Source organism: Aerococcus sp. UBA6277 (genome assembly GCF_002440555.1).
In the GTDB taxonomy this organism is placed as follows: domain Bacteria; phylum Bacillota; class Bacilli; order Lactobacillales; family Aerococcaceae; genus Aerococcus.
The window spans coordinates 57,672-109,172 of the sequence record NZ_DJUR01000035.1 but is presented as its reverse complement, the minus strand read 5'-3'; the positions used below and the strand labels follow the sequence as shown (position 1 = coordinate 109,172).

Sequence of the window (51,501 nt, the reverse complement as noted above, 5' to 3'; positions counted from 1 at the left end):
CAGTTTTCGGGTAGAGATTCAGCGAACGCCAATGCAGGTCTCCAATAGTAAATACGTATTTATTATTTGTGTGTTACCGAGTCAGTTATCTAATTTGCATTAGATTATTTTACCTCTTTGGTCAATTATCTTGAAATTGTACTAGTCCAAACTAGTCCAAAAACACCTATAAATCAACGTTTTTAACTAAATTTTAAAAATAAATTTTCCAACTAGTGTGGACTAGTTGCTACTTTTTGCTACTTTTTTGCTACTTTTTCTAAAAATGGGAACAAAAAAAAGAGGTAGCAGACAATTAAGTCCACTACCTCTACTAATTTAAAACTATTTAATTGTCGCACCAGTACCCGGACCGGCGTAAATTGCAACTCGCCCTTTTACTTCCGTATCAATTAAGTAAATATCTTTCGCTGGGTTACCTACAATATTGTAAGTTAGTCCACCAAATTTCTTAGGTGTTAGTAGATGGATCTCGTTGCCAACTGTATAAGGACCTTTCACACGATACACTCGCCAAGTATCTGCACTTGCCGGTAAGTGTAGTTTCTTAGTGGTATTCGCCACGCTACCACCTTTACCAGTAATTGTTGCGCCCGTTCCCGGGCCTGCATAGACTGCTACCGTACCTTTAACGCTTGTTTTAATCAAGTAAACGTATGGTGCTGGGTTACCTAAAATGTCATAAGTTAACCCACCGTAAGCACTAGGTGTTAATAGATGAACCTCATTACCAGTCGTGTATGGGCCATTCGCATTGTATACACGCCATGTTTTAGCACTTGCTGGTAAATGTAGTTGTTGACCAGTTGACGTTGTAGTTGCTGGATTAGCCACATACAGTTTTGATTCTGGGAAAATAAGGTTAGGATTCTCTAGCTTATTCCATTTAACTAGATTATCAACTGTCACACCATATTTCTTAGCAATTGCACCTAGTGTTTCGCCAGTTTGTACTGTGTGCATTTTAGCTGTAACAGAAACATAACCATCATTTTGAGTTGTGTTCGCAGCTTGTTGAGCAACTTTATAACCAGCCAATTCAGCTTTAAATTCACGCCATTTTTTCCAGTCATTCCATTGCCAGTTACCTGGGCACAATTTACCAGATACGTCATAGTGACGAATTACACGCTCATCGGGGATATTGTACTTAGCTTGTAATTGCTTAGTTAACCACTTAGCACGCTTGATAGTTTCGGGGTCAAATTCCCAATGCCAAACGTCTTTCCCCGTTGATGTATCTTGGCACATCTCGATACCAATACTGTTGTTGTTTGTAGCCCCATAGCCAAAATATCCGTTATAAGCACCTTTACCAGTACGGGAGCCGTCCCCAACGTGCCATGCTGGTGTATCGTCCTCTACTACCTGGACTATACCGTTCGCATCGACAAAGTAATGCGCTGAAGCACCACGATAGGTTGACTTAAAATAATTAGCATTCCCCCATGCTTGTCCCGAAGCACCCACAAAATGCTCAACGATCCATTCAGGGTTGTTTAAACCTTTAGTTCCCTTGTTGATTAAAGTTAAGGCTTTTTGAATTGTGTAAGACATATTTAGTCCTCCTTATTAAACTCTCTATTAGATACACCTGTGATTGTCCCTAGAAATGTTGTAAATGCCGTTAAAATTGTCAACATTGTGTCAGTGTTCTCCCAACCAAAAGATTGTCCTAGAACACCTATAAATACTCCCAATGCTGGCAAAAATAACCAGACCAGCCATTTAAGGACGTCATAAGTTTTGTTGCTTAATTTCATTGTCTCGCTCCTTTTGCAATAATTGATTTTTAAGGCTGCCATTTTCAATTCTTAGCTGACTATTTTCTTCTCTCAATTCATCATTAATTTTTTCTAACTTAATAACTTCGTTTGCATGACGTTTTTTCATTTCGTCCATTTGAGTTCTTAACTCGGTCATATCAGCTTGCATACTATCCATACGCACTTTGTTTTTTCCTAATTGTTGCTTAGTTTCTTCGTACAGTTTTTTCCACTCACTGCTGGCATACTGCTCACGCTCATTTTGGAACTTGTACCTCGTACCAAGATAGGTTAAAAAAGCTGGTACAATGGCAATCAAAAGTGGGTTTAAATCATCCATCCTTGAAATCACCTCGTAACGAAACGCCAAAACTAAGCAGTGCTATACCTAAAGTTAATAATCCCACGGTGTTCGGTGGCTCTGACAACACGAAGCTAAGACCGAAGAACGCCCAAATAAAGGTGAACGCTGGCAGTAATAGTCGTTTAATTCTTTTGAAGTCTAACAAAGTGGCGATGGTATATGACGCTCCTAAAAGTAAGAAGAAAACGCCTATAAAGCGGTGGTCGAATACGTCTCGTATGTTTTGATAAACCTTGTAAGTTTGTAAGATTTCAGGATGAACAATCAATTTCCATCCGTACGCAATTGACGTCAAAGCTAATAAATATGAGTAGTAATAGTAGATGATATGTTCTTTAATTCTTTTCATTTCTCACGCTCCTTTCTGTATTTTGGTACTAAAAAAGCACCCGGCTTTAATCGGATGCTTAGTAACTTGCGTAGAATTTAGCTTGGTTTTCGGCTGCGACTTCAGGCGTGATGTCCGCGTATGGGATGCCACGTTTTTCCAACTCTTTGATGACGTCATCTTTCCACAACGTTGGTATTTGTTCTACTGACCAAAGACCTTTTGAGATTAAGTTTAAATATACTAAAATCATTACATTGCACCTCCTAAACCAGTAACAATCTGTGCAATAGCTAAGTCAGTATTAGCCTTGTCGCGATCAAGTCTAACAAGGATGTACTCGTCTTTTTCGTAAACAGTTAAGTTAAATTTGTACTGTTTTGTTTTATTGCCGTCCTCGTCCGTGACTTCAATCTCTTGGATATTTTCCGCTTCATAGACATGTTCTGTGTCCATGCGGATAGCTTCTGGACGTTCAGTCGATTCGACGTTTAAATATTTTTGCATGATTTCCTCTCCTTTTCTCTAAACTCTTCGATGTACGGCTGAAAAGGTCTGATGTATTTATTTGAAAGTCTGTAAGCATCTGCAGCTTTCAACCAACCTGCGTAGGAGTTGATTGTGCATACGTCGTGGAAAGTGAGCGGTTTACCACTCAACACTTTACGTTTAATAGGCTTTAACTTCGCTTTCATCTGCTTCACAATAGATTTTCTAACCAACACATAATCCTTAAAAATTCGATACCCTACGAAGTCAATGCCCCGAACGTATGTGGGGAAAATTTGATAATTCTCTTTCAACTCAAGCTTTAAATTATCAGCTAAGTAGACCTTAATATCTTCAAGGAGTGCGTGCAGAAAAGCCTTGTTGTCGCTGAGGATGACACAGTCGTCCATGTAGCGGTAGTAGTACTTGACGTGCTTTTCTTCCTTGAGCCAGTGGTCAAAGTCCGAAAGATAAAAATTACCGCTATACTGACTGACATAGTTGCCAATGGGTATACCGGTATCGCCTTCTGTTGAGTCAATGATATCATCTAGTAACCACAGAACGTCTGGGTCTTTAAAGACTCTTCGAAATTTTTCTTTTAAAATTTGATGGTTAATGTGTGGATAATACTTCTTCATGTCAATTTTCAAGCAGTACTGACTGCCCTCTTCATCCAGTCGGATGTCATGCTTCACTTGCTTTAAGCAAGCGTGCATACCTCGTCCAGGAATGGCTGAATAAGTATTTGCGGTAAGGTTACGGATGATATAAGGCTCGATGACCTGCATCAGCGCCCATTGCACTATCCTATCGGGGTAGAAAGGTAGCTTATAGATCTCACGTGACTTCTGCTTGTCAATTTTCGTGAAAATCTCGTACTCTGAAGTCGTGAAGGTCTTATTTTGTAACATTACTTGAATGTTAGATAGGTAATAATCCACGTCCTTTTCTATCTCTTTAACCTCGTGATACCAACCTTTACCGCGCTTAGCGTTTGCATAAGCCAGCTTTAAGTTGTCCATAGAAGCGATTTCTTCAAATAAATTTCCTACTCTTTTCATATTTTATTATCCCTACTTTGTATACATATTTCGCCGAGCTTTCGAGAGACCTACTAACACAGCTTTTTTATGTTTCTGTTTTGGCGAGCGCCATGGTAATTCCGTTCATCATTATAAGTTTTACATGTATTCTAGGTGCGTGCCGATGTTACGATTACGATTCGAGAAAGCATTATTCAGATTCCAATTGAAGAGACCTGCATTAGTACCATTACTCCAATTACCGCTAAGGTGAGTAAGGGCAAGTGGTGCGTTTTTCTATTGTACTCCCAAATATGTAAGACCGATTCGGCTTGGAATTACCAAAAATATTCTTGTTAAATTTCATTTACTGGTGTTAAATTTTTACGGCGCGTATACAAGGCGCGCGCCGAAGCTACGATAACGATTCGAGAAAGCACCATTCAGATACCAATGGAAGAGACCCGCATCAGCACCACCACTCCAATAACCGCCAAGGCGAGCAACTAAGAAGTTATCATAAGCATTGTTTTGGTACAAGTAGTCGCCGATTGGTAGCGCTGAGTTCGCCCCACCGTTCGTTGCCCCGGGAATGAAAGCGAAGTCCGCATCTTCTGAGTACCCGAAGTACTTAATGTATCCGTTTGATTTAGCGATTGTGAAGCCAAATGGCTTGTAACTACCGTCAATGCCATTTTCTCGGTAGTCGCCTAAAGCGTACCACCCGTTGTGCTTGCCTTTACCCTCAAGCGTGAAGCCATCCACAATAGAGAAGATGTTCCCCCATAGGTTTTCCTCTCCACGATAAGTCGGAATTGCATAGCCGTCCGCGTCTACTGATCCGGACTTGTTCCCAAGGGTTTGAGTAGCACCAGTATTTGAAGTTTGAGAAGTTGCGCCATCATCCGCTACACCAGTTCTCCCACTACCTAAGTTCTCTTGAGTATTAAATGACGCATACTCAATGATGAACAGCAGCTGCGACATTGAAGCGGTAGCTAAGGTTTGTTGGTGCCATCCTTGGCCACGATTATTAGCCAACTTACGGGCATTTTCGCGCGTCAAGTTTTGAGTCAACCCACTTGCAGGTTTAGCGTTCGCAATACTTGAAAGCTTGTCACTAGCGAAGTCTGCTACCTGTTCGTCCAGTTTTAAGTATACACCTTCAGAGGTGTCAAAGATAGCACTTTCATAAGCCGAAACGTACACTTTTTGTCTGACTTTTCCGTTATGATCTTTAAATGCAGGGTGTACTTTAAAGCCTGCCCGCGGTTGGTCTGATACGTAGTATCGTGCCTTCATTAAGTTTTGACCGTGGCCGTCAGCGTTTGGCTGAGTTTTCAACGGCACAACTTTGTAGTAAAAGACCGGCTGTTCAACCATAACTTGTCCATTTGAGCCGTCTTCTTTATATCCCCCGTCCCCGAAAACCGCGTTGACTGTGCCGTTATCTGCAAGGTTGACGCGACGTCGACCACCGTACATGTTAAAGCCATCAAACGAAGCGCCTGGTGTACGACCTTCTGCATCACCTAAGCGAGTAAATTTATTGTTTTCAAAGTCCGCCTCAAGACCTAAGACACCTTTTTCAGCGTAGCCAACGTAAGCTTGTAAGTCATTTAAGCTAGTTTCAAGGCGGTTAATATCGCCAATTGTAGCCACCGCTGACGGGTCAATTTGAAGTGTTACGTTCTCCGCGTTTCCGACAGTAGTTGTTAGTTTGAACTGGGCACCAGATGGTGTCCGATTGTTAAAAGGTGGCATGTATCCGGCCACACTAGCGTTTGTTACCGCATATAAAATCTCGCCTACGTCAGGGTCTTTAGCAAAAAGTCCAATCGTTTGCATGTAGTAACCAACTGCTAACTCTTCATTAGAGATAGCCCCTTCAACGGTTACTGAAGCATTGTTGTTTCGCGCAATATTTGTGATAGGCGCTGTCTGTTTAACGCCTGATAAGCTGGTTAAAGACTCTAACTGTGTGTCTGTATAAGTTGTGCTAGACACACCGATTTTCGTAAATTCTACTGTACCTGTTCCTGACATTAATTTAGCCATCAGGGTTTGGCCATTTCGTGTGATCACGACTCTTTTAAATTCTGCCATGTTTTCAATCTCCTTTTCTACTCTGTGATTTCAAATGTTTGTGTGAAGAATGGTATTGCTGCGATATACGCTTCGCCATCAATTGCAAAAGATAGGTCAACGTCGTCAACTAAGTCGTACTTGTCGACTTGAGTAAATGCGCTTGTTACGTAAGTAGTGTCTGCTAGGTTTGATACGTTCTCAAAATAACTGTCCGTCATTTCAATGACTGCTGTATTTGTAATCGCTGAGGCAAGTGAGACCTTATCGTTAACAGCGCGAACGTCAAACTGGACAGCATCTGTTGCGGAAATCAGCATTGTCGGCGCGAAGCCTGCTGCGATATAAGCGTTGGTGGTTGAACTCATTGGGATTTCATTTCTCGAGATAAGCTCAAGGTTGGCCGGTATCATCTCGACCAGCGCGAAGTCTAACTCGTCGACTTGTCCCGGCAATTCCAGGTTAGTACGAATCGACAAGCGATAAGCGTTAAGCTCATAGTTAATGTCGAAGTTGAAGTTACCTTGCAAACTGGCTAACCGTCGCACTAATGAGTTGTGCGTGTAAGGCGTGATATTAATCCACCGACTTAACACCCTTGAGCGTCTACTTTCTACCGACTCGTCAGCCACTGGTACGATGCCCAAAATCGACTCAAAGATGGCCAGGCCGTTAGTATCAGCAGTTTTGATAAACTGGTTGGCTTTACTTGCAATAAACTCCTTTTCAAGCATTAAAAAGAGGGCATCTTCCGCCCTCAAAATATCGTTCATTTCCTGGACTTCTCGGTAGTAGTCCGGCATGTAATCTAGTAGGGTCATGACAAGCTCACCGTCCCTAAAATTGGCAACTCTTGCTTGTCAGGGGACAAATCCAGCTTCACGTCCTCATCTTTGCCATTTAATTTAATTCCGGCAGCATTGGCCACACCTTGAATCGATAAGATGGCCGAAGTAATCTGTGAGCGGTAAATCCAAGCCTCATAGCCAGTGGCCCCGCGAGTACTCCAGCGTTGGCGGACGCTCAGGAAGTAATTTTCAATGACGTTTTTCGCCTCATCAAAAATCGCTGTTTGATTCGCACCGCTCTCCACGTTCATATAAAATGATACGTCAATAACCTTTTGGACAGGTCCGCGAACAGTCACCTTATGACCAATTGGCGCGAGTCCTACTCCGCCACCATCTAGCGTCGGGTCAATAGCCTCTTGCACTTCAGAGACCAGTTCCTGGCTAGGTACTCCAAAAACATTGTTAACGATGGATAGTAGGACCGTACCACCACCCTGCCAGGCAGGATAGACTTGTACTCCGCCTACACCGTCCAGGTCAGTGATCATACGTGTGTAATCTTCAATATTCCCACCAAAAGCCCCGACCCCTTTTTCAGCAATCACCCTAGCTCGTAAGCTATCATCTGTTTCATCATCCCTTGCTGGTACAGTGATTTCAGTAAGCAAGGCTTGGCCAAAGTCGTTAAAGTTGTCGAGCGGTAACAACACACCGACGTACTCATTGCCAACCGACCCCGATTCCTCAGCAGTCAGTCGATAAATACCGTCGCTAACTTTTTCAGTCACAGCGTAATAGATGGGCCTATCACCAATACTTGAAAAGCGACTACCAATATCCACAGCGTAAGGTTGGCCTCCACTCGACGTGAAGGACGCTGTGACCACTGCTTGAGTGGCCGGTATTCTCATTATTCCTGCTTCTTCAGCACGTAAGTCTAAGTACTGACCCGTTGCCGACACGACGTAGCTCTCAAGCATAGTGTTTCTTAATTCCATCGTAAAGGTGGCCAGTTGATAGCAAGCTGGCGCTAGCGCGTCATAGATGATAGACCCCTCACGAGTATCGACGCCTGCCGGTACTCGAGCTAAAGCCTCTTCTATATAATAGTTATAATCATATGTTTCAAGATGAGCCCCGATTTCATCTGGTGTCATAGTTCCACCTCCATTTCTTCTGCAATATCCCCAAATAAAGTGCTAACTATGAAACTCACTTGTAGTGAGCTTCGGTCAACACCTGGCGTGATATTAAAATTCTCAATTGATAAGATGCGGTCGTCAACAAGTAGTGCTTCGCTGATTAGACGCTCTACTTCCATTTCGGCCAAAGCCATTTCTTCTCCAACCATGTCCTCTAAGTCGTGGCCGTAGCTTTCAGAGTAGATTTCATACTGGAATCTAGGTGTGGAAAGTATTTTCTCGATGGCTTGTCGCATCGCTTCTTGTCCGTCCACAAAACCTAAGATGCGGCCATGTAAAATTCGATAGGTCCTTGTTGGTACTTCTTCATCATCAAACATGACCTCACACCCTCTCTAACACATAAAACATTTGGCTTTTCTGAGCCTGTAACATTCTGACCCTATCACCAGTTTGGACGGCTTTTACAATGGTGTAGCGTGTGCCACTCACAGACACAGACAAGCCCTTGGCCACTTCTGACAAGGTGATAAAAGCACTTGGTATTTCTAGCCCATCTTCTCGCCTAATCTTCAGTGGTGTAGCACTAATGACAGTACCGTAGACCACTTCGACCATTTCACTTTCTTTGGGCTTTAGCTGTTTCATATAGCGTGCCAATCGTTCTCCTGCCATTATGCAATCACCTCAATTTCTAAATCCATCATTGCCGTATCCTCAAAGCTGTGTGTACACTGCGTGACCAAGACAAGCGTTTCATCACCGATTTTGACACCATTGACGGTGTCACGGGTTAAGTCGCTGTTGCGCCACGTAAATAACTTACCCGCACGTATTTCTAGGTTGCTAAGCGCTTTGACTGAGGTAGTAATAGTTGGTCTATTATGCTCTTTTAACAGCTCTTTATTTCGCTGCTTAAGTTGAGACGTGTTTAGATCCGCATCGGAAATGGTTTCAACAATTTGAAGTTTTCCCCACTTCTCAATGTTCTTATTGTCTTTTTCGACATAGATTTCACGCTTACCTTTCTCCTTGTCCTCTCTTAAAACTTTCACTGAGTTGGCAGCGTCATCAATAGACAGCTCGTACTCGTAGTCAGTCATCAAGGACTCATCACCGATTACAAGATTAGTGATTTGACGGTTTAGATTAAAAATTTCAATCGTGCCGAAGTTATCCCAAAAGGCAAAACGTTGACCGGACCCATTTCGTGTCTCTTCGATAGCGTCTTTTAACATAGAGTAGTATGTGTGCTTATCTTCAACGACTGCTGTACAGTTATATGTTGCCTTGTCTAAGACCTTGTAAGGTAGACCTTGCACTTCACAGATTCGTTTAAAGCGCTCCGTGACGGAGTTTGCATTAAAGAGTAGCGTGTCTTCGTTCTTGAGATACCGTGTCCTGTCGTAAGCAGTGATGGACCAAAAGCCTCTCACGCCCTGCTTACGTTTGCGTTTAAACACCTTGCCTTTGAAAATCTTTTGACCATCTATGCGCATCTCAACCTCATCGCCTTCGCGTAAATGCACGGTTGGGTTGTCCAGGAAATCAAATTGCAACTTACCCGGCTGGTACTCAGTACTTGTAAACCAAGAGCTACCCTTGCATAAGTCTGAAATGTCAAACTGTTGACGGTTGGTGATACTTGTTTCTAAAATCTCAATCATCATACACGCTTCACACTCCCTGCAGTGACCCAGCCACGCCAGTAGATTCGACCAGTCCCGTCCAACATGCAGACATGGTAAGGGTACTTGCGACCTTTCGCGATCAAGTTAACTTGTCGCCTAGCGTTTTTTTCGGTCAGTCCTGGTCCACTTCCGTACGAGTCACGGTGTAAACGCCCGTTGACTATGACCTGACAGCCAATAGTAATCGGCTTGTTTTTTGGTGCAGGACGTGGTGGCGGTGATACCCTCTTGGCAACAGTCTTTTTGTATTTTGGAGAAACTTCTTTAAACTCGTTTAATCCTAAAGTGTAATACACGTCACCAGTGGTATCATCATGGCCCCAATTGAATTCCTCAATCAAAGTCATTAAGTTGATACGAGTGTCGGTCACGATGAGTCGTACGCGGTCATGACTGGCTTTAGCATTCGTTAGCCTATCAATCCACGTCCTTGCAGACTCTTTTTTAGCGCCTTTCTCTATATAGCTCGCCGAATAGTCGGCGGGGAAAATAGAACTAAAAGAAGTGCCCAGCAACGCGTGGGCACCTCCCAAATTGACCTCACCCAATTTTGCGATTTCTACAATCTTATTATTGGATGAGCGTTTCATTTCTATTATTCCAGGGGAGACTGGAAGCATGTAGCGCTTCCCTTCTATATCTAAATAAAATCGGATAGCCATCTCACACTTCCTTTCTATCCTAGGTCATCATTATTCGCGTCGATAATGATCTCTTCTATGCGTCTAATGATTTCATCAGTGTCTATATCTTCTGCATCCTTACCTTCAATCGTTAAATTGATTTCAGGCGTGATTTGCTTGTTCTTGATGATTACAGGACGTGATAAGCTTGCGTCCATTGCGTCAATTTCACTGCTGTCTATAGACACTCGTTGAGCGTCGTCCCATGCGTAGCTATCTTGACCTGCGTAGACATCAGTTACACTTCGTGTCACTCCTGCTAACTCCATTTGTGGCGCAGTAAAAGCATCTAGTCGTGGAGTAGCTAACTCTGCTAGCTTAGTGCTAGCCTTGTCAACAAGCTTACTTGCGGAAGTGATTCCGTTAGCCAAACCTTCAGACACGAACTCACCAATTGCAATCATCACGCGAGAAGGTGAATGGATCTTCAGCGCTGAGCGAATTGTGCTTGAAACCGAGTTGGCCACACGACGCGCTGCGGAAATTGCACCGCCCGCACCCGCGCTGATACCTGAGGATAACCCGCTCATGGCGAACAGTCCCGCACTGTATAGCTGACCTCTCAGTCCGCTAAATGCGCTAGCAATTTGAGCTGACCCACTTCTAGCGATAGAAGCAGAACGGGCCATACCGCTTGATATAGCAGACGTGAAGCCTGCCATACCCGTGACAGCTGAGCTTCTAGCTCTCGCCATGCCACCAGTAATAGCAGTCACCATACCGTTAAGTGCGGTAGTCGTCTGATTTCTCATTGTGTTGGCGCTTTGGCCAATACGGCTAAATGCAGACACGACACCATTAGCTGAAGCCTGAGAGCTTGTTGACAGACGGTTGATTTGTGTAGCTAGATTAATCACACTAGTAATCAGTGCGTTGATACTTCCAAAGTTGGCCACTGCCACAGTTGGCAAGCTGTTTAGTTGAGCAATAGCAGTCTTAATACTGTTGATGTTGCTTGTGATTGCACCGACGTCTAGTGCTACCGCACCAAGCGTGGTTAGGTGGTTACGGATTTCAGTCAGCTTAGTGATGGCAGTACTTGCCATAGAATAACTTTCCGAATTGTCCGACACCGCAGGGAAACTGTTAAGCGAATTAATCACCGACTTAATTTCCGAAATGCGAGTCCGAACTGCACTCAAGTCAATCTCAACAGCTGATAGAGTCACGAGTTGGTTAGCAATTTTGATAAGCGCATTGACAGAATCAACCGCTCCGCTGAAGTCGTCGTAACCTAGTAAGTCCGCAATGAACTCGCCGAAGCCTTCACGAGAAAGGCTTCTAAGGGTTAGCTTCAGTTGGTTAACCATAGCTCTTGCTGAAGCATGGTCAATCTCAACCGCTGACAGTTCAGCTAGTTTAGTGGCTACTTGTTTCAAAGCATTAACCGAGTCAACGGCTGAACTGAAATCATCATAACCTAGTAGGTCGGTGATAAACTCGCCGAAACCTTCACGAGAAAGGCTTCTGAGTGTTAGTTTAAGTTGGTTAACCATTGCTCTTGAAGCTGCGTGGTCAATCTCAACTGTGGCCAATTCGGCTAGCTTAGTTGCTACTTGCTTCAAGGCGTTGACTGACTCAACAGCCGAGCCGAAGTTGTCATAGCCAAGCAGATTATCAATCGCTTCGCCTAAACTGTCCACTGACAAGCTTTGAAGTGTCAGCTTCAATTGGTTAACCATTGCTCTTGCTGAAGCGTGATCTATCTCAATTTCACTTAGCGATTTTAAAGTGTTGGCCACATTTTTAAGGGCAGATACGGCGGATACCGCACCGTTAAAGTTTTCGTACCCGACCAAGTTAGAAAGCCATTCACCAAACGAGTCAATAGACAACTCAGCGATTGCATCCTTGATGTTACTAATCTTGGTCTTGACGGCTTCGATTGGTACAGTCGCATTTGCTAGCGCTTCTAGAGGTGCGATCATATCCGCCAAAGAGTTTAATGCACTAATTGCAGCGCCCATGCTTATTGCGCCACCAATAGAGCCTAAGACTTCACTAAATGACGTATCAGCTAATTTAGCGATGACGTCTTTAATGCCGTCAATTTTATTTGTAACGCCAGACATATCATCAGGCACTTTATCGTTAACTTGCTGCATTGCCTCTGCAACTAGAATTAATTCCCCAGCAATTAATGCCACTGTGGCAAGTCCGGCGATTGTACCGATAGGATTTAGGGCGGACAACGTACCGACTACTTGGACTAGGCCAAACATGCCACCAATACCAATAGCGATATTGGCTACTTTTGACGCAAATGAGCCGATATTATTAGTTACCTTGTCGTTAACCTGTTGCATCGCTTCTGCAGCTAACATTAGCTCGCCAGAAATTAAGGCCACGACTGCCAGTCCAGCAATTGCACCAATTGGGTTCATGGTTGCCAGTTGACCAGCAACAGCCACTAGGACACCCATTCCGCCGATTGCGATTGCCATGTTAGCTAATTTAGGTGCAAAGCTCGCCAGACTTTCAGGCACTTTGCTTTCGATTTGTTTCATAGCCTCTGCTGCAAGCATGATATTTCCGCTTAGTCCAGCGACTACCGCCAAACCTTTAACCGCATTACCAAAGTTGTTTTTAGAAATGGCGCCGGCAACGCCAACAAAAGCACCCATACCGGTTAACGCAATGGCCATATTGCCTAATTTAGGCGCTAGACTGCTTAAGTCTGAGGGTACTTTGTCGTTTACCTGCTTCATTGCCTCAGCTAATTCCTCGATTAATTTAATCACACCGTAAATTAAAGCGATATTTTTAGCACCTTTTGCAAACTGACTTGCTGTTTTTGATAGTGAATTTAAGAAATTCAAACCACTGTCTTTTGCCGAAATTGTCGGAACGGTAGGTAAAACGCTCTTGCCTAGTTTTTTTGCTCCTTTACCACCGCCGAATAATGCAGCGATTGCACTACCAATTCCTGAACCTAGTTTTCCAATACCTTTGGCAACTGCCCATCCGGTAGTCAAGAAACTAGTAAAAGGTCTGAATAGCGTCCCTAAAATTTTGAACGGCACACCGACTACTGCTTTGCCTAGGTTAAACCCTACAAATGCACCGACTAGCTTGCCAAAGATATCAATCACTTTAGCAATCGTGTCTGAATGTTTGCTAGCGAAATTAGCTAACTTTTCGATACCTTCCACAAGGCCGTCAATGAACCCTTGGAAACTATTCAGTGAGCCTTTAGACCCGAATTTATCGCCTGAAATAGCGTCTAAACTCTTTCTAATAGCGCTGACTGCCTCTTGTACAGGTTCTTTCACCTTGTTAAATGCATCTTTCATAATTTCTAAATAAGGTAATAGCTTATCTAGGAATTTAGGGATGTTGTCATTAATACTTGCAAAGGCATCATTGATGATACCTTTCATGCTGTCGATATTTTCAGCAATCGTTCCAAACGATTTAGATTTTGCCCACTCGTCAATAGCTGTAATTGAGTTAGCCAAACCTTTTGACATAGTATTTGCTAAGTTTTGGAAACTTGTTTTAATACCAGCCGATGCCACTTTTGCTTGGTCAGCAAAACCGTTCGTTTCATTGCTCAGCTCGATTAGCTTATCTTGAAACTGTGTCATAGTGATATCGCCGTTATCTAAAGCGTCATAGAAATCTCTTGTAGCTGATGACCCTGCAAACCCAAAGGCTTCGGCGGTCTGTGATAACGCACCCGGCATTGTTTCTTGCAAGGTACGCCACGCCATCATATCAACCTTACCAACGGATAACATTTGACTAAATTGTTGCAAGCCTCGGCTTGCGTCTGCAGTACTAGCACCACTGGCTAGAAAGGCATTGTTTAAAGCTAGCGATACGTCTGTGGCCTTGTCTAAGTCCCCAGTAATAGAAGTCATAGCTTGCACATTGGCTGTTATATCTTGAAGTGTAGTAGGTAGACCTTCGATACCGTCCACCATTTTAGTTTGCGCTTTTGAAACTACTTCTGTTGAATAGCCCCACATACTCATGATTTTAGGGAACCGTTGCAAGGTATCGAAACGACCAATCGCTGCGTCTAGGTTTTGACCAATAAGGTTGACCGCAGCACCAGCAACTTTTAGCAATCCAAAGGCACTTGCTAACTCCAATACCGAGTTCCTAGCATTTCCAGCACCGTTTGAAACACTTGAAAAGGCATTGCGCATATCGTTGCCAAAATTTCCGAATGTTGATTTCAATTGGCTGAATGACGACCCGATATTTCTACCAATGTTACCGAATTTATTTGAAACACTTTGAGAAAAACTGCTTATCATTGATCCAGCTTTACTCAATGCACCTCTGATACCGCTAGGGTCTAATTGTAAAAGTATCTTTTCACGATTCAACTTGTGAATATCTTGTTGGACTTGAGTTAAGGCTTTTCTAGCGCCCTCAAGTCTGCTTGCGTCTGCCTCTAAACGGGCTTTAGTGCTGTTTAGCTTGGTAATACGCTTGTTTAGATCCTCTAAACGCTTTTGAGCGCTCTCCATGCCACTTGTGTCAGCTTTAACTTCAAGCTTGGCACGTTTACTGCTTAACTTTTGAAGTTTTGATTCGATATCAGCTAGTTCCCCAGCTACATCATCTCCACCTTCTAACTTAGCTTGCACAGTAGCTTTTTGGGCGTTTAATTTAGTGATACTACGGTTAACTGTCGATAGTTGAGAGTTCGCTTTTTCTACACCAGCGATTTGAGTCTCAACTTTAGCTTTCTTGCTGTTAAGTTTGACCAAAGCCTTATCAACATTGCCTAAACGCTTTTGGGCGTTCTCAGCATTGGCCACATTTACTTCAATGTTGGCTTTCTTTCGGCTCAACTTGTCTAACTGCGAATTGATATCATCTAAAGCTTTTACTCTCTTAGATTTAAAGATATTACCAAAAGATGATGCGATTGCGCTGACTGTCGAGCCTACTTTAGCTTTAAGCGTATCTAGTCCTTTAGTAATACCACTAAACACCTTATCGAGTTTAAGCGTCTTAGCGATTCTGCTTCCGATGTCCTTGAGTGAGTTTCCAATTTCACTCACTTTAGATCTAATCGTTGAAGTGATTTTACTAAAAGTGTCCGATACTTTTGAAATTAGTGGATTTAAATTAAAGCTAGACTTGATACGGTTACCGAAGTTACCCATCAACGTGACAATACGCTGTACCGACGACTGGACCATGTTTTGAACTGCACTGAAGCCCTTTTGGAAGGCTGAGTTCAATTTGGCCATTGCGCTTTGAGCAGAACTAGCAATGGTGCTAAAAGCTTTGCTTTGGGCACTAATTTTCTGCTTAAAGTTCTCCATAGTGCTTGTCGTCTTTTGAAGTTGGTTGTCAATTTTGGATAGTACTTTGGTAAACTCGTCTCGAAGTCTAAGCGAGGCCTCCAATGGATTTGCCATGCCTATTCACTCCTAACGTGATTTACTTTTCATTTTGGCCTGTCTTTCGGCCTTTTCGTCTTTTTCCATCTTGATTTTGATGTACGCTACAATAATTGCCCGCTCTCGCTTTGGTAGCGACGCGAATTGACTCGGTAACAGTCCGTGAGAGTGGAAGGCATAATAGCTGTACCAATATTCCCCTGAGGTCTCAGGGTCTTTCATTAGTTTTTTACTTCTTCTACCAACTCGTCGTCCGTTTCACCGAAGCCGTTGATGTCTAATAATTGCTCTTGAATTTGAGAATACTCGCCAGCCATCAACATAGCTTTTAGTGTTTCAGCAGGGTCGCCGTGAGTACCGTAAAACTCTTGTAATTCAGCATTGTTCAAGTCGGGTGTAACCACGCATTGAGCAACTAATAAATCAACGTATTTGTCAGTGTTAAAGTCACTTTCAATACGTCCGCCTTTTACACGACGTTTGTCAGTCGCTGATTTCTTTAAACGGTCATTTTCACGTTCTGAAATTGCTTTAACTACGAAAGGCTCCGGAAAGCGTTCTAATTTAACTTCAACCTCAGCGCCTTTAACCTCTTGCATAAATGTAGTAATATCCATTGTTAAATCTCTCCCTTGGTAATTGATAAGTTGTGTCAAGATAAGCAAAATAAAAGACAGCCCAATTACTCGAGCTGTCTCAATCATGTTTAGCAGCAGTAGAAATAAAAAAGCAACCATAGGTCTAGCCTAATTGCGGTTGTTTGAATGTTTCTAATAAGTCTGCGTCGTCGAATGTAAAGTCCGCATCTTCTTCTAATACTTCCGCATCAACGTCTAATGATGCAATGATTAAAGAGTCAAAGATTACGCCTTTTAATAAAGTAGTTTGACGTCCGATAGTACTTTGTGGATCATCATTTGTGATTTTAATTGTGATGTTTGGTACGCGACCAGATTTAATATAGTCAATACCAATTTTAGCGTAACGTGATGTCACTTTGTGGATAGTCATTGAACCAGTACCACTTGCACCAGTAACCTTTTGTTGAGTTGTACGTTTACCTAAAGTGTTTACTTCTGTTTTTGCCAATTCAACTGTCGCTGTAATGTTTTTTAATTCAAACATTGCGAAGTTTTGGCCATCAATGGTTACGAAGGCAGTACCTTCGCGACCTGAAATTGTATCGCCTGCTTGTAAGAATGCCATGTTTTAAGTCTCCTTTCTAGTTCACTTCTACAGTCATGTAGAGTTTTTCCATCGCGTCTACAGGTTGAACCGCAGCATTGACCACAATTGAGTCTTTAGCGTTACCTGGCAACACTTCGATATCATCTGAAGCAAAGTCTGTGATAGCACCTTGACCAACTAAGGCGTCGAAGTAAGCAATGCGGTCGGCTTTAAATAACTCACGACCGTCAGTATCGTTATTCACTTTTCCGATGTAGTTATCTTCGAAAGTGATTTTAGTGTTATTAGCGATGTCGTCTAAGACACGTAACACACGGTTTTTACGGAAATCTTGGTTTTTAGTTGCATCAAACGAAACTAAAGTGTTGATATCTTGTTCAACTACCGCTTGTCCGCGTTTCTCAGTAAAGACTACATTTCCTTTACGCAAGTTTTCGATTGTATCAGCGCTAGTTAATCGTGGGTTAGCGTCTGTTGCACCTTGGTAAGCTGTGTAAGTAAGTGATGAGCTTACACCTGCTGATGCTGCCGCTCCTGCAAACCATGCAGTGGCTTGTTCAGGCGTTAACGCTTGGCCATCTAAAATGACACCGTTCGCTAAGTTGATAACACCCTCGTAATCAGCTCCTTCATAGTTGCCCAAGACTACTTGGATTTTTTTACCTTCTTCTTCGCGCAAACGGCGAACAAAACCTGCCGCTAAAGCTTTAGTCGCAGAATCTTCGACTGGAATTGCCAACGTATTGAAATCGTAGACTTGGATAGCCTCGAAGAAGTCAGCATAATCGGCGCCAGTTCCAGTAGTGTTCGTACCACCTTCCAGCGTGATCGTGCCATCTGTTACTTCTGGCGAGCCTGTAAAGGTCACTAAGTCATTGTCAACTAAGGCTTCAGCTGTCGCCACTACTTGGCTGTCCACTACTTGACCAGCTAAAGTCGTGTCGACTTGTACACCACCGGCAGTTAACTTTTTAACCACAACGGCGATATCGTTACCCCGTGCACCAGGATATTTAGCGTTAACAGTTAAACCGTTAGACGTACCAGTTGCTTTAGCTCCACCGCCGATACGGAATACCAATACTTCTGAAGCATTTTTCAACGCTTCACGTAAAGGTAGCATTTGTGCGTCACCTAAAGTGTGCCCAAACTGTAATAAGTTAGTACCTGAGTTGACTGCAGTCACTCCAGCCGGACCAAAGTCCACTGCTAAAGGTAGGGCTACTGTCCCGGCTACGGCTTCAGATGAGCCAGTAGACACTTCGGCTTTAAAATTGATGTACGCACCAGGACGCACTTTGTTTTGAGATGTAAATGTTCCACCTGCCATTATTTAACTTCCCCCTCTTTATAATTCTTGATTTTTTGTTTTGCATCTTGGGTTGTATACGCTTCGTCATCTTTTAGTGCGACTTTTAACAAGTCTCGTTCAATTGCTGTGAACTCTCCCGAATTAATGACAGCGTCTTTTGAATATTTCTCAACTGCTTTAGCCGTCGCTTTCGCTTTCGGTGTAGCAGTCGATGGTTTCTTTTCTTCATCAGCCATTCTTCAATGCTCCTTTCTCTGTTAAATCTTGCATCTTGGTCGACTCATCCGGCACTTCTTGTACCACATACCTGATACCGAACGTCATCACGATCACGCCGTCTCGGACTTTTAAGTCCTTAGACAGAATATGAAGCTTGTCGTCGTGTAGGAACTTGAACTCATTCATCAACCTGTCTGACATTGTTTCTAACTGTTCAGAAGTGGTATCAAGACTTGTGTCCGGAAACCACGTAACACAGTAAGGGCGCTTGCGATAATTCCGTGTGGACAATAATGGGTCTTGAGATGCAGAGATTGGATAAACATAAAAACTAGGCTCTGTGAAGCCCTGTTCTATCTTCTCACGGTAAAACGTACCGTCGGGGAAAATACGTGCTAACTCATTAATAATTGATAGTGTTAAGTCCATATGCTCCCTCCTAACTAAAGCCAAATGACTTCAAGTAATCTCGATACAGCGGACCAACTATTTTAGGCAACTGGCTTTCCAGCTCCTCCATGGTGATCCGCATGAAGAATTGCCCTTCGACCCAACCGCTATGGTCAGATTTTCGGTGACCATGTTCGACCCACGAGGCATACTCAGTATTGTTCCGAATGCCCACTTCATACGTATCACCTTTCTTCTCAGCGCTCACAAGCTCCCAATTACGACGTAAAGTTCCACCTTGTTTGGTAGTCCCTGGTCCTTCAAAGGCTGCGATATATCTACCACCAGCACCTTGGCCAGTGAAAAAGACAGTACCATCGTACTGCCCAACAGGTGTATTCGCTTTGACGTTTCTAAGCATGACGTTCCCAAGCTTGTTCATCACGTCGATAATAAAGTTTTCTTCTTGCAAGGTTTTGTGAAATTTGTTGGCAAAGTCCAAAAACTCTGAGTAATCGAAAAGATCATCACTCATGCAACCACCTCTCTTACGAGCAGTATTTCTTGGTGTGAATTGTAGCTTGAAAAGCCTTCAGACGAGCGCTTGTACGTCCTTGTCGTTCCGTGAGTGTCAGTCACTGAGATGCGACTGCCTGCCGGCACTTCAAGGTTTGGGTTGCAATATAGGTACAGTTGATACCCGACAAGTGGTTGGTCCCCACTAGCAGTCTTTTGGTGGGACTTCTTGGATATCCGACATGGCACGTCGGTCAAGACTCTCGCCCACATTTGCTTCGTGACGTTCCCAACTTTGACTGGCTTGTTGACTTCAACTGTCATGCGTGAGTCATAGTGTCTTTCAAAGACCTCAATAAAGCCCTTCATGATTAATCAGCCAACTTTCTGTATCTGTATGCAATTCGCTTGTACTTGTCAGGCAGACTCTTATCTAAACTGGCTAGCTTGGATAATGTCGTCGCACGACTCTCTCGCTCAATCTTGAAGTCGCCTTCTGTCATACCCGTGATGTCGCCGTCGCCTGTGTCACCTTGGACTGACAAGGATATAGACGATAAAGAGTCCATGGCCATTAGCACTGCTGTTGTATTTAAGCCCACTGGCCACTCGTCCACATTTAAGTTGCAAAAGGCTAAAAGCGTTTCAACCGCTAACTCAATTGCAAACAAGTAAACGGCGTCCTGCTTGCCATCATCCACACCTTTTAATGTCTTTAACTTGGCCAGCAGTAGCACTTTTAAATCTTCCACAACTAGTCAGCTCCTTTACTTGTCGGTTTTAGGTGTTCCTTTAGCGCCTACCTTTTCAATATAACCATCGGGAAACTTCTTAGCCTGTGCCTCAGTCAACTCAATGGTACTACCAGGAATATATACTTCCTTGGTTGGCTCGTATCTGAAAATTGATTTAACCTCGTACTTTGGCATAGGCTTACCCTCCTACAACAGGAATTTCAGCAGAAATACGGTGTTTCAAGCAGATAATACCAATTTTCTTGTCTTCGCGAACTTTAGACCAGTTGGTCGGATTCGCTAAGTCGGTGTTAGTTGGAGTTTGTGATGAAACTGATGTGTTATTGAATGTCAAACCTTGTGGATGTAATACACGGGCACGACGTACATACAGCATGTTATTGCCTTTCGCCACGTCACGATCAGTTTCAAAAGTAATCATGTCGTTAGGTGTAGCAGTGTTACGCCCAAAAGCACCAGTGGCGTAGATATACGTTGAGTACACGCCTTCTTTTGGTAATAGTGAATCGTCTTCAACTACTCGCATACCTAAGTAAGTGTCAAAGCCAACTTGCGACTCTGATGCAGGGATGTAGTTCTTAGTTTGGACGTTTTGTTTTTGCAGCTCTGCTTTAACCTTTGAGTGCATAGCAATCAACGTTAACTTAGAACGTGATGTACCTAAGATTGATTGTGCGTCGATTACCATTTCAGGACTGATAACCGGGTTTTGAATAGCTGACTGGTCAGATACGTGTGTATCTCTTAACGCTCCTGAAGTCGGGTCAAACATAGCATTTACAATTGCTTGTAAAATCGCTTGGTCAGACTGGATAGTGTAGTCACCAAAGTCATTTAACAATTGAGTAGCCGGTTTAGCTCCTGAAATGATTGCTGATAAGTCAGTGTATGACGCACCAGTACCACGATATAAGACGGGCGCTACTTGTTTAGCAGCTTGGGTCTTACCTGTTTCAATTGCTTTGTCTTCTTCAAGGACTTGGTCTTCTAATTGCGTTTGTTTAAATTCAGGCATAGTCACCAACAGCCCACCATTGATAATCATTTGGTCTAATGACGGTTGGTTAGTTAAAATACCAGACTGAATAAAAGCTGAGTGTTGCTCTGAGTAGTAATTAGTGTATTTCGTATATTGTTCCGGTGTGATTAAGTCCAGAACTTTAGTAATTTCATTTGGCATTTATTTAATCCTCACTTTCTTTATCTTGGGCTAAGAAGCTCTCCAAATCGTCGGCCTTGATAGCTTCTTCCATAGAGCTGTATGTTTTTGCCGGGCTTCCGCCTGCAGGCTCATACCCTTCAGGTTTTGTTCCCAAGTCAAACATGTACGGGTCGGATTGCTTATACGCTTCAAGCTGTTCTGCTAAGCCGGAAAGCTCGCCATCCTTAAACACAATTTTGTCAGCGTCAAGTAGGGCTTTGACCGCTTTTGTGTTTTTCGCACCGGATGCAGCTAAGGCTTTTTCAATTGCGCTATCACGTTGCATACCGACCAACTGCTGTTCGTATTCTGCTTTAGCATCAGCATTTTGCTTTTGTAAGTCTTTAATGGTTTGCTTCAAGGTTTCATTGTCGTCATTGTCTTTCTGCAACGTCTTCAAGTCCTTCTCATGCTTTTCATTTTGACTTTTCAAGTTTGCCTCTGACGCTTGCAAGGCGGTAACTTGCTCTTGCAGACCGTTAACAGTTTGGCCATGTAGTTTCATAACTGACTCAATGGCTTCATCTTCAAGTCCTAATTTCTTCAAGTCTTCTCTTTTCATAGTTTCTCCTCTTCCTTTCGAGTTTTGGCAGTGCAACGACACTGATGGATTTGCTGATGTGACGTCTCAGCGCACGAAAAAAGAACAGTTTATTGACGTATTCAGGTCAAAATAAAAACCACTAGCTTTTGCTAATGGTTATAATTCAATCTTTTTGTTTTCAAACTTCTTGTAGGCATCGAAGTAAATTTCATTTTCATCGCCATTATAAGTAACTTCGTAGTACATACCGTCAGGCAACGGTGTACTTAATAAAGCCTTGCTATTCTGTAACGCTTTAACCGACCAAACAACGTACACTTCATCAGCAGTTAACTTTTTGGCACCGTCCGTTACATCTAAATGGCTGTTGGCATATTCAGCTACTAATTGTTGACACTTTTCAATAAATTCTTTAGTTCCCATTATTCAATCTCCTTTTTTTGTTTTCATCGTATTCAGGTCAGAGCTATTTAATTGTCTAAGTCCTTCATTGTCTCAAGTACTTGGTCTTTCGATACTTCTAGCATTCCTAAAAGTTCTAGACCGCCATCTTTAACAGAGTATGAAGTGTGGATAATTCCGTCCTTATGTCTCGCGACTAAGGCTATTGAGTCTATTTCATCCGATTGCGTTAAGACAATCTCAATTATTTGCTTTACTGAGACGCCACGTTCCTTACGTTGAAAAGCTTCGTTAAATTCCAAAATCACAACTCCTCTTAGATACCTGCATATTTCAGCATAGGATCACACTCCTAATCGACTCTTGCTTCACCGTCGCTAAGCCACGCAAGCATAATCAAAGCGACTACCCAAAACCAATTCCATGTGATAAGCGCTAAATACTTAGCAATCAAAATAATTAGCGATAAAACCTGTAGGTAATTCAACCTCACAATTTACCATCTCCTTTCGTCTGGCGGATGCAGACGGTGTCCGATTTCAGCAAGTAGACTTAAAAAGCGGTGCATGGTCATTGTTTTACGTTTCTCAAAATTGGGCATAGGTCATTCTCCTTTATGCAGCTTCTTTGGTTTTACGCTTCTTCCACTCTTTAAATTTCTCAACTTTCATGACTTTTCCTTTCCCTGTTACAGGGTCCCGTTGCCACCGAGTGGTGATGGCTGGGGCGTAACCAATCTTAGGTACCGTCGTGCACCGACAGTTCGGATGCGTATCTTCTACTGGGTGAGGACTGCTTGGGTCACCAATGTCAAAAGACTGTCCGTCTAATCTCGCGCACTGGTCACAAGTGTGTGTTTCAAAAGTGGCCATCCATGTATACTGTTCAACGCCAGTCTCTCGGTAAGATGCTTGACTAGCTTCTTCCGCAATGTGGGCCGATTCTGACTGTACTAAAGTAATCATCCGGTTTCTAAGTTTCTTATCGATACCTTTCATCATCTCGTTGACAATTCGGTCCGTTCCCCAACCTTGTGCAATTGCATTAGCCATCGTCTTGTTCAGCTTGTCGGGTAGATATTCTAAATGATTTCGCCACACTCGACGAGAGAAATCGTCTCCTGTCCAGGGTTGACGGACAGCAAGTGCTAGCTGTTGTGGTGAATATGACTGAAAGGTTAGATTAATGGCTCCTCTGTCAGCAATCTCATAAATGTTTCTGAGATAGGTTTCATCAAAGGTTTCAACTAGGTAAGCTTCAAGCTCGTCAATCTCATAATTGGCGTGTTCCGCCAACTCAAAGACAAGTTGATGCTGTAATTGCTGCAAGCGACTAATTCGCGAACGGTAATATTCTCGATTTAACTCCTGGTCAAATCCACCTTCAACCGCCTTCTGTTTAAACGACTCAAGGCTCATAGACCACGTCTTCTGCTCAGACTTGCTAAGCAGTTGGTTGGCTTCAAAAGCAGTGATGTTATCATTCACCGCGTATTTCTGTACCCAGTCGTCCACTTCCTTTTGCAGTCGTTGCGCTAGGTCACCGTATCGCTTGTTCATTTCAGCTAGATAGGCTTGTTCTCGCTTATCACGGTCAGCTTCAATGCGAAGAAATCGCTTTTCCCAATAAGTTAGATTACTCGTCATCTTCATCACTTCCTAAGTCAATGGGCTCTTCGCGTTTATAATCGCTTCCGCCTCTAAAATCTTCTTCATCTTCTATTCGTTGCGCTTCCAGCTCATCTTCCCAGTTCGCGACTAGCGGGTTAGCTTTAGCAATCGTCTCTTTAGAAGTTACGTTCGCAAGTAACGAAACGGTTTGGGCTGTTTCGTACTCATTGTTAATGACATTACGTTTCCATGTTTGGGTAATTTCAATGTCAGCGTTAGCGTTCGAGTATTTCAAGATGAAGCGGACCAGTTTTGCAAAACCCTGATGAAATTCAGTTTCCATGGCGGATGTTTTCAGCTCAAGCAAGCTGTACATATGATCTAATGCAGCTCCTGAGTTGTTCTGTCCAATGTTTTTCTGTGGGTCCACTCCTTGTCCGTTTACAAAAATGGACTCTCTAGTGATCTCAAGCAACTTATCACGCGCATCGGTTGGGATGTCAACCGCTAAAGTATCAACACCGCTTTTCGTCCCATCACCAAAGTCGTCAACTTTGACCATTTTGTAATTCCGCAGGTCGTCCAAAAACTCTTGCTTTTTTTGGCCACCGTAGTTGGTTAGTACGAAAATGATTTCTTGCACGTCATCTAAATCATTGACGAAACCTGCATAAATCTTATCGTAGACGTCGATTAAATCTTTGTACAAGGCTAAGTCGGAAAGCTCGTCCGCGTTGTTTCTGAAAGGAATAAACGGGATATCTTCCCACCCATGCTTGTAAGTGTTGGTCTGTTCAGCAGCTGTTCCCGTTGAGATATCAATTAGGTTAAAAGCATTGTATGCTTCAATGTCTTCGACTGTTTGACCCTTTCGTTTAGCAAACATTGCGCACTCTACGTCGTTCCAGTACTCGTAAACGGTGATCACGTCTCCTGATTCGTTGTAGTCATCATAGATTCGAAGTACACCGATAAGCTCGTTGCCAAGCTTTTTGGAAAAGATAGGCACAATCTGTTTCGAGTCGACGACGGCGTAACGGAAAAAGTTCTGCTTATTCTCGTCTCGCCATAAATGTAACCAAGCAATCCCGGCATTAGAAGCGTTAACCGCTAAATCTTTAGCAATCTTTGAGTAGCTATCACCTAAAAGCTTAGTGACTTCGTCGTTTAAGTGTTTGTCCTTCACATCAAATTTAGGTGGTGTCGTCATGGCATAGGATGCCTTTTGATTAACCAGAAGTCTATGCCAAGGGTGTGACACCCTATTGTCTGCATTGCGCAGGGGATTCGTGTCGTCTGTCTTATTGTGTTGAACGCGTGCGTCGTCTGCGTCTTCTCGCAAGATATCATTTTCATTGCGGTAGTACTTTTCTGCGGTAGCGGTTTGCTTGTTTCGGCTCTCAAAGCCTTTTAAATTATTTTTTATAATCTTTTTGATTACTTCTATTTCCATACGCTTACACCTCCTCCACGTTTCATTTCATTTTCTAAAGCATATCTGGTTGCGTCGATTGAGTGATTGTCTTTGTCCGGATAAGTCCCTTTCAAGTTTCCGTCTCCGTCGCGGTCCAGTTCATATTGGCTAAACTCTCGGTAAGTGTTCGGTGTCCGTTCAGGGTCAATGACTATCTCATCAAGGTCTTGTAGAAACTTAATCCCGAACTCCACACTTCCTGGTCCCTTTTTGGCGCCTCGAACGTTCAGGCCAAGGTCCCTTAACTCTGCATTCGTTCTAGGCTCCGCTGAGTCGGTAGTGATGAGGGCATGATGTGGGTTAAATCGCTTCACTTCTTCAGCGATATTCCTATTCTTTAGCCCACGCTTGTGGATTTCAGTAAAGATAATCAAACGGCGTTTAGGCTTGTACAAGTACGCTTCAACGTAGTGGGTTGGGTCAGCTGCGAAACCATAGTCCATCCCACGACTAACCTTGTCAAAGCTTGCCACTTCTTCGTCGGTAATTCGTCTTGTTTTAACATTGGTAAAGACTTCAGCTCCTGTACCAGTCACTATCCCCATATACTCATGTTCGTATTTCTTGGGATTGTGCTTCTTCAGGTATTCAGCGTCTTGGATGAAGCCTTTCCCTAACCACTCCTCAGGCACCGTTAGGTAAGTACTTGAGTGGGTCAGCGTGTCTTCACGCAAGCCCTGTGTCTGCATTTCCGTGTTGATGAAGTTGTTGGCCGATTGAGGCGGGTTGTAAGAATAAAAGGTGATGATGTCTTCGCCACCACGGACTAAAGATTGATTTATAGTCCGGATGGTTTGCATGTCACCGAACTCGTCTGCTTCTTCGTACCAAATGAACTTAGTGTAACCACGCCTGAACTTACTAGACTTTACTTTCTTTGGTTTGTCCGCACCTTTAAAGATAATCTTTTGACCAGTTTCAATGTACGTGATTGACAACGGATTAAGTGACTCGTGCCAAAGGTGTGAAACCCCAAGTTTGTCAATCGCCCAAAGCATTTGCTCATAAACTGAATCGCGTAAGGTCTCTTTAACCTTTCGTAAAATTACCGCATTGGCGTCAGGATCCTTCATCATGCCAAGAATAATCTCGACAGAAATGAAGGATGACTTCGTCGACCCACGCCCGCCGTGTAGCCAGTAGTGCGAGTGAGCTTTTAAGGCTATATCAGAATGAAGCTCGTAAAACGAAGGGGCGATAATCGTTCTCAGCCTAATTGTTTTAGGCTTATAAGCTTCTTTAACCGTCATCATCCATCACCCCAATATCGTCGACAATCGTGACAGGGGCAATGTTCGCATTGATTTCCGTTTTATCAGTCCACATGGCCAAGTTCTTGCCTAAAAGTTCTAAAGCCTTCAGCCGGTCCTCTGTAACGGCTGTCATTTCATAGGTTATATCCTTTTTAATTTCCCCTGTGACGTTGTCTATTTGCTTATTCTTGCCCGTTTGCGTCCGTCCGAAACCGATTGCTATAAGCTCATCTAGGATGTTATCAGCACGCAAACTTGCAGCGTCTAAGCGTTCTTTGGTTTTAGCTGCGATATATGACCGGATGTGGGGCTTATCTTTCCACTCTTTGCCTTGTGTACCGCAAGTGGTTTCCTTCGCATTTGGGCTAATCGCACGATATGCAGCAGTCGCATTTCCACCATTGCCGATGTACTCATCCGCAAAGCGTCGTTCTCTTGTGTTCAGTCCGTATTCGTCCAATTCCTGTTTTCTTGCCAAATTTTCCACCGCCTTTCTGTGGTAGTTGTGTACTCAAAACCACTAACCGCTTTCGGGAAGCACGTAAGATTAAAGGAGATTTATACTTGAGTTTTGACTTGCGGTTAGCAGTTTTCAGGACACAAAAATAAGCGACCACCTTGAGGTAATCGCTCATCACTGATATTTGTATTCAAATTAAGGAGTAGTGGAGACCGTTTCAGCCAATCCTCCACACTACAATTGTAGCACAGGAAGTGAGGCTAAAAGTCGCATGTTTAGTCCATCATTCCTAATTTTCGACCAATGTCAGTCACTAATTCATCTCTTATACGTAAACACTGTGACTTAGAATACTTACTGCCTTTTGCTACATCCTCCCACGTTAGGCGAGATGACTTGTTAAAGTATCGAAGTTGGATCACTCTCAGCTCGTCGTCATTCAAAAGCTTTAAGCAGTCTGAAATCGTCAAATATTGCGTTTCTAAGGCGATTAATCGGCGGTCTTGGTCTAACGTCACGACGTATCGTTCTTGCGCGCTAGAGTTACTAGAAACGTGACTGCCACCTATATTCTCATCAACCGGGCGGAGGGGATATGCTAAGGCCATCTTACGTTTTGAAATCTCACTTGGGTACAGTGGATAATCAGACAAAAGCTGTTCCACGTGTTTAAAAGCTGCGTTTGCCAATTGCTGTCACTCCTCGTCAAAATGTTCTTTAATTTCCTTCAAGCGATCATAGTTGAATCCTGAGAACGCATTATCTAAGCTGTTGTCGATTGAAACCACTGGAAAACTTGCGAAGCCGTGGCTTTTAAGGTTTTCTAAGGTAACTGGCTCTAGCCCATCTAGTGTTTCAAACGGGATTTCAGCCCACGTTAACCACCGTTTAACGTTCTCACATTGCGCGCATTCCGGTTTAGTATACACTGTAATTTTCATAGTTAGTCCTCCGCTTTAAATGGTGCTTGGCCTAGTAAGTAGTATTCGCCCACAAAATCTTCTTCATAAAGCTCATCAATCATTTCCTGTGTAAGCCCATAATCTTCTGTTAATTTCTTGTTAATGTAGTCAATTGCCTTTTGCTCGCTGTCGGTAATTAGTTCCGATTCTTGATATGATGCGCTGGTTACAATATATAGATTTTGTCCATCTTTAATTTCCATAGTTAGTCCTCCAATAAGTCTGGATTTTCGTAAATGTTTCCAATTATTTTCACAGTATCTTGATATTCACCATCAGCATTTAGCATTCCATGCAGTTGCCAAATCTTTCCAGATTTCCAAGCGGGATACAGAATCCATTGAGGTGAACCATCTTGTCGCCATTTGACTTCAAAATTTCCCCAATCCCCTTGAGAGGTTGCTCTAACAATATCACCCTCGTAAATCTCAACACCGTTGCTGTCTTTTAAACCTGTGTATTGCATAATTTCAAAGTCATCAATTTCCAATAGGTCTGTACCGTCATAATAATGTACCTTATGAAACCAAAGGCTAGATCCATCTATATTTAGCAGTATTTCTTCATTATTGTTGGAAAACATATATTCACCTTTTAAATTCCACAGTCTAAATTTAATCTCCCTCATTCCCTCTCACGCTCCTGTTTACGAATCTCTAGTGGTGTGTACAGATACTCTTTAATAATTCCCAACAGCTCTGTGAACTTTTTATTTTCGTTGTTACTTAAGAATGTTTCTACGTTCAAGACGTTAACGTTAATCACATAGTTCTCTTGCAAACAATCGAACCATAAAACTGTGTTACCAGCATTGTGTATTTTCACTTCGACTTTACCGTTCCCCCAAACCAACACATCCCAACCTTTGAAAGTAGCAGCTCTACTAAGGTGATGTGCTTTGTCATTGTTCTTAAAATGCAATTCTCGCAATTGATTGATTTTATAAATCAAATTTTCCAACGGTTGTTTTTTAGCTTTTTCTTTTTCTACCTTTTCAGTCAACTTCTTGTTCAACTGACTTAATCCTTTTTCCACATTGTTTGCGGAAGTGTGTATCAATTCTTGCCCCGCATTATTGATGAGTGTTAATCCGTGCTGTTCTTTAATTGCTTTAAAATCACTATCGAATGTGTATTCAGTGCGTATTTTTACTCGACAACCTTTGTCTACGTAACTTTGTAAGTTGTCACCTATTTTGTATCCTTCAATCATTCCTAGTCCTCCTAAAATTGGTATGTGGCTAATTCTGTCGGCTCTTCGTCTTCCCAGGTCACGTCGTCGAAGTTGACGTTTCGAATTTTAGTGGCCATATATGCACTCTCGTTACCTCCGGGCAACCATTCCTCTTCCGCCTTAGTTGGTCTAGTCCCAAAAGCATATAGTGAATTGTCGCCGGTAACATTGTTACCACTATACTTATCCCGTGCAATATACTTATAGCCATCAGCAATTAAATCTTTTACTAAGTTTTCTTTATTGGTGTAGACCTTACCGTCATACACACCTACGCATTTCAACTGTGTCATTTTAAACTCTCCATCCTTTCGTGGTGTTCTCTCATCTCTTGTTCTTTTTCGGCTTCAACCTTGTCTATGCTGGCAAAGGTATTTTTAACTGCTGCTAGGAACAGGGATGTCAACGCAACTGCGGACATAAAGATGATCATTAATACTTTCATAATCCTTTCTCCTTAATTTTGGCAACTTCTGAATATTGCCATTTAAATGGCAACTATATTACAATTCGTCGTCCAGTTTCCCAACATACTTTAGACCCTCTTGTCGCAATGTTTTTAAAGGTCATAAACTGTTTTGTCTTTTTACCTTTTTTCGGCTTAGCTTTGAAGCGGCTACTTGACCGCAACAAGTCATTTCGCAAAACCTTTTTTAGTCTTTGATAGCTTTTCCAATTTGGAATACTTCTAACGCCGGACTCAATCTTTGAAATGTCATCCGCCCTAAGTCCTGTGATGTCTGCCAACTCTCGCTTATTCAAGTGCATTTTTTCCCTGGCGAGTGTGACCGCTTTGGGATTCACGTCGTCGACAGTCTTTTGGTGGCGCTGATACATTTTGATATTCCGTATCTCTTTATAGTCCTTACCGAACAACTCGCTGAGGCCTTCATCAATGCGTGGTGCAATATCGTCAATATGACTATCTCTCAGCCACAATGAGACAGTAGCACCACAGTGTTCTCTCATGCTCACTTGCGTGACACCAAATTCAAACGACAATAATCTATACAATTCTGACGTGCGTATATCCATTTTAATTCCTCCTAGCTTTTTCAATTTCTGCTTTAACTGCTTCCAGTAATTCATCTTGCCCCTGTGCTTTCCCTGAAAGTCGTTTTAAAGCTATCTCGTCAACAGTGCCTTTAGTGATGATATGATGGATGACGACCGGCTCGGTCTGTCCCTGCCTATCTAGTCTTGCGTTAGCCTGCTGATAGTATTCAAGGCTCCAAGTGATCCCAAACCACACCGCGATGTGCCCGCCTGCCTGTAAGTTCAGGCCATGTCCGGCGGATTGTGGGTGGGCAAGCATAATAGGTATCTCCTTGCTATTCCACTTCTTGACGTCGCCGGCTTTAATATCTAACAGTTTCGCTTCAGGAAACTTTTCCAAAATTCGCTTCAAGTCATGCTTGTATTGATAAAAGACTAGTACCGGCTCTCCTTGCGCATCTTCGATAATTCGTTCAAGGGCTTCTAGTTTTTGGTCGTGGATTACTTGGACCTGTCCTTCCTCGTCATAGATAGCACCGTTGGCCATCTGAAGTAGCTTGTTAGAAAGGACCGCCGCATTACTAGCTACCACGTCGCCTTCTTCTAAACTTAAAACGTACTCACGTTCAAGGTACTTGTATTGCTTTAACTCATTTCCGGACATTTCTACTTTGTAGATATTATCGACTCGTGGCGGTAAATCTAAGTGGTCCTTAGCTTTCATTGATACCACGTTGTCACCAATCTTTTCGTAAATCTCCTCTTTAGCTCCTGGAAGTAAGACATAGTCATAGACGATATGGCCACTTGACCTTCCTGGTCTAAAATATTTATGGCGATATTTGGTGATGGTCTTTTCTAAGGATTCTCCCTGGTCAATAATATACATTTGGGGCCAAAGGTCTTGTAAAGTATTTGGCGCAGGTGTACCAGTTAGGCCTATTAGTCGCTTAATCTTCGGTCGGACTTTTCTCAAGGCTTTAAACCGTTGACTACTTTGGTCCTTGAAGCTTGATAGTTCATCAATCACTACCAGATCGAATGGCCAAGACCGCTGATACTTTTCAACTAGCCATTTGACGTTTTCTCGATTAATCAAATAGATATCGACATCTTCAAGTAGTGCTGCTTCACGCTTTGCCTTACTGCCTAACACTTTGGTGTAGGTTAGGTCTTTTAAGTTATCCCATTTATCAATTTCAGCGTCCCACACGGTTTCGGCCACAGACAATGGCGCTATGATCAATATCTTACTAAATTGGCCAAAAGCTTTTAGGTAGGTCAAAGCCGTCAGTGTGGATAATGTTTTCCCCATGCCCATACCTAGGAATAACCCTGAATATGGGTGCTGTAATATCCAGTTAACTGAATACTCCTGATAGCTCCTTAGGTTAACTTCCAATTTTCAACCCACCTTCAATCAGTTTTCGGACAAAGTCGTCTACGCCTCGCTTCGAATCAATCACTTTGACTACCGAACCGTGAGCCTTTAACTTATCGTGCATTTTCAATTGATCCGCCCTGGGCTTTTGGCCGGGTGCTTTCAGTTCCACAAAATGCACTTGTCCCTTTCCGATGATGATTCGGTCAGGTACAGCTCGTGTGCCCGGACTTGTAAATTTCAAACACATATAGCCCAAACGCTGCACTTGTGTCGTGAGATACTTTTCGATTTTCGCTTCTTCCATCTCTGACCCTCCTTTTCAAAATTTCACAAACTTACCAATATTACGTTTACCTATGCACCCTATTTCTAACTTTCTATAAATGCTGTTTAGCATACGCGTACTTACTGTATATATAGTGTATATATGCTATTATTAATTATTTATTTATATATATATAAAAGTAAACAGGTTAACACTAGTAGCCCAAAGCCTCATGGCTGTTAACATCGAGGTGTTAACTTTGGTGTTTACCCAAGTGTTAACCGTTAACTTTTTCAACTTTATTCAGGTTTGCCTAAAAATATAGGGGCGTTAACCTTTTTTTGGTGTTAACTTTTCAAAAACAAAGGTTAACGCCTGATTTCACAAACTTTAGCGACATACATAGACAACTTGGGTGCCATATCCTGGTCCAACTCGCAGCAATCCTTTTGAATTTCCCTTGTATTTCTCCCACCCGTCAAGGTGGCCTAAAACCTGTCTGATATTGCTTTTCTGTTTAGGGTGAGTTCTTAAAGTGTCCACATTGTAGAGTTCGTATAATACTTCAGGCACACTAATGCGGTCGCGTTTAATTCCCCCAGCTTCGTTCAACTGACCTTCAGCTCTATACTCGGAAATATATCTTCCGCGGTCTTCCTTACTACGCGTGTACCAGTCTTCTGTAATTGGGATTTCAAGATAGTCTTCGATTTCACCAACCATAGTATCATCCTCTGTATGCTTAGATTGGGCGTCTTCTGCCAATGCTAAATCTTCGCCAGACAGATACAGTGCTTCACCTTCTAAGTAATAATGCTTGGCCTCCGCCCATAACAAGTTAACGTCTTCCTTAGTTAAATCCCACGGGTGTTTATCGTGTTCTTTCGCGCCTACGTCAACCGGCCAAAAGCGGCGGTTTCCTGTTCTATCGTGCAGAAACTCACCATCATTAGTCGTCCCCCAAAATACACATGTTCTCGGGAAGTACGACTTATGTCGGCCATAAGCCACGCGGAAGCTGTCTTCAGTTTTGGTGATGAAGTTTTTGGTGGCTTCAATGTCTGCTTTTCTAGTCGCGTTCATTTCTCCCATTTCCATGATCCATACACCTTGAATGGCCTCGTAAGCGTCTTTCCCGCGGATATCATCTAAGGAGTTGGAAAACCAACTACCCGCCAACTTACTTGGCAACGTCGACTTCCCTATCCCCTGTGGACCACTTAGTACCAACATTGAGTCGAAGCGAGTACCGGGATGATAAATCCTAGCGACTGCTGCGGTCATGAACTTACGTGTAACCGTCCGAACATAATGTGTGTCTTCGGCACCTTGATAATCAACTAACAATTTTTCAAGTCGCTTGACGCCGTCCCACTCAACGCTGTCTAGGTAATCTCTAACTGGGTTAACCTTATTGCGCTCCATCTCAAGCGTTAACGCGTCATCAATCTTACCTTTGGCCACAATGCCGTACCGCTTTTCTAGGTAGACACGAACACCAGCATCATCTGTATCAGTCCAAAATCGCGTCTCTTTTGTGACTTTTCGCCACGGCAAGTCTCTGTTAACAGTAATACGTTTAGCGAAGTCATCTAAACCAACGGTGCCTTTCAAGCCAAGGTCGTTTCTAAAGATCAGCTCTAAGTTCTTGGCATTGCCTAGAATTTGACCGTTCTTTTTAACGTCCAATTCTTCAAGCCAATCGGTGTTCAGCTCTGAGTCTTCACCTTCAGCGTCGTCGTCCCACACGTCGAAGTCTTCGTTTGCTTGATCCAACTTCTCAGTGACAAGCGTCTTTTTAACCTCTGGCAGTTCTGTCGCGAACTCCTGCATAGCTTGATAAGACGGATACTTGGTCACGTTCGTTTTCGGGTCGATATCTTCATCTAAGTCACCGAACTTGTGTATTCGCACTAGGTCAAAGGCGTTTACTAGTTGCATCCCAACAGGGTCAGTCCCGTGGTGGGAGTAAGCGAACTTATCATCATAGATGACTAGCCCACCACTCGTTGAGCCCTCAGCATACGTCCACCGGTCGTCGTGATTAGTGGGTGCGTAAACATCCGGCAATAATTGTTCAATCGCTGCGGTAATTGGTGCGTACGTTCGGTTGAAAGCGCCTATGACACCTTTCTTTTCAAGTGGGTCACCTTGCTTGTCAGCTTGTTTCTTGTGGACCTCACTCACACGACTAGACACTGGCCAAAATGACGAGTCTTTCCAGTCTTCGTACTCAGCGAGTAGCTTATCCGGGTCCAAGAACGGCAGATCCAAGTAGTCGAATAAGAACTCGGCATCTTTGGCATGACTTGGCCAATACATTAAGCGTTCAGCTTGATAAGTCGTGTCGTCGAAGTAGTCTAAGTTAATTCCAAAGTTTTGGACCCACTTACGGGCTAAAGGCTCATACTCTTCAACTTGTACGACTCTATTTAGCGGAACAATAAAGCGGTATCGTGGTGTTCTACCGGTATGGCTGTGTGTCGTGTAGACGGCCACTGCGAAGTCGGCCATCAGTTGGATATCGTCCCAAAGACTCTTTGGCGCGCTGTCAGCATCAAGGGTTAGGAAAGACCGACTTTGAACGTGGTCAGCCTTACGACGGCCGTTCTTTAGGAAACCACCGACGAAGCCGCCAACGTCCTTAATTTCTGCCTGCCTGCTTTTAGGAGCCTTCTTATATTCAGCAATTGTTTCGTGTGTTTTAGTTGGGGCAGAGAACTTGGTCAACAGGTCTGACCAAGACATTGTCTTGTTTCGCCAAGACACAGACGTTCTCGACTCAGCGACACTTATATTGAGGGAGCCGTCGTATTTTAAATTTTTTGAAACTTCCTGAATTGCGACTTTTTCCACTTTTGTGCCCCCTCCTTTCCATTAATCTTTTTGATAGTATTCAGTCTCGAAGCCTTCAGCAGCTAACGGTAAACCGTCAGCCCAGTCGGGCGTTTGACTTAAAATGTCGTTCATTTCATCCAATGAGTGTTCATCATGCTTACATTCCGCGATCACTTCATCATGTACGTGAAAGACAATTGGGAATCCTGCTGCATTTAAGCGAAGCATGGCTTCAGCTAGTACGTCTCGTGCAGTCGCCTGCACAATGTTTTCCACCAACTTACCGCCATACGTGTCTTCACGTACGAAGTAGACTTTAGATCCTTGCCCTTCATAAGTTATCTTTTGGCCATACTTACCAGGCTCTAGGCGTGGCTTACAGTAGCTGAGCTTGCGCCCTGAGGGCAGTTGGATAAACAAGAAGTCTTCCTTTTTGAAGAACTTTAATCCTTGGTGCCCCCTAACGACTTGGCCACTAGATAGGGCTTTTTTAACGAATCGTTCTGTCTCTTTCCAAAGCTTGACGATATTGCTGTTAGTAGACCGCCACACATCCACCAGGTCTTGCAACTCGTCTTCAGGGATACCCATTTCTAGGGCACCCATTGAAACGAGTGACCCTTTACCACCTTGGTAGCCCAAGGCTAGCGTGGCCACTTTACCACGTTGACGCATGGCCTTACCTTCTGTTGATTTCCAGTCGTATTCTGTGACCGGTCCTAAATCGAACATTTGGGCAGCAGTCGCTTCATATATTTTCCCGTGTTCATTAAAGGCATCTATGACCCATTTCTCCCCGGCATACCAGGCGATCACTCGCGCTTCAATCGCACTGAAGTCTGAGATGATGAAGCGGTGGCCATCTTTGGCCACAATCCCTGTTCGGATAAGTTGCTTCAAGATATCTTGTACGTCTTCGTAGACCATCTCTAAGCTGTCACGTTCGCCCCGCTTCACCAATTCACGGGCGTCGTCTAGGCTAGCGATATAATTACGAGGCAAGTTTTGGACTTGTAGAAGGCGACCTGCCCATCTTCCTGTGCGGTTGGCACCATAGAATTGAAGCAGACCGTGCATCTTACCGTCAGAACGTGTCGCGTCTTGCATCATGACGTACTTCTTGGTGGAAGAGTTAGATAGGCTTAGGCGCGTTTCTAACACCTCTTTCACATCGCCGGTCACTTCACCACTATCAATCATTTCTTGGACGATTTTCTTGCCCAAGGTTTCCATCGAGTGACCTTTCCCTTCCAGCCACTCTTTAAGCTGAGCGACTGAGTTCGGGTTTTCAAGACCAGTTAAAGACTTCATCTTTTCGAGCCCTTCTGCACGCATCTCGTTGTCGATTTCAACAGCTCGATTGGCCAAGTCTAGGTCGATTTTAACGCCGCGGTCATGAACGTGTTGGTCTAAATAGTAGTGTTCCCATTCACGGTCCGGCAACTTGTAAGGCTTTAAGAAGTCACCAATGGCCATCTCAGTGCGAACGTCCTGGCCACAATAAGCCACGAATTTGTTCCATTTCTCAGTGTCATGCTCCGGCAGGTTTCGGGTACGTTGGCCGTTCGCCTTGGTCGGTTTACAGGGTTTTGAAAAGTAATTAATCAGTTGTGTTCCGGCTGCGTCCTTTTGTTCTTCAAGACCAAGATATTCAGCGCAACGTTTCAAGCTACCAGGCAGTCCCAGTTCGTCCGCCCACACCTTCGTGCATTCCCATTGTTCGGGAGGCAGGTACTTGTCCTCATCACCGAACAAATGTTTTGATAAACACACTCGTTCAAAGGACGCATTGTAGGCAATTTTCTTAATGCTCGGGTCTTTCAAAGCTTCAATGATATCTTCAGGCAAGCTAGTCTTTGTCAGATCAAGTTCAACTGTTTCGCCGCCGTCGACGGCATAAGCGAAAATCAATACTTCAAAGTTTGGCGTGTCTACATACTTGTAAACACCGTTACTGATTTCATTGTCTGAGTATGTTTCGATATCTATGTTCAGTGTCTTCATTTCTTCACCTTGTTTCTGTCACGCTCTCTAGCCATTTCTCGTTCTATCAGCACGTCAGTCAGCAGCTGTACACCGCCGAAAATGAAGGCGCCGACAACTACAATAATGAGCAAAGCAATACCAAAACGGACAGCGAACAACGTTAGTAAATCCATAGTGTTATCCTCCTTAATTTAATAAAGGGAGCCGAAGCCCCCTATTCAGTTTTCCTTACATCATGTCATCAAAATCTTCGTCATCTTCCCATTCGTCGAAGTCAGACTCTGCTGAAGCACGACCGCCGAGGAACTCACCCTTTTCAATAATTTGGATATTGTTTAGACCGGCTGTGATACCTTTGTTACCCATGTGGTTAAAAGCGTAGAAGTTGATTGAAGCGCGGGCATACACACCTGAGTACACTTCTTCAGGATCATCAGTCTTGTTTTTGTACTTATCAATAATGCCCGGCTTATTTTTGCTTGAAACGTTGATAAACATCATGCCTGCGTATTCAGGGTTTTCCTCCGCGTCATACTCTTCATCACCGTCGCGAAGAGTGACTTTCACTTTGTCACGTTTAACACCTTTTAAGCGACCGTCCTTTTCGGCTTCGAAAGCTGCATCAATTGCTTTGTTGATAGCTTTTAAGTTGCCATCTACATCATCTTTAGGGATTAAAAGTACTACTGAGTATTTAGGCTCTTGTCCTTCAAAACCTTTTGGCTCTAATAAGTTTGCGTAGCTTAGACGAACTTTTCCTGTGATTACTTTAGTACCGTTTACTTTTGCGTTTGCTGCCATAATTAAAATCTCCTTCTGCCTTTTCGGCTAAAAAATCTTTAGTTACATTGTTTTCTAAATTTCTTCCCAATAACAGGCCGGGCATACCGCGTACCCGAAACCAACATTATTGTGGTAGTGTCTCGACGTGTAGCACTCACCGAAAGCTTTTGGTTGGCCACAATTGGCGCAAGCGACTACCTTATCCATATCCTCTTCATATAGCGAAGCTTCATCCGATATTTCCACGTCGTCATATTTCTCAGCATCTTCATCCCATTTCAGTGCTTTCATTGCTAAACCTCCTAGCTGAAATCGTCCACTGCAGACTGTGTCGAGTTGAGTGCAGGTCGCTTATCTTTCTCAGGCACAAGCGTAGGCTTACCGGTAGGCTTAATGATTAGATCACTGGCCACCTCATTGAAGTGGGTTTTGCCGACTAATTTCTCTAACTGACCAAGAGGTAGTAAAGCTTGAGGCTTGTAGATATCCTCATAGCCTTCAACTCGCAAGCGTTCAGCAAGTTCTTCGTCATTAGTAATCTTGCGGTTGCTACGTCCTTCAACGACTTTAAAGCCTGGGAAGTCTGCGCCGTGGTTTAGTGCTTGGTCTAAAGCGTAGAACTCGACGTCTTCAATCCACTTCTTAATCTCACTCGCTTGCGCTAAGATTTCTGCAATTTCGCTGTTACTAAGAAGCGCAGGCTCTTCACTGTTGAATTTGTCGGTAAGCTCAAAGTTCTTTTCAGCGCGTGGCCGGAGTTGCGCACGCACTTTAGAGAAGCGGACCACGTCTTCTGTGATTGTCCACTCACCTTGACCTTCGTAGGCTTGCTGAGCTCGAGGTGCTACATAGTTGTCCGCCCAATAAAGCAGCTCTTCTGTCTCGATTTCAAAAGTCGAAACATTGTCTAAACGGGGCTGAACGATTGTCATCCGGACCTTTTCGAATCCGTAAGCGATATCGTATAGGTCGTAAGCACCAAGCGCATAAAGCATAAGCTGTGGGTTTTGGTAAGCACTAACTGGTACGCCTTTACCGTATTTCAAGTCAATAATTTCAATGACCTTATCTGTCACGATAACTACGTCAGAAGTACCGAAAGCTTCAGGTACCCACCGGCTTAGGTCTGTACGCACTTCAAGCTCCATTTGCGCACTGTCGTAGCTGTTGTAGCGTTCGATTACCATGTCACGGTATAAGTCCGTCATCTCTTCCATTTCTTCGTTATAGTATTCTGATTTTTTCTTGAAGTTGTTAATTTTCGTTTTGACACGCTTGCCTAGAAACTCTTGAAGCTTTAATTCAGCTAAGGCATGAGCGTCCGTTCCTTCTAACGTATAGGACGTCTGCTTATCCGGCACGCCTTGTTCTAGCGAGATGATAGGCGGACAAGTCAGCCACCGTACCGCTGAACTAGCACTTAGATATGCGTGTTGAGTAGGACTGGCCATAGTTAATCACCAATACTTTCCAACTCGGCTTTGACGGTTGCGAAGTCTTCTTCTTTTAGTTCTGACACACGTTTAACGCCGTGATTTTTCAAGATTTCGGCTGCGTCACTCTTGTGTTCCGGTTGTTCCCGAAGGATTTTAGCTAAAGCGTTTTGGACGTCACTTAGCTTCACATTTTCAGCTTTAGGAGCTTCCGCTACTTCTTCCGCAGGCGCTTCAGCCGGTTTCTCTTCTACCGGCTCAGGTTTAGCTTTAGCTTTTGGTGCCGGTTTCTGCTTTGTTTCAGCTTTGGGCGCTTCAGGGTTGGCCACTGCTTCAGCGATTGCTTGAACAGCTTCTTGGTTAACTGTTGGTGTAGCTTGAGCTGTTAACTCTTGCAGGTCAATGAAAACTTCTTTGGCTGAGTCGCCAGTAACTTTAATTTCGATCATGTGTTAAACTCCTTTTCGTGTTATAATTTAGGTGACAAACATTTAAAGTTTTTTCAAGCGCCTACTGCAATAGGTGCTTTTTTTATTTTTTGATTCGCAATTTAATCACTCCCTTCAATGCCTAAGTAATTAACTGTAATTTTCTGGCTCTCGAATTCTGATTGGTGCGATTGCGATCATAACTTTGTCATAGCAAAAGTAAAGGATACTAACAGCACTTAAGTCTTGCTGATATAAAGGCACATAGGTGGCACCGACAGATTTTAAAAATGACAATGTGTGATATAGATAGTCAAGATCAATACCAAAGTGCGTCGCGTTAAACTTGCCGTAAGCATCGTGGATAGACGCTGATACTTCGTCATTCTCGGCCAGCGCATCCTCATGGCGAGCAGTAACCTTAATCGCTTTACTTGTCACAGTGACTTTAGTAAGCCCTGGTTTATCGCACGATTTTTGCAAAGGCGAAATCGCTGCAAGTAAATCTTTGACAGGGATATAGCCCACAAGGTCTGATTCATAAAAATCATCAGGACCTTTTATCAACCGAGAGATACCTGGGTACATAACTTCTTGGTCAATAATCTGACTAGTTTTTACGTCATAGTAGCCCGGCTCAAAATCACCAGTAACCACTTTAGGCGCATATAAAATCACATTGCTTTGTGTGTAATGAAAATCACCATCTTCGTTAAGTCCATACACACCGCCAAAAGTGTTTAACTCTTTAGGCTCAAAGCTCTGTTTCTGTTCCTTATGCCATTTGCGTTGTTCTGCATTCTGCTTACGTAAGTATTTCGCATCTTTAGCACGTACGCGCTTTGCGAATAGTTTTGCTTTTTCAAGCACTTTAGTGTCATTTAAATTAGTATCTGTCATCTTGATATCCCTCCTCCAACGCGCTTGCAGGTAGCTGTGATACTAGGTTCTTCAGCTCATTCAATACAAAGTCAACGTCTTTATATCTGCCGTACGGGACGCGTACCGACCAGTCACAGGCGTGAGCACAATCAAAGCCAATCAAGTTGGTTTTAGGATTAGTGATATGAGTAAGTCCGTCGTTCCATGTCACACCACCGTGCACGTCCAGTTCGTTTGGATCAGATACGCAAGCTTCAACATATCCGCACAAGTGACCACCACTTATAGCGCTAGTTCGGTGGACGTAACATTGGTGGCCGTCAATGATGGTTTCGAGTGTTTCATCAAAACCTAAAATTTCTAAGTCTGCTTTAAATCTATCTAGCTCGGTCATCTTGATACGCCTCCCAATCTTCTTCGTCATAAGTTTCAAACCCATTAGTCGATTGATACATTTTGATAAAAGCTAATGCAGCTATAACTGCCCATCCGGCAAACCAATAAAAGCCTTTCCCAAACTCTGACGTAAGAATAATCATCAGCCCCGCAAGAGTTTCAATAGCGGACCAAATAGCGCTTTTTGTTTCAAGTTTCATTTTCAAACTCCTTTCTATCTATACCTGTTCTCGTCCTTCCATTGAAGGAAACACAAGAATGTCTCGTAGTTTACAAAAGTCGTAGAGTGCCCGGGCTTGAGTATTCCGCTGCTGAACTCAGACATACTCTCCATCTCTTTGACGTAAGCTTTCGCTGTGCTAGCCGACAAGCCTACGAACAATTCGGGAAGTAGCCCCAGTCGATACCAGACACCCTTATCGACTTTCTCCTTAATTTCTATTTGCAATTCGGTCACCTCTTTTCCGTACTTAAAGTGCGGTATAGATTAAAAAATTAAGGCTTGATAACATCTGCGTTGACCTTGAAAGCGTAGGCAATTGCGTATAAGTGTAAGTTTTTAATTTCCACTTTATTGTTTTCCCAGTCTGACACAGTTTTGACAGACACACCAAGCTCTTGCGCTAGTGCTTCTTGAGACAATCCTTTTAGATCTCTAATTTGTCGGATTGTATATTGTTCAGGCATATAATCAACTCCTTTCTTTGTTGAATCAAATATACCGCACTTTAAGTAGCGAGTCAACACTTTAAGTGTAAAATGTTTTATTTTTTTCTAGGTATAGCTACACTTTTCTACACTTTTAGTGTACAATAGGTATCAGAAAGGAGTGATTTATATGGAAGAAAAAACAACGGCACAAACGCAAAGAAATATTTTAGCTAGCAATTTAAAAGAATTGGCAGACAAGAAAAGAGTCACACAAGCGGATATTGTCAGGGATTTAGAATTAAGCGAATCTACTGTTCGAAGTTGGTTCAATGGTGAGAAATACCCACGAATTCAGAAACTGCAATTATTAGCCGAATATTTTAATGTACCACGTTCACGACTAACCGAAAAACGTGCAGAAAACTTATCAATCGCAACTTTGAAACGTATTCCAGTCTTAGGTGAAATTGCTTGCGGTGATCCAATAACCGCTGATGAAAACATCATTGATTATCGCGATGAGATCGCTGAACAATTGCCTACTGGCGATTTATTTTATTTAAAAGCGAAAGGTGAAAGTATGTCACCTACAATTACAAATGGAAGTTATGTACTAATTAAAGCTCAACCGAATGTTGAAAACGGCGAAATCGCAGCAGTATTAGTAAATGGCGATACAGAAGCTACTTTAAAAAGAGTGAAACGTCAAGGTGATATTGTAATGCTGGTTGCTGATAATCCAGAGTATATGCCTTATGTAATCACTAAAGACAATCCAGCTAGAATTATTGGGAAAGCAATCAAGATGAGTGTAGATTTATAATAAAAAAGCCCTACCAGTCAGTTAGATTGGTAGGACGTTTATTGGTTAAATATATTATATCATATAGGAGGTTTTTTGGGTTATGAAGAAATTAGCTTTATTAGGTATGTCTATATTCTTATTGGGTGCTTGTGGGAATAATGTGCAGGAGGAAGTAGAAGCAGATACAGAGTCATCATCTTCAGAAGAAGTTGCTGAGACTGCTACTAGCGGAACAATTACTGTTAATTCTGACGCACCGAACGAAGTAGAAACAGTCGGACAGACGACTAAAAAATTTGATACAGACTTTACGCTTAAAAAGATTTCTAAAATTGACGGTACTGCAACTTTGGCTGAGGGCCTAGACTTAACTTTTGATGACTTAAAAATATATCAAATGGGTGCTGTCCCTTCTATTGAAGGTGAAGATGAGCTAAATCAAAAGATACAAGAACAGTTTGATCGTTTTGGTATTAAAGAGGGAGATTACTTTTTAGAGATTAAATACCACTTGGCCAATAAAACAGATCAAGATTTAGTAGACCCATACCCGTCGCAGATTTTCACTACAACTGGTGAAGAAGTAGACATGACTAAAATTGAGTCTGAGGGCAGTTATGATTTAGCAAAAGATGCCGGGGCGAACTTCGAAGCGCTGTATAAACTTAAAGATCCAGAGATTAAAGGCGTAACACTCCACTTTGATATCAAAGATAATGAGTTATTTGAAACGGTAGCAACAGAGCCCGTTGATGTTAACTTTTAAAAAGCAAAACACCCCACTCCCGAAAGTTTGGCGACCCAGGGGGCGAGGCAGTCTGAAGTTTTAACAAAACGCACTATGTGTGTGTGCTTTTTGTGTACCTTTATTTTAACATAGGAGGAGATGATTTGGTATGTGGATGACCACCCCCGAAGATGGGAAGTATAAATACACGGAAGATTACAAGGACCCATACACAGGAAAGAAAAGGTATAAGTCCGTAACGCTTACCAGTCAGTCCAAACAGGCTTGGAATAAGGCTAAGAAAATCTTAGATAAAAAGATTGAAGCGGCGGAAAACACAAAGGACACCAAGGACATGACTTTTGGTCAGTTGATGGAAGAATGGTACCCACTACACGAGAAACCATTAAGGAACAGTACCAAACGTAAGCAAAGAATCATGCGTCGGAAAATCGAGGAAACAATAGATGTCGACATACTTGTCAGCAATATAGATACACGCTACTTACAGAATTGGATAAACGGTTTTGACCACCTAAGCCACGGCTATACAAGGTCCATAAAAATTTTAGCAGGACAAGCCTTAAGCTATGCTGTCGATATGGGTATTATTGACCACTCGCCCATGGACAAAGTCAAAATTATTAAGAAAAATGATGTCACGACAAACATATCCGAAAAATACTTTGAGCCTGATCAAGCCCAACAGCTTATCGAAAAGCTATCTATGAGTAAGCGGACGCTACGCATGGCAAGACTTGCTGAATTTATGTATTTGACCGGCTGTCGAATAGGTGAGGCCATCATACTTAAGAAAAGCGACTTTGATTTTGAGAAAGGCACCGTTTCCTTTCATGGCACGCTAGACGCCACCAATGGTTATAAGAAAGCAATTAAAGGCCCACCAAAAACCAATACCTCCCACCGAGAAATATCATTGACCGACCGTTGCATCGAACTGGTAAAATCGCGCATAATCGAACAGGAACTCGAGAGTATTGCTGGTGGACGTGATACAGGATACGTATTCTCAACGGCCAGCGGTACACCAATACAAATAGTGTCATTTAACAAGTCTTTAAAACTAGCTGGCGAAAAACTAGGTATGCAGAACAGCCATGAGTTCTCGTCACATTATTTTAGACACACACATATATCGCTACTAGCTGAAAACAATGTACCTTTGAAGGCCATCATGGCCAGAGTTGGTCACTCGGACAGTAAGACGACTACCGATATATACACTCATGTAACTAGGAAAATGATATCAGACGTTACTTCCAAACTTGACGATATTGGCTTATAATTGCTACCTTTTTGCTACTTTTACTATTTTAGGTAATTTAAAAACCGCTAAACCCTTACAGGCTCAACGGTTTGCTTACGTAGATTATTTTACCTCTTTGAAGACACAAACTTTACGTAATTTTGGACTATATTTTTTTAATTCTAAACGGTCTGGATTGTTACGACGGTTTTTCTCTGTCAAGTAAACACGTTCGCCTTTTAATTCAGTGTTTTCTAAAATAATGTTCACACGCATGTGATACCCCTCCAATACAATAAAATTATTAACTGATATACAGTAACCATACTCGAATATTGTACCATAATCTTAACCTATATGCCAAATGTTTTTTAGTATTGTAAAAAAATTTGGTCAGACACTTAAAACAATCAGCATGTGGCTGTGAATTGAGTATCACAGCGCCACATGCAATTATTGTGGATCCGCTTCTTCCAAGGCTTCCGCCTCTTCTGCTGATGCTTCCGCGTTTTCTGCCAATTGGTCAGCTACTTTATTTTGATATTCCTCAATATCATAGTATAAACCTAAGACATTTGGTGCAGCTGCTTGGGCAGATACAGACACATTGGGGGTTGTTCCTGGAATAACGATCGACACCGCAATTTCAGGATCATCATATGGTGCCCATCCAGCCCAAGTTGAGTTTTCAAGGGTATCAGTTCTTGTCGCAGTACCTGATTTACCCGCTACCTCAATTGGGAAATTAGCAAAAATAGCGTTCCCCAAACCAGTTGAGGTATGAATAACAGACCAGATACCCTCTTGCACTTCCGCAAGCATTTCATCTGTAATCGATAATTCATTCAATACAGTTGGTTGATATTCATAAACCGTTGCCCCACCACCAGCTGTCTCCTCGTCTTCAGTAGGTGCCAAAATTTTATCCAACACATGTAAAGCATAGCGGGTACCACCATTCGCAATGGTTGAAATATATTGGTTTAATTGAATTGGTGAGTAGGTATCAAACTGACCGAAAGCCAAGTCAAGTGCGTTACCTGGGTCACCAGTATCTTGTCCGATTATACCAGTTGATTCATTTTCCAAGTCAATACCAGTCGATACCCCTAAACCGAATTCTGCATAATAACTCCGTAAGGTATCATAAACGGCATCTGTATCCAGTCCAGACAAGTCCATGTACGGTTCGTAGTAGTTTACACCACCCATTGCCATGGCCAATTTAATCATGTAGACGTTTGAAGATTGAGCTAAGGCTTGTTTATCCGTTAAGACCCTTGGTGTTGCATCGTTACCAGAAGTAAACCACCAAGAAGCTTTAACTGGCGTACCGGAGAAGTATAAGGGTTCATCGGTAATTTCATTATCTGAACCAACTTCAAGCAAGCCTTCTCCGTAAGCAGCGGAAATCGTTGCAGGTTTCACGACAGACCCAGATGGAAAGACGCTATTAATCGTACCTAAGGCATCATCCACGATTTCACCATCTGAATTTTTCTTCTTACCCACTAAGGCGTAAATAGCCCCCGTATCAGGATCAGACGCTACAATATAGATAGAATTGTTTTCATCAGTCGTTGCATCTTCTAAATACTGAGTTGCATAAGCTTCTAATTCCGCTTGGTATTCAGAGTCAATGGTTAACTGAACCGTATTCCCCATTTCTCCAGCATAAGTTTGTTCAGAATTGACAATCTCTCCATCTTGACTCACTTCTGTTTCATAGGTTGTTTTCGATCCACGTAAATCCGCTTCATACTGTTCTTCAATATAAGACACCCCTACCCGATCATTTAGGGCATAACCCTTAGCTAGGTAGAAATCTTGTTGGTCACTTGGAATCCCTTCTTCTGTAGAAGACACACTACCAAGCAATGAACGTAGTAATGAATCTTGCGGGTAAGTTCGTTTCCAGTCGGTTGTCACATTGACACCTGGTAACTCAGCTGAATGCTCTGCCACAACGGCCGTTTCTTCAGTGGTTACCCCATCATTTTTAATCATGACAGTTGAAAGTGACGAGGCGGTATTCATTTTGGCAAAAATAACTGCTGCTTCCTTATCTTGGTCACTTAGACCATTCAAGTCGTCGTCAGTCACCTTACTCACTTGGATGGCGTAGATTTCATCATCCGCTGCAGCGGCCTCATCGTCTGTCAACCGGTCATTGATGACATCTGTATTGGCTGCCACAAAATAATCCTGCAGGTCACGATCGGATACATCCTCGAAATCGACAGCTATATATTTAGCTAGATTCTGCGCCGTTTGGGCCATATCCTCACCGGAAGTGTCCTGGCCACGTGTATAAGAAATTGCTGGTAAAGCCTCATTAGACACCATCAATTCTCCTTCAGAATCAATAATCAAACCACGAGGAACCGATTCCTCGACAATAGTTGTTTCTGTTGCATTCACCAGATCAGAGAACATATCGCCTTGAACGAGTTGCAGATAAGATAAACGTAAAATAAGCATTGCAAACAGGACAAAAATCCCTATCATCATCACGTTCAAACGGTTTAAAAAGGAGCCCCATATGGGTGCACGTCTTTTTGGTTGGTCTTGATCATCAGAACCCATTTTATTCAACTTTTCCTCAGCATCCTCATGTTGCTTCGGTTGTTTATTTTGATCACCTTGATCCAACTTGTCACCTACTTTCAAATAAAACACTTATATGCAGCCAAAATAGGTCAGTCCACTCAGGCCAGCATAACCTTTTTTAATTATACACAAAAAATGGTCATAAGACTCGAGTAAATTATTAAGAATCCCTATATCCAACTAAAAATCACAGAAGTTTTTATTTTTGTAAAAAATCTTTAAACAAGGCAATCAATCTGCGAAATATGATATGCTAAAAGCAATTATCAAAAAGGAGTTCGTGTCATGACGCAATACATAAAAACGATTCAACAGAAAAGTCAGAAACACCCACTCAAAGCTTCAATGATTGGCTTGTTTCTAGCAGTCTTTATCCTGATGGGACTCTTCTTTATCTTTGGCTTACAAATATTTCCATTCGGCAACAGCACCATCATGACTGTCGACCTAGGCCAACAATATATCGATTTCTATCAATACTACCGAGACATCTTCCAAGGTAATTGGGATCAGATTTTCTATTCCCTCTCAAAAGCCACCGGAGGCGAAATGGTCGGGACCTGGTCTTACTACCTCATGTCCCCCTACTTAGTTTTCTTGCTATTTTTCCCACAATCCTGGCTGTCCTTTGCCGTCGCCTTGATTGTCTTACTCAAACTCGCCACCGCAGCATCCGCCTTCCAGTTCATGTTAGGCCGGTTCTATATCGAAGTGACCTGGCAATCACTCACATTTTCATTCGCCTACGCCTTCATCGGCTACCTGTCCGCCAACCAACTAAACGTCATGTGGCTAGACGGTGTCATCTTCCTACCCTTTCTCATTTGGGGGTTGGAGAAGGTCATGCGCGGTCAATCTGGCTGGACCTATGTAGCCTGGCTAGCCCTTATCCTAATCTCGAATTACTATATCGGCTACATGATTTGTTTATTCTTAATCCTATTTTTCTGCTACCGGATGGTCGCTCATGGACGAGCTGACTTACATGGTCAAGACCAGATGGAAAGATTGAACAATGACTTGGCGCCACCAGCGCAATATCAAGCCAGCTATTTCACCAGTTAGAAGACCTATATCATGCAAACCTTTGGTAAATTTGCCGGTTGGTCACTCGCAGGTGGTGGCTTGGCTGCCTTTATTTTAATGCCAACATTCTATGCATTATCAACCAGTAAAGGGCAACAATCGTCACCCGAACTTGAATTAACCACCGATTATCCTTTATATGATATTGTGTCAAAATTCATCCTAGGACCCTTTAACTTTGAGCAGATGCCAGAAGGATTGCCCAATATTTTCGTAGGTAGTCTAGCACTTATCATGGCCATCCTATACTTTTTCAATAAGAAGATACATTGGCAAGAACGACTAGCTGCCGGTGGATTGACGACAGTCCTATTATTATCCATGAATATTTCAGGACTGAACTTGATTTGGCACGGGCTCCAGTACCCAATCTGGTACCCATACCGGTTTTCATTCGTCTTTTCATTCTTCCTATTATTTATCGGCTACCAGCTTTACCGGCAAAAACCATTTTTATCCATTAAAAGTGCAGTAGCCTTGCTGATACCTTTCGCCATTGCCTACGGTTACTTACTCTATAAGATTGAAGACTTTGACTATATTTCAGTCACAACCGTCCTAGTCTCCTTCGTTTTATTCGTTGGGATCACTGCCCTATTGATGATGGCTGTTGACTTCGACCGGTTGATTTACATCTTATTAATGTTCATCACCATAAGCGAAGTGTTCGCCAATTCCGTCATCACTATTTCATCGATTTCTTACTTGAAACAAGATGACTTTGCAGATTATATCACCGAACTCAAACCAGAAATCGCATCGTATGCGCCCGGGGAAAATGAATTCTACCGGATGACCAAGACCTTCCAGCGGACAAAAAACGATGCCATGCAGCTGGGTTATTATGACTTAAACCATTTCAACTCGACAATGGAACGAAACACCACCCAATTGTTCAAACAATTAGGTCAACCCATGTCAGATGGCTTTACCAACTATACAACTGGGACTCTACTGACAGACGCCCTATTTGGTGTGAAATATTACTTTGACGTCACCCCGTTTGAAGATAATCAAGGGGCCTTAAAAGACCGGGTCATGTCAACACGAGATGACTTGAGTGAATATCCGGTTACAGAAGTCACAGACCAATTAATCATCCATGAAAATCCCAACGCCTTGTCTCTTGCCTATATGGTTAGCCAAGACATCCAAGACGTCGCCATTGATGACGTCAACCCAGTTTACCTGCAAGATGAATTGTTGAATGTCTTAAGCGGAAACGGCACGACAGACGGCATTGCCCTCTCACAATTTGAGATTGCCAACTTTGCCAGCGTGGACCTTTTCCATGTGAATTCACAAGATGCTTCAGTGGTAAACACAGCTTACACCCGTGATGACACCGGAGAAGATTCATTTATTGATATCCATATCAATGTGAAAACCAACCAAGCGTATTACATTACCGTCCCTTCATTCTTGAACGATGAAGAAGTCAAATACTACTTAGACGGCGAGCCATTGGACTACGATTCTTCCTACCAGTCGATTCAATTATTTAATATTGCTAACGACGATCAGGGCGCAGAGAAAGTATTTACCATCCAGTTGCTAGATGACGAAACAACCCTAGCGGATATCAACCTCTATACCCTTGACCAGGAAAAAGTATCCACCATGGCAGAAGACTTGAAGCAAAATCAGTTGAAACTAACTGACTTCTCAAATGGGATTTTCTCAGGCACCCTTACAGTAGACGATCCAAGTGAATACTTGATGGTTACTGTCCCATATGCAGAAGGCTGGCACGCCAAAGTCAATGGTGAAGAAGTCGATACTGTACCCCTATTAAACGGTGGCTTTATGGGTATCCAATTTGAAGAAGCCGGTGATTATGAAGTCACTTTCTACTACATCCCACAAGGCTTGATATTAGGCGTAGCCATTACAATCGCAACCGGACTCGTACTAGTAGGTATATATTTCTTTAACAAGAAAAAAGTGAAAACGAAATAAATACAAAACGTCTGCTGATAATTGTCGGCAGACGTTTTTTAGAGGGATTTTTTATGAACATTGCCGAAAAAAAGAGGCTAGCCAAAGCTACCCCCTATTACTAATCTAATAGATAGTAAATTATTTTGCTGCGTCGAAACGTTTTGCAACTTCATCCCAGTTTACAATGTTCCAGAATGCTGCAATGTAGTCTGGACGAACGTTTTTATATTTCAAGTAGTAGGCATGTTCCCAAACATCGATACCTAATAATGGTGTTTGACCATCCATTAATGGTGAGTCTTGGTTTGGTGTAGAAGTGATTGCCACTTCACCGTTAGCTAAAACTAGCCAAGCCCAACCAGATCCGAAACGACCAGTTGCTGCAGTTTTGAATGCTTCTTGGAAGTCTTTAAAAGAACCGAATTTAGCGTCGATAGCTTCTTTTAAAGCGCCTGTAGGTTCACCGCCAGCGTTTGTTGCGAATTGTTCCCAGAATAATGTGTGGTTTGCGTGTCCACCAACATTGTTACGAACAGCAGTTTTCTTGTCTTCAGGTACAGCGTCAAAGTTAGATAAGATTTCTTCAGCAGATTTATCTGCTAAATCAGTACCTGCTAAAGCTGCATTTGCATTTGTTACATAAGTATTATGGTGTTTGTCATGATGCAAGTGCATTGTTTCCTCGTCGAAATAAGGTTCTAATGCATCATAAGCGTATGGTAATTCTGGTAATTCAAAAGCCATGTAAAATTCCTCCTATAAAACTTATCATTATTTTCTTACTAAAATCACTATATCAAGTCACACCATAAAATTCAAAGGAATTGACTTAAAGCGCTCACTTATTTTCAAGAAAACTTTTCCCTTTTCCAATCATCCGGTCATTGTTTTTGACCAATCTTTGTTATAATGAATGTTAACGTGAGAATGCTTAGTCATTTTCCAAGTCCACCAGCTAAGAGTGGGAATTTGAGAACAGAAAAGAGCGAATGTATGAAAGAAAGCAATATCCTCGTCATCTTATACGATGCCCTATTGAATTATCCAAAAATTATACGTGTCATTTCCTATAGCTTTAAGAGAATGTTGGTCTATGCCCTATTAATTGCAGGTATATCAGCAATTCCGACCTTCTTCGACACCTTGAAAGTATTTGATTTACTAGAAACTAACGCGACATCTATCGTCAATCAAATCCCTGACTATCAAGTGACAGATGGCAAAATAGCCACCATCGATGACCAAACGGCCTTCATTTTAGAAACAGACCTGATGACCTATGCCTTTGATCCAAATGATGAAATCGCTAGCCAAGATGTGGCGACTAGTCAAAACAATCTGATCACTGTTGAAAACAACTCAGATAACCTGACCCTGTCATTTATGGGACAACCCATTGCCTTCACCTACGCACAATTAGGTGACACTGCCAATAGCGATGGTGTCAAAGGCATTATCCAATCAATGACTAGCCTAACTTGGGCCTACTACCCGATTATCTTCGTCATTGTAACCCTGTCTAGCCTATTAAATCTAGTGCTAGCTAGCCTGATGATTGCCTTAGTAATTGGTATGCTACCTGATTCAACCCGCTTAAGACTAACCTTTAAAATGCGGTTGTCTTTAGCCCTTGCGTCATTAACTATGCCACTAATGGTCATCACGCTCTTTAACCTATTTGGCTTCTATGTTGTCTATCAATTAGAAATCATGTACGTCTTCGCATTGATACGTTTATGGCGATTATTGAAAAAAGTACAAGTCATAAAAATGC

Annotated in this window: 60 protein-coding genes and 1 pseudogene (1 of these 61 cut by a window edge); 5 read left to right on the top strand and 56 right to left on the bottom strand. The window is 42.7% G+C overall.

From position 1 onward, the window contains the following. Positions 1 to 324 precede the first annotated feature (324 nt). From B2V22_RS06290 to B2V22_RS06030, 53 genes are all read right to left on the bottom strand, one after another. Positions 325 to 1,557: an N-acetylmuramoyl-L-alanine amidase gene (locus B2V22_RS06290; protein WP_290491180.1), complete on the bottom strand. Its 1,233-nt coding sequence runs from the start codon at positions 1,555 to 1,557 to the stop codon at positions 325 to 327. Between the two features lie 2 nt (positions 1,558 to 1,559). Beyond that, positions 1,560 to 1,763: a phage holin gene (locus B2V22_RS06285; RefSeq protein WP_290491178.1), complete on the bottom strand. Its 204-nt coding sequence runs from the start codon at positions 1,761 to 1,763 to the stop codon at positions 1,560 to 1,562. Then, complete coding sequence (locus B2V22_RS06280) at positions 1,738 to 2,106, bottom strand: hypothetical protein (RefSeq protein WP_290491177.1); 369 nt, start codon at positions 2,104 to 2,106, stop codon at positions 1,738 to 1,740. Before B2V22_RS06280 ends, B2V22_RS06285 begins: the two co-directional genes overlap by 26 nt. Beyond that, the gene (locus tag B2V22_RS06275; RefSeq protein ID WP_290491176.1) at positions 2,099 to 2,479 is read right to left on the bottom strand and encodes a hypothetical protein; all 381 of its coding nucleotides are present in this window, start codon (positions 2,477 to 2,479) and stop codon (positions 2,099 to 2,101) included. Before B2V22_RS06275 ends, B2V22_RS06280 begins: the two co-directional genes overlap by 8 nt. Positions 2,480 to 2,537: 58 nt before the next feature. Then, the gene (locus B2V22_RS06270; RefSeq protein ID WP_290491175.1) at positions 2,538 to 2,711 is read right to left on the bottom strand and encodes a CD1375 family protein; all 174 of its coding nucleotides are present in this window, start codon (positions 2,709 to 2,711) and stop codon (positions 2,538 to 2,540) included. Then, positions 2,711 to 2,965, bottom strand: a complete 255-nt coding sequence (locus B2V22_RS06265) for a hypothetical protein (protein ID WP_290491173.1) — start codon at positions 2,963 to 2,965, stop codon at positions 2,711 to 2,713. Before B2V22_RS06265 ends, B2V22_RS06270 begins: the two co-directional genes overlap by 1 nt. Next, positions 2,950 to 4,011 (bottom strand): RNA-directed DNA polymerase, encoded by a 1,062-nt coding sequence (locus tag B2V22_RS06260; protein ID WP_290491172.1) that lies wholly within the window; start codon positions 4,009 to 4,011, stop codon positions 2,950 to 2,952. Before B2V22_RS06260 ends, B2V22_RS06265 begins: the two co-directional genes overlap by 16 nt. A gap of 345 nt (positions 4,012 to 4,356) precedes the next feature. Further along, the gene (locus B2V22_RS06255; RefSeq protein WP_290491170.1) at positions 4,357 to 6,078 is read right to left on the bottom strand and encodes a phage tail protein; all 1,722 of its coding nucleotides are present in this window, start codon (positions 6,076 to 6,078) and stop codon (positions 4,357 to 4,359) included. Positions 6,079 to 6,095: 17 nt separating this feature from the next. Continuing rightward, positions 6,096 to 6,878, bottom strand: coding sequence for a putative phage tail protein (locus B2V22_RS06250; protein WP_290491169.1), 783 nt, complete (start codon positions 6,876 to 6,878; stop codon positions 6,096 to 6,098). After that, positions 6,875 to 8,005, bottom strand: a complete 1,131-nt coding sequence (locus tag B2V22_RS06245) for a baseplate J/gp47 family protein (protein WP_290491167.1) — start codon at positions 8,003 to 8,005, stop codon at positions 6,875 to 6,877. The genes B2V22_RS06250 and B2V22_RS06245 overlap by 4 nt, the downstream gene beginning before the upstream one ends. After that, the gene (locus tag B2V22_RS06240; protein WP_290491165.1) at positions 8,002 to 8,370 is read right to left on the bottom strand and encodes a DUF2634 domain-containing protein; all 369 of its coding nucleotides are present in this window, start codon (positions 8,368 to 8,370) and stop codon (positions 8,002 to 8,004) included. The genes B2V22_RS06245 and B2V22_RS06240 overlap by 4 nt, the downstream gene beginning before the upstream one ends. Positions 8,371 to 8,374: 4 nt before the next feature. After that, positions 8,375 to 8,665 (bottom strand): DUF2577 family protein, encoded by a 291-nt coding sequence (locus tag B2V22_RS06235; protein ID WP_290491163.1) that lies wholly within the window; start codon positions 8,663 to 8,665, stop codon positions 8,375 to 8,377. Beyond that, on the bottom strand, positions 8,665 to 9,660 hold the full coding sequence (locus B2V22_RS06230; protein ID WP_290491161.1) for an XkdQ/YqbQ family protein: 996 nt from the start codon (positions 9,658 to 9,660) through the stop codon (positions 8,665 to 8,667). The genes B2V22_RS06235 and B2V22_RS06230 overlap by 1 nt, the downstream gene beginning before the upstream one ends. Continuing rightward, positions 9,657 to 10,196: a hypothetical protein gene (locus tag B2V22_RS06225; protein ID WP_290491159.1), complete on the bottom strand. Its 540-nt coding sequence runs from the start codon at positions 10,194 to 10,196 to the stop codon at positions 9,657 to 9,659. Before B2V22_RS06225 ends, B2V22_RS06230 begins: the two co-directional genes overlap by 4 nt. Before the next feature lie 161 nt (positions 10,197 to 10,357). Beyond that, complete coding sequence (locus tag B2V22_RS06220) at positions 10,358 to 15,748, bottom strand: tape measure protein (RefSeq protein ID WP_290491157.1); 5,391 nt, start codon at positions 15,746 to 15,748, stop codon at positions 10,358 to 10,360. 12 nt (positions 15,749 to 15,760) lie between these two features. Further along, complete coding sequence (locus B2V22_RS06215; protein WP_290491155.1) at positions 15,761 to 15,952, bottom strand: hypothetical protein; 192 nt, start codon at positions 15,950 to 15,952, stop codon at positions 15,761 to 15,763. Continuing rightward, positions 15,952 to 16,347 (bottom strand): phage tail assembly chaperone, encoded by a 396-nt coding sequence (locus tag B2V22_RS06210; protein WP_290491154.1) that lies wholly within the window; start codon positions 16,345 to 16,347, stop codon positions 15,952 to 15,954. The genes B2V22_RS06215 and B2V22_RS06210 overlap by 1 nt, the downstream gene beginning before the upstream one ends. Before the next feature lie 124 nt (positions 16,348 to 16,471). After that, positions 16,472 to 16,936: a phage tail tube protein gene (locus B2V22_RS06205; protein ID WP_290491152.1), complete on the bottom strand. Its 465-nt coding sequence runs from the start codon at positions 16,934 to 16,936 to the stop codon at positions 16,472 to 16,474. A gap of 16 nt (positions 16,937 to 16,952) precedes the next feature. Further along, complete coding sequence (locus tag B2V22_RS06200) at positions 16,953 to 18,248, bottom strand: phage tail sheath subtilisin-like domain-containing protein (protein WP_290491150.1); 1,296 nt, start codon at positions 18,246 to 18,248, stop codon at positions 16,953 to 16,955. Next, positions 18,248 to 18,466 (bottom strand): hypothetical protein, encoded by a 219-nt coding sequence (locus tag B2V22_RS06195; protein ID WP_290491148.1) that lies wholly within the window; start codon positions 18,464 to 18,466, stop codon positions 18,248 to 18,250. Before B2V22_RS06195 ends, B2V22_RS06200 begins: the two co-directional genes overlap by 1 nt. Then, positions 18,459 to 18,878 carry a phage tail terminator family protein gene (locus tag B2V22_RS06190; RefSeq protein WP_290491147.1) on the bottom strand — a complete coding sequence of 140 codons (420 nt, stop codon included), beginning with the start codon at positions 18,876 to 18,878 and terminating at the stop codon, positions 18,459 to 18,461. Before B2V22_RS06190 ends, B2V22_RS06195 begins: the two co-directional genes overlap by 8 nt. A 10-nt stretch (positions 18,879 to 18,888) precedes the next feature. Continuing rightward, positions 18,889 to 19,374, bottom strand: coding sequence for an HK97 gp10 family phage protein (locus tag B2V22_RS06185; protein WP_290491145.1), 486 nt, complete (start codon positions 19,372 to 19,374; stop codon positions 18,889 to 18,891). Positions 19,375 to 19,726: 352 nt separating this feature from the next. Beyond that, positions 19,727 to 20,107: a hypothetical protein gene (locus B2V22_RS06180; RefSeq protein ID WP_290491144.1), complete on the bottom strand. Its 381-nt coding sequence runs from the start codon at positions 20,105 to 20,107 to the stop codon at positions 19,727 to 19,729. 15 nt (positions 20,108 to 20,122) lie between these two features. Next, entirely contained in the window at positions 20,123 to 20,284 is a 162-nt protein-coding gene (locus B2V22_RS06175; protein WP_290491143.1) for a hypothetical protein, read from the bottom strand. 4 nt (positions 20,285 to 20,288) lie between these two features. Next, the gene (locus B2V22_RS06170) at positions 20,289 to 21,290 is read right to left on the bottom strand and encodes a major capsid protein (protein WP_290491142.1); all 1,002 of its coding nucleotides are present in this window, start codon (positions 21,288 to 21,290) and stop codon (positions 20,289 to 20,291) included. A 4-nt stretch (positions 21,291 to 21,294) separates the two neighbouring features. Beyond that, positions 21,295 to 21,873 carry a phage scaffolding protein gene (locus tag B2V22_RS06165; RefSeq protein ID WP_290491141.1) on the bottom strand — a complete coding sequence of 193 codons (579 nt, stop codon included), beginning with the start codon at positions 21,871 to 21,873 and terminating at the stop codon, positions 21,295 to 21,297. A gap of 138 nt (positions 21,874 to 22,011) precedes the next feature. Beyond that, complete coding sequence (locus B2V22_RS06160; protein ID WP_290491139.1) at positions 22,012 to 22,278, bottom strand: DUF6275 family protein; 267 nt, start codon at positions 22,276 to 22,278, stop codon at positions 22,012 to 22,014. Between the two features lie 47 nt (positions 22,279 to 22,325). Beyond that, positions 22,326 to 22,559 carry a hypothetical protein gene (locus tag B2V22_RS06155; protein ID WP_290491137.1) on the bottom strand — a complete coding sequence of 78 codons (234 nt, stop codon included), beginning with the start codon at positions 22,557 to 22,559 and terminating at the stop codon, positions 22,326 to 22,328. Positions 22,560 to 22,871: 312 nt separating this feature from the next. Beyond that, complete coding sequence (locus B2V22_RS06150; RefSeq protein WP_290491135.1) at positions 22,872 to 23,903, bottom strand: minor capsid protein; 1,032 nt, start codon at positions 23,901 to 23,903, stop codon at positions 22,872 to 22,874. Then, the gene (locus tag B2V22_RS06145) at positions 23,893 to 25,320 is read right to left on the bottom strand and encodes a phage portal protein (RefSeq protein ID WP_290491134.1); all 1,428 of its coding nucleotides are present in this window, start codon (positions 25,318 to 25,320) and stop codon (positions 23,893 to 23,895) included. Before B2V22_RS06145 ends, B2V22_RS06150 begins: the two co-directional genes overlap by 11 nt. Further along, positions 25,311 to 26,594, bottom strand: a complete 1,284-nt coding sequence (locus B2V22_RS06140) for a PBSX family phage terminase large subunit (RefSeq protein ID WP_290491132.1) — start codon at positions 26,592 to 26,594, stop codon at positions 25,311 to 25,313. Before B2V22_RS06140 ends, B2V22_RS06145 begins: the two co-directional genes overlap by 10 nt. Beyond that, positions 26,581 to 27,072 carry a terminase small subunit gene (locus tag B2V22_RS06135; protein WP_290491130.1) on the bottom strand — a complete coding sequence of 164 codons (492 nt, stop codon included), beginning with the start codon at positions 27,070 to 27,072 and terminating at the stop codon, positions 26,581 to 26,583. Before B2V22_RS06135 ends, B2V22_RS06140 begins: the two co-directional genes overlap by 14 nt. Before the next feature lie 257 nt (positions 27,073 to 27,329). Further along, on the bottom strand, positions 27,330 to 27,743 hold the full coding sequence (locus tag B2V22_RS06130) for a hypothetical protein (RefSeq protein WP_290491128.1): 414 nt from the start codon (positions 27,741 to 27,743) through the stop codon (positions 27,330 to 27,332). Between the two features lie 6 nt (positions 27,744 to 27,749). Continuing rightward, positions 27,750 to 27,995 carry a glutaredoxin domain-containing protein gene (locus B2V22_RS06125; RefSeq protein ID WP_290491126.1) on the bottom strand — a complete coding sequence of 82 codons (246 nt, stop codon included), beginning with the start codon at positions 27,993 to 27,995 and terminating at the stop codon, positions 27,750 to 27,752. A gap of 2 nt (positions 27,996 to 27,997) precedes the next feature. Beyond that, positions 27,998 to 28,219 (bottom strand): hypothetical protein, encoded by a 222-nt coding sequence (locus B2V22_RS06120; RefSeq protein ID WP_290491124.1) that lies wholly within the window; start codon positions 28,217 to 28,219, stop codon positions 27,998 to 28,000. Positions 28,220 to 28,221: 2 nt separating this feature from the next. After that, positions 28,222 to 28,644 (bottom strand): YopX family protein, encoded by a 423-nt coding sequence (locus tag B2V22_RS06115; RefSeq protein ID WP_290491122.1) that lies wholly within the window; start codon positions 28,642 to 28,644, stop codon positions 28,222 to 28,224. Further along, a complete protein-coding gene (locus tag B2V22_RS06110; RefSeq protein WP_290491120.1) occupies positions 28,641 to 29,228 on the bottom strand; it encodes a hypothetical protein in 588 nt (195 codons plus the stop codon). The genes B2V22_RS06115 and B2V22_RS06110 overlap by 4 nt, the downstream gene beginning before the upstream one ends. A gap of 11 nt (positions 29,229 to 29,239) precedes the next feature. Continuing rightward, the gene (locus B2V22_RS06105) at positions 29,240 to 29,542 is read right to left on the bottom strand and encodes a hypothetical protein (RefSeq protein WP_290491118.1); all 303 of its coding nucleotides are present in this window, start codon (positions 29,540 to 29,542) and stop codon (positions 29,240 to 29,242) included. Continuing rightward, positions 29,539 to 29,694 (bottom strand): hypothetical protein, encoded by a 156-nt coding sequence (locus B2V22_RS06100; RefSeq protein ID WP_290491116.1) that lies wholly within the window; start codon positions 29,692 to 29,694, stop codon positions 29,539 to 29,541. The genes B2V22_RS06105 and B2V22_RS06100 overlap by 4 nt, the downstream gene beginning before the upstream one ends. 53 nt (positions 29,695 to 29,747) lie before the next feature. Then, complete coding sequence (locus B2V22_RS06095; protein ID WP_290491114.1) at positions 29,748 to 30,284, bottom strand: hypothetical protein; 537 nt, start codon at positions 30,282 to 30,284, stop codon at positions 29,748 to 29,750. 1 nt (position 30,285) lies between these two features. Then, positions 30,286 to 31,647, bottom strand: a complete 1,362-nt coding sequence (locus tag B2V22_RS06090; RefSeq protein WP_349680116.1) for a DEAD/DEAH box helicase — start codon at positions 31,645 to 31,647, stop codon at positions 30,286 to 30,288. Further along, the gene (locus tag B2V22_RS06085) at positions 31,637 to 31,933 is read right to left on the bottom strand and encodes a VRR-NUC domain-containing protein (RefSeq protein WP_290491113.1); all 297 of its coding nucleotides are present in this window, start codon (positions 31,931 to 31,933) and stop codon (positions 31,637 to 31,639) included. Before B2V22_RS06085 ends, B2V22_RS06090 begins: the two co-directional genes overlap by 11 nt. Before the next feature lie 351 nt (positions 31,934 to 32,284). Then, positions 32,285 to 34,750 (bottom strand): virulence-associated E family protein, encoded by a 2,466-nt coding sequence (locus B2V22_RS06080; protein WP_313551964.1) that lies wholly within the window; start codon positions 34,748 to 34,750, stop codon positions 32,285 to 32,287. 21 nt (positions 34,751 to 34,771) lie between these two features. Continuing rightward, positions 34,772 to 36,736 carry a DNA polymerase gene (locus B2V22_RS06075; RefSeq protein WP_290491111.1) on the bottom strand — a complete coding sequence of 655 codons (1,965 nt, stop codon included), beginning with the start codon at positions 36,734 to 36,736 and terminating at the stop codon, positions 34,772 to 34,774. Beyond that, positions 36,733 to 36,891, bottom strand: coding sequence for a hypothetical protein (locus B2V22_RS06070; protein ID WP_290491109.1), 159 nt, complete (start codon positions 36,889 to 36,891; stop codon positions 36,733 to 36,735). The genes B2V22_RS06075 and B2V22_RS06070 overlap by 4 nt, the downstream gene beginning before the upstream one ends. A 55-nt stretch (positions 36,892 to 36,946) precedes the next feature. Further along, the gene (locus B2V22_RS06065) at positions 36,947 to 37,519 is read right to left on the bottom strand and encodes a DUF2815 family protein (protein ID WP_290491107.1); all 573 of its coding nucleotides are present in this window, start codon (positions 37,517 to 37,519) and stop codon (positions 36,947 to 36,949) included. 54 nt (positions 37,520 to 37,573) lie between these two features. Continuing rightward, positions 37,574 to 37,792: a hypothetical protein gene (locus tag B2V22_RS06060; protein WP_290491106.1), complete on the bottom strand. Its 219-nt coding sequence runs from the start codon at positions 37,790 to 37,792 to the stop codon at positions 37,574 to 37,576. 11 nt (positions 37,793 to 37,803) lie between these two features. Then, the gene (locus B2V22_RS06055; protein WP_290491104.1) at positions 37,804 to 38,952 is read right to left on the bottom strand and encodes a DUF2800 domain-containing protein; all 1,149 of its coding nucleotides are present in this window, start codon (positions 38,950 to 38,952) and stop codon (positions 37,804 to 37,806) included. A gap of 2 nt (positions 38,953 to 38,954) precedes the next feature. Further along, on the bottom strand, positions 38,955 to 39,383 hold the full coding sequence (locus B2V22_RS06050; protein ID WP_290491102.1) for a hypothetical protein: 429 nt from the start codon (positions 39,381 to 39,383) through the stop codon (positions 38,955 to 38,957). A gap of 129 nt (positions 39,384 to 39,512) precedes the next feature. Then, the gene (locus B2V22_RS06045; protein ID WP_290491100.1) at positions 39,513 to 40,262 is read right to left on the bottom strand and encodes a hypothetical protein; all 750 of its coding nucleotides are present in this window, start codon (positions 40,260 to 40,262) and stop codon (positions 39,513 to 39,515) included. Then, positions 40,249 to 40,638 (bottom strand): hypothetical protein, encoded by a 390-nt coding sequence (locus B2V22_RS06040; protein ID WP_290491098.1) that lies wholly within the window; start codon positions 40,636 to 40,638, stop codon positions 40,249 to 40,251. Before B2V22_RS06040 ends, B2V22_RS06045 begins: the two co-directional genes overlap by 14 nt. After that, entirely contained in the window at positions 40,622 to 40,840 is a 219-nt protein-coding gene (locus B2V22_RS06035; RefSeq protein ID WP_290491097.1) for a hypothetical protein, read from the bottom strand. The genes B2V22_RS06040 and B2V22_RS06035 overlap by 17 nt, the downstream gene beginning before the upstream one ends. 295 nt (positions 40,841 to 41,135) lie before the next feature. Continuing rightward, positions 41,136 to 41,327, bottom strand: coding sequence for a helix-turn-helix domain-containing protein (locus tag B2V22_RS06030; protein WP_290491095.1), 192 nt, complete (start codon positions 41,325 to 41,327; stop codon positions 41,136 to 41,138). A 151-nt stretch (positions 41,328 to 41,478) separates the two neighbouring features. Here B2V22_RS06030 and B2V22_RS06025 point away from each other — a divergent pair, with 151 nt between their 5' ends. From B2V22_RS06025 to B2V22_RS06015, 3 genes are all read left to right on the top strand, one after another. Continuing rightward, positions 41,479 to 42,114, top strand: a complete 636-nt coding sequence (locus B2V22_RS06025) for a LexA family protein (protein ID WP_290491093.1) — start codon at positions 41,479 to 41,481, stop codon at positions 42,112 to 42,114. Positions 42,115 to 42,196: 82 nt separating this feature from the next. Beyond that, positions 42,197 to 42,862 carry a hypothetical protein gene (locus B2V22_RS06020; RefSeq protein WP_290491091.1) on the top strand — a complete coding sequence of 222 codons (666 nt, stop codon included), beginning with the start codon at positions 42,197 to 42,199 and terminating at the stop codon, positions 42,860 to 42,862. A 130-nt stretch (positions 42,863 to 42,992) separates the two neighbouring features. After that, positions 42,993 to 44,129 carry a tyrosine-type recombinase/integrase gene (locus B2V22_RS06015; protein WP_290491089.1) on the top strand — a complete coding sequence of 379 codons (1,137 nt, stop codon included), beginning with the start codon at positions 42,993 to 42,995 and terminating at the stop codon, positions 44,127 to 44,129. Positions 44,130 to 44,213: 84 nt separating this feature from the next. Here the strand turns inward: B2V22_RS06015 and rpmG are convergent, their stop codons facing one another. Together rpmG and B2V22_RS06005 are read right to left on the bottom strand one after the other, a co-directional pair. Further along, positions 44,214 to 44,366, bottom strand: a complete 153-nt coding sequence (gene rpmG, locus B2V22_RS06010) for a 50S ribosomal protein L33 (protein ID WP_003141750.1) — start codon at positions 44,364 to 44,366, stop codon at positions 44,214 to 44,216. 177 nt (positions 44,367 to 44,543) lie between these two features. Further along, positions 44,544 to 46,742 carry a peptidoglycan D,D-transpeptidase FtsI family protein gene (locus B2V22_RS06005; protein ID WP_290491084.1) on the bottom strand — a complete coding sequence of 733 codons (2,199 nt, stop codon included), beginning with the start codon at positions 46,740 to 46,742 and terminating at the stop codon, positions 44,544 to 44,546. A 243-nt stretch (positions 46,743 to 46,985) separates the two neighbouring features. Between B2V22_RS06005 and B2V22_RS06000 the strand changes: the two are divergent. Continuing rightward, positions 46,986 to 49,745 (top strand): annotated as a pseudogene (locus tag B2V22_RS06000) (YfhO family protein). 120 nt (positions 49,746 to 49,865) lie between these two features. On the opposite strand, the gene B2V22_RS05995 reads toward B2V22_RS06000, so the two are convergent. Then, positions 49,866 to 50,471: a superoxide dismutase gene (locus B2V22_RS05995; RefSeq protein WP_290491082.1), complete on the bottom strand. Its 606-nt coding sequence runs from the start codon at positions 50,469 to 50,471 to the stop codon at positions 49,866 to 49,868. A 249-nt stretch (positions 50,472 to 50,720) separates the two neighbouring features. Between B2V22_RS05995 and B2V22_RS05990 the strand changes: the two genes are divergently transcribed. Next, on the top strand, positions 50,721 to 51,501 hold the 5' portion of the coding sequence (locus tag B2V22_RS05990; protein WP_290491080.1) for a DUF1189 family protein. It continues 8 nt past the right edge of the window; 781 of the gene's 789 nt are visible here — the first part of the coding sequence; the start codon lies at positions 50,721 to 50,723; its stop codon lies beyond the right edge, outside the window.

Bases quoted from the DNA above. Each gene is read 5' to 3' on its own strand.
- B2V22_RS06025 (WP_290491093.1), top strand. From the start codon at position 41,479: ATGGAAGAAAAAACAACGGCACAAACGCAAAGAAATATTTTAGCTAGC.
- B2V22_RS06015 (WP_290491089.1), top strand. From the start codon at position 42,993: ATGTGGATGACCACCCCCGAAGATGGGAAGTATAAATACACGGAAGAT.
- B2V22_RS06210 (WP_290491154.1), bottom strand. From the start codon at position 16,347: ATGGATATTACTACATTTATGCAAGAGGTTAAAGGCGCTGAGGTTGAA.
- B2V22_RS06055 (WP_290491104.1), bottom strand. From the start codon at position 38,952: ATGGCCAGTCCTACTCAACACGCATATCTAAGTGCTAGTTCAGCGGTA.
- B2V22_RS06165 (WP_290491141.1), bottom strand. From the start codon at position 21,873: ATGAAAAGAGAAGACTTGAAGAAATTAGGACTTGAAGATGAAGCCATT.
- B2V22_RS06035 (WP_290491097.1), bottom strand. From the start codon at position 40,840: ATGAAACTTGAAACAAAAAGCGCTATTTGGTCCGCTATTGAAACTCTT.
- B2V22_RS06195 (WP_290491148.1), bottom strand. From the start codon at position 18,466: ATGGCTGATGAAGAAAAGAAACCATCGACTGCTACACCGAAAGCGAAA.
- B2V22_RS06120 (WP_290491124.1), bottom strand. From the start codon at position 28,219: ATGGAAATTAAAGATGGACAAAATCTATATATTGTAACCAGCGCATCA.
- B2V22_RS06095 (WP_290491114.1), bottom strand. From the start codon at position 30,284: ATGGATATACGCACGTCAGAATTGTATAGATTATTGTCGTTTGAATTT.
- B2V22_RS06085 (WP_290491113.1), bottom strand. From the start codon at position 31,933: ATGGAAGAAGCGAAAATCGAAAAGTATCTCACGACACAAGTGCAGCGT.
- B2V22_RS06050 (WP_290491102.1), bottom strand. From the start codon at position 39,383: ATGATCGAAATTAAAGTTACTGGCGACTCAGCCAAAGAAGTTTTCATT.
- B2V22_RS06030 (WP_290491095.1), bottom strand. From the start codon at position 41,327: ATGCCTGAACAATATACAATCCGACAAATTAGAGATCTAAAAGGATTG.
- B2V22_RS06105 (WP_290491118.1), bottom strand. From the start codon at position 29,542: ATGACACAGTTGAAATGCGTAGGTGTGTATGACGGTAAGGTCTACACC.
- B2V22_RS06230 (WP_290491161.1), bottom strand. From the start codon at position 9,660: ATGATGATTGAGATTTTAGAAACAAGTATCACCAACCGTCAACAGTTT.
- B2V22_RS06160 (WP_290491139.1), bottom strand. From the start codon at position 22,278: ATGGGAACTAAAGAATTTATTGAAAAGTGTCAACAATTAGTAGCTGAA.
- B2V22_RS06070 (WP_290491109.1), bottom strand. From the start codon at position 36,891: ATGGATTTACTAACGTTGTTCGCTGTCCGTTTTGGTATTGCTTTGCTC.
- B2V22_RS06100 (WP_290491116.1), bottom strand. From the start codon at position 29,694: ATGAAAGTATTAATGATCATCTTTATGTCCGCAGTTGCGTTGACATCC.
- B2V22_RS06145 (WP_290491134.1), bottom strand. From the start codon at position 25,320: ATGGAAATAGAAGTAATCAAAAAGATTATAAAAAATAATTTAAAAGGC.
- B2V22_RS06040 (WP_290491098.1), bottom strand. From the start codon at position 40,638: ATGACCGAGCTAGATAGATTTAAAGCAGACTTAGAAATTTTAGGTTTT.
- B2V22_RS06110 (WP_290491120.1), bottom strand. From the start codon at position 29,228: ATGATTGAAGGATACAAAATAGGTGACAACTTACAAAGTTACGTAGAC.
- B2V22_RS06170 (WP_290491142.1), bottom strand. From the start codon at position 21,290: ATGCCAAATGAAATTACTAAAGTTCTGGACTTAATCACACCGGAACAA.
- B2V22_RS06140 (WP_290491132.1), bottom strand. From the start codon at position 26,594: ATGATGACGGTTAAAGAAGCTTATAAGCCTAAAACAATTAGGCTGAGA.
- B2V22_RS06115 (WP_290491122.1), bottom strand. From the start codon at position 28,644: ATGAGGGAGATTAAATTTAGACTGTGGAATTTAAAAGGTGAATATATG.
- B2V22_RS06060 (WP_290491106.1), bottom strand. From the start codon at position 37,792: ATGAAAGCACTGAAATGGGATGAAGATGCTGAGAAATATGACGACGTG.
- B2V22_RS06220 (WP_290491157.1), bottom strand. From the start codon at position 15,748: ATGGCAAATCCATTGGAGGCCTCGCTTAGACTTCGAGACGAGTTTACC.
- B2V22_RS06125 (WP_290491126.1), bottom strand. From the start codon at position 27,995: ATGAAAATTACAGTGTATACTAAACCGGAATGCGCGCAATGTGAGAAC.
- B2V22_RS06150 (WP_290491135.1), bottom strand. From the start codon at position 23,903: ATGACGAGTAATCTAACTTATTGGGAAAAGCGATTTCTTCGCATTGAA.
- B2V22_RS06270 (WP_290491175.1), bottom strand. From the start codon at position 2,711: ATGATTTTAGTATATTTAAACTTAATCTCAAAAGGTCTTTGGTCAGTA.
- B2V22_RS06245 (WP_290491167.1), bottom strand. From the start codon at position 8,005: ATGACACCAGATGAAATCGGGGCTCATCTTGAAACATATGATTATAAC.
- B2V22_RS06205 (WP_290491152.1), bottom strand. From the start codon at position 16,936: ATGGCATTCTTACAAGCAGGCGATACAATTTCAGGTCGCGAAGGTACT.
- B2V22_RS06200 (WP_290491150.1), bottom strand. From the start codon at position 18,248: ATGGCAGGTGGAACATTTACATCTCAAAACAAAGTGCGTCCTGGTGCG.
- B2V22_RS06275 (WP_290491176.1), bottom strand. From the start codon at position 2,479: ATGAAAAGAATTAAAGAACATATCATCTACTATTACTACTCATATTTA.
- B2V22_RS06260 (WP_290491172.1), bottom strand. From the start codon at position 4,011: ATGAAAAGAGTAGGAAATTTATTTGAAGAAATCGCTTCTATGGACAAC.
- B2V22_RS06265 (WP_290491173.1), bottom strand. From the start codon at position 2,965: ATGCAAAAATATTTAAACGTCGAATCGACTGAACGTCCAGAAGCTATC.
- B2V22_RS06255 (WP_290491170.1), bottom strand. From the start codon at position 6,078: ATGGCAGAATTTAAAAGAGTCGTGATCACACGAAATGGCCAAACCCTG.
- B2V22_RS06250 (WP_290491169.1), bottom strand. From the start codon at position 6,878: ATGACCCTACTAGATTACATGCCGGACTACTACCGAGAAGTCCAGGAA.
- B2V22_RS06215 (WP_290491155.1), bottom strand. From the start codon at position 15,952: ATGAAAGACCCTGAGACCTCAGGGGAATATTGGTACAGCTATTATGCC.
- rpmG (WP_003141750.1), bottom strand. From the start codon at position 44,366: ATGCGTGTGAACATTATTTTAGAAAACACTGAATTAAAAGGCGAACGT.
- B2V22_RS06240 (WP_290491165.1), bottom strand. From the start codon at position 8,370: ATGTTTGATGATGAAGAAGTACCAACAAGGACCTATCGAATTTTACAT.
- B2V22_RS06235 (WP_290491163.1), bottom strand. From the start codon at position 8,665: ATGGCAGGAGAACGATTGGCACGCTATATGAAACAGCTAAAGCCCAAA.
- B2V22_RS06075 (WP_290491111.1), bottom strand. From the start codon at position 36,736: ATGAAGACACTGAACATAGATATCGAAACATACTCAGACAATGAAATC.
- B2V22_RS06285 (WP_290491178.1), bottom strand. From the start codon at position 1,763: ATGAAATTAAGCAACAAAACTTATGACGTCCTTAAATGGCTGGTCTGG.
- B2V22_RS06185 (WP_290491145.1), bottom strand. From the start codon at position 19,374: ATGAGTGATGATCTTTTCGATTACTCAGAGTTTTTGGACTTTGCCAAC.
- B2V22_RS06065 (WP_290491107.1), bottom strand. From the start codon at position 37,519: ATGGCAGCAAACGCAAAAGTAAACGGTACTAAAGTAATCACAGGAAAA.
- B2V22_RS06280 (WP_290491177.1), bottom strand. From the start codon at position 2,106: ATGGATGATTTAAACCCACTTTTGATTGCCATTGTACCAGCTTTTTTA.
- B2V22_RS06020 (WP_290491091.1), top strand. From the start codon at position 42,197: ATGAAGAAATTAGCTTTATTAGGTATGTCTATATTCTTATTGGGTGCT.
- B2V22_RS06175 (WP_290491143.1), bottom strand. From the start codon at position 20,284: ATGCCAAAGTACGAGGTTAAATCAATTTTCAGATACGAGCCAACCAAG.
- B2V22_RS06045 (WP_290491100.1), bottom strand. From the start codon at position 40,262: ATGACAGATACTAATTTAAATGACACTAAAGTGCTTGAAAAAGCAAAA.
- B2V22_RS06190 (WP_290491147.1), bottom strand. From the start codon at position 18,878: ATGGACTTAACACTATCAATTATTAATGAGTTAGCACGTATTTTCCCC.
- B2V22_RS06290 (WP_290491180.1), bottom strand. From the start codon at position 1,557: ATGTCTTACACAATTCAAAAAGCCTTAACTTTAATCAACAAGGGAACT.
- B2V22_RS05995 (WP_290491082.1), bottom strand. From the start codon at position 50,471: ATGGCTTTTGAATTACCAGAATTACCATACGCTTATGATGCATTAGAA.